Source organism: Mesorhizobium sp. M0062 (assembly GCF_040323125.1).
Classification (GTDB): domain Bacteria; phylum Pseudomonadota; class Alphaproteobacteria; order Rhizobiales; family Rhizobiaceae; genus Mesorhizobium.
This window is the reverse complement of record NZ_JAMYUO010000003.1, coordinates 340,149-386,443: the sequence shown is the minus strand read 5'-3', so window position 1 is coordinate 386,443 and position 46,295 is coordinate 340,149. Positions and strand designations below refer to the sequence as shown.

The window sequence follows — 46,295 nt, the reverse complement described above, 5'->3', positions numbered from 1 at the left end:
CGGTCGGGCGCCCCTCTGCCCCCGCCCGCGCCGGCGCCCCCCGCCCCCCCCAACACCCCCCCCCCCCCCGCGGGCCGGGGCCCCCCCCCCCCCCCCTTCGTTTTCGCAGGCTTCGAAATCAGTCCTTTTCGAAGATGCGTGCCTTGGCGACGACGCCAGCGATTGCGCCGCCGATCAGCGGCGCAACGATGAACAGCCAGAGCTGGCTGAGGGCTGCGGCACCGGTAAACAGCGCCGGGCCGATCGAACGCGCCGGATTGAGCGAGGTGCCGGTCACCGGGATCATTGCGAAGTGCAGTCCGGCCAGCGTCAGGCCGATGACCAGGCCGGCGAACGCCGTCGAGTGCTTCTCGGCGGTGACGCCGAGGATGACGGTGACGAAGGTGAAGGTGCCGATCAGCTCCCACAGGAAGGCCGAACTCGTCCCCCATTTCGCCACGTCCCAGCCATTGGCGCCGAAACCGGTGGTGTGCCCGCCGGTCTGGCCGGAGACGATGATCCACAGCGCCAGCGAGGCCAGAATGGCGCCGATGATCTGCGCGATCCAGTAAGGAATGACATCCTTGGCCGGCAGCCGGCCGGCAAGGAAGACGCCGAGCGTGACGGCCGGGTTGAGATGTGCGCCTGAGATGGGACCCACCGCGTAAGCCGCCGCAATCAGGCCGATGCCGAACGCCAGGCCGATGGCTTCCTGGCCCAGCGGCAAGTCGGCGAGAAAGCCACCCGTCGCCACCGACGCCGTGCCGATAAACACCAATAGAAATGTCCCTAGAACTTCCGCAAGATACGTTTTCATTGCCCTCTCCTCGCATCGATCCGCCGGTCCGCTTTTCCGCGCCGCGAATCATGGCGCAAAGAGTATTCCCAACGCAAAAGCTTGGAAAGCAGAGCAATTGCGCCACAGATCGTGCTTACGCGGCCAGTTACCAACATTAGAGACCTTGCATATATTTGAGATTTGTTATCGCCGGCGGGCGGACATTTGCCGGCGGGGAAAATCGTCGGCCGCGAGCGGAAGGCCTCGTCGCCGCGAAATTCAAGCGGGGTTCAATCTCGACGAGAAACGCTCTAAGAGCAGGCCGAAAGATACTGTGCTCGATAGATGGAATGACGAATGCGACTGGGCGGACGGCTGGCGGCAGCCATTGAAGTGCTGGACGACATTGGCCGGCGCCACCGGCCGGTGGCCGATGCGCTGAAAGATTGGGGCCTGTCGCATCGCTTTGCGGGCGGCGGCGACCGCGCGGCGATCGGCAACATCGTCTACGACGCGCTGCGCCACAAACGTTCCGCCGGCTGGCTTTTGGGTGAAGACACGCCCCGCGCCATCGGCTTCGGCGCGCTGCTCATCGAATGGGGCCAGACGCCGCAGTCGCTCAACGATGCGCTCCAGGGTGACAAGTTCGCGCCGCCGCTGCTCAGCGCCGCCGAGTTGCAGGCGCTGGCCGAGCGCCGGCCTGAAGACGCGCCGGAGGCGGTGCGGGCGGACATACCCGACTGGTGCGCGCCGCTCTTCGAACGATCCTTTGGCGCAGACTGGGTTGCGGAAGGGGCGGCTTTGGCGACCCGCCCGCCGCTCGACATCAGGGTCAATACGCTGCAGTCCGACCGCGCCAAAGTGCTGGCGGAACTCGCCGAAACCGGCGCCAAGGCAGCCGCTATCGCGCCACAAGGCATTCGCATCCCGCCCATCGACGGCGACGGCAGGCACCCGAACGTACAGGCCGAGCCGGCCTTCCAGAAAGGCTGGTTCGAGGTCCAGGACGAAGGCTCGCAGATCGTTGCCGCCCTTGCCGGCGCGCAAGCCGGGATGCAGGTGCTCGATTTCTGCGCCGGCGCCGGCGGCAAGACGCTGGCGTTGTCGGCGGCGATGGCCAACAAAGGCCAGGTCTTCGCCCATGATGCCGAAAAAGCGCGGCTGGCGCCGATCTTCGACCGCCTCCGCCGTTCGGAAAACCGCAACGTCCAGGTTGTCACCAAGCCGGCTGAGCTCAGCCCCCTCGCAGGCCACATGGACATCGTGCTGGTCGATGCGCCCTGCACCGGCAGCGGCACCTGGCGGCGCCGTCCAGACGCCAAATGGCGGCTGATGCAAAGACAGCTCGATGCCCGCAAGGGCGAGCAGTCGGCGATCCTCGATGCGGCGAAGGCCTATGTCAAACCGGGCGGCCTGCTGGTCTACATCACCTGTTCGGTGTTCGACGAGGAGAATGGCGAGCAGGTCGCCGCCTTTCGCGAACGGCACAAGGGCTTCGTTCCGGTCGATCATCGCGCGCTCTGGGATGTCAGCTTCCCCGGTCACGCAGCGGCCGCCCGGATCGGCAAGACAAGCGATATCTCGCTGTCGCCGGCGCTCAGCGGCACCGACGGGTTCTATTTCTGTGCGCTGCGTCGGGCGAATTGACGCTGCGATTGACAGGCTGACATAGCGCCAGTTGCAGATGCGCGGCGTCGGCCGCCAGACGGGGTAGAATTCTTGCAAAGATATGTGTCGCTTCTGCTTTTCCTCATTCTGGTGCTCGGCGGCGGCCTGTTGATCGGCTATGCGACGTTGCCGGGTGAATGGTATGCCTCGCTCGCCAAGCCGCCCTTCAACCCGCCCAACTGGGTCTTCGCGCCGGCCTGGACGCTCCTTTATGTCCTGATCGCCGTAGCCGGCTGGCGGACATGGGAGCGGGAACGAGCAGGCGCCGCGATGAAGATCTGGGCCCTCCAGCTTGTTCTGAACTTCGCGTGGTCGCCGACTTTCTTCGGCGCCAAACTGGTGGGGCCGGCACTGGTCGTGATCCTGGCTCTTCTCGCCAGCATTGCGCTGTTCATAGCCACGGTGTGGAACCGCGACCGGGTTTCCGGCTGGCTGTTTGCGCCCTATGCCCTATGGGTGGCCTTCGCCACCTTGCTCAACGCGTCGCTGCTCCTGTTGAACTGAGTGCTTTGCTGCAGTGCAGCAAAAGCATTTGCGTGGCGTTCAGGCGTCTGCGATAAGCTTTGCAGATAAATCAGGGCGATGGCCATGGCAGCAAAGATCGTACCCGCACCCGATTATGAGGACCGCGTAAGGGCGTCGTTCGCGCGCCAGCAGGCGATGGCGACCATCGGCGCCGAGCTGACGCTTGTGACGCCGGGCATCATCGAGATCGAAATGCCCTATTCCCAGGCACTGACCCAGCAGCACGGTTTCCTGCATGCCGGGGTGATTTCGACGGCGCTGGATTCGGCCTGCGGCTATGCCGCATTTTCGCTGATGCCGGAAAATTCCGGTGTGCTGACCATTGAGTTCAAGGTCAACCTCCTGGCGCCCGGCCGGGGCGAACGCTTCCTGTTCCGCGGCTCGGTGACCAAACCCGGCCGCACCATCATTGTCGCCGATGGCCAGGCGTACGCCTTTGCCGCCGATGGCGAGGCCAAGCTGATCGCGACCATGACCGGCACGATGATGACGGTGGTTGGCCGTGACGGGATAGCGGGATGATGGCCAGCGTTACGCGAATTGGCGGCAAGGACGTTCTTTTCGTCATGGCGGCGCAAGCGGAATACGGTCCGCATCTGCAGAAACTGTTCACGCCGCTGATGACGGGCGTCGGCCCGGTCGAGGCAGGTGTGCGGCTCGGCGCCGAACTGTCATGGCTGAAGTCTGAGAAGACGCTGCCCGATCTCGTCGTCTCGCTCGGCTCCGCCGGCAGCCGCACACTGGAGCAGACGGAAATCTACCAGGCGGTCTCGGTCAGCTATCGCGACATCGACGCTTCACCGCTAGGCTTCGAAAAAGGCGCGACGCCGTTCCTCGACCTGCCGGTGACCGTCCCGCTATCATTCAGGATACCGGGCATTAAAGAAGCCAGCCTGTCGACCGGCGGCGCCATCATCACCGGTGCCGCCTATGACGCCATCGCCGCCGACATGGTCGACATGGAAACCTTCGCCTGCCTGCGCGCCTGCCAGTTGTTCGATATCCCGCTTATCGGCCTGCGCGGCATTTCAGACGGTGCAGCCGATCTGCGCCACGTTGGCGACTGGACCGAATATCTGCATGTCATCGACGAGAAGCTGGCGGATGCGGTCGCTCGGCTCGAACAGGCCATCGGCTCCGGCACGCTACACAAGGAGCAGCCTGGGCAAGAGTCGGCGCCGCTCTGAAAGTCGGGTTGCGCACCCCATTGCGCCGACTCATTTCTTTCTCTAAAGGCTCGCCATGACGACAGCCAATCATCCCGATACAGTCCTGATTGTCGATTTCGGCAGCCAGTTTACGCAACTCATCGCCCGCCGCATCCGCGAGGCTGGCGTGTTTTCCGAGATCGTGCCGTTCCAATCGGCCGAAGCTGCCTTCAAGCGCATCAATCCGAAAGCCGTGATCCTGTCGGGCGGTCCCGCCTCGACATCGGACATCGGCAGCCCGCGCGCGCCGCAGATCGTCTTCGATGCCGGCGTACCTGTGCTCGGTATCTGCTACGGCCAGATGGCCATGTGCGTGCAGATGGGCGGCGTCGCCGAAAGCTCGAACCATCGCGAATTCGGCCGCGCCTTCGTCGAGATCGAAAAGGACAGCCCGCTGTTCGAGGGCCTGTGGGCGCCAGGCCAGCGCCACCAGGTGTGGATGAGCCATGGCGACCGCGTCATCTCGCTGCCCAAGGGGTTCGAAGTCTTCGGCAAGTCGGAAGGCTCGCCTTTCGCCATCTTCGGCAACGTCGCGCGCAAGATGTACGGCATCATGTTCCACCCGGAAGTTGTGCATACGCCGGATGGCGCCAGGCTGCTGAGAAACTTCGTGCACAACATCGCCGGCATCGAAGGCGACTGGACGATGCGCGCCTATCGCGAGCATGCGGTCGAGACAATTCGCAAACAGGTCGGCAAGGGCAAGGTGATCTGCGCGCTGTCGGGCGGCGTGGATTCATCGGTCGCTGCCTTGCTGATCCACGAAGCGGTCGGCGACCAGCTGACCTGCATCCTCGTCGACCATGGCCTGATGCGCAAGGACGAGGCCGCCGGCGTGGTGGCGATGTTCCGCCAGCACTATAATCTGCCGCTGATCCTGGTCGACGCGTCGGAAAAATTCATCTCGGCGCTGGAAGGCGAGTCCGACCCCGAGAAGAAGCGCAAGACCATCGGCCGGCTGTTCATCGAAGTGTTCGAGGAAGAGGCCAAGAAACTCGGCGGCGCCGATTTCCTGGCGCAAGGCACGCTCTATCCCGACGTCATCGAGAGCGTCTCCTTCACCGGCGGCCCGTCGGTGACCATCAAGTCGCACCACAATGTCGGCGGCCTGCCGGCGCGCATGAACATGCAGCTGGTCGAGCCGCTGCGCGAACTGTTCAAGGACGAGGTGAGGGCACTGGGCAAGGAACTCGGCCTGCCCGAAAGTTTTATTGGCCGCCATCCGTTCCCCGGACCAGGCCTTGCCATCCGCTGCCCCGGCGGTATCACCCGCGAAAAGCTCGAAATCCTGCGCGAGGCCGACGCCATCTATCTCGACGAGATCCGCAAGGCCGGCCTCTACGACGCCATCTGGCAGGCTTTCGCCGTGCTGCTTCCGGTGCAGACCGTCGGTGTGATGGGCGACGGCCGCACCTACGAATTCGTCTGCGCCCTGCGCGCCGTGACGTCCGTCGACGGCATGACCGCCGACTTCTACCACTACGACATGGCTTTCCTCGGCGCGGCGGCCACCCGCATCATCAACGAAGTCCGCGGCATCAACCGCGTCGTCTACGACGTGACGTCAAAGCCGCCAGGCACCATCGAGTGGGAGTGATTCAGGCCCACTCAAACGCCGCCGGAAACACGCCATTGCACTCCACAACCGTTTGATAACACGTATAAATCCATTCGGAGACAATTAGCGACAATCGGTGCGGAGATTGGATTTGACGGACCGGCTGACGGACCTTCCGCAAATTGCTAGCTCAGATTTTTCGAAGTACCGTCAGATCCAATGAGGCTCTGACGGTGTTTTTTGATGCCTTAAGGCACTGAAGATAAAACGAATGTTCTGCCGAAGAGCCTCGAAATTGTACTGACGGTACTTTTCAGGAGGTAGCGGGGAATGCTGACGGACGTCGCCCTTAAAGCCCTGAACCAAAAGTGAAAATCTACAAGATTGCGGACCGCGACGGCATGTATGTTCGCGTCATGCCTAGTGGCGCGATCTCCTTTCGGCTGGATTACAGGCTCAACGGACGCCGCGAGACGGTCTGTCTTGGCAGGTATGGACGGGACGGAATCTCACTTGCCCTTGCCCGAGAGAAGTGTCTCGACGCGAAGCGCGCTATTGGCGAGGGACGGTCGCCGGCGATACAAGCGCCGAGTTGTGACACCGATCACCGGCCGACTTCAGCGCCGAATGGCTACCAAACCAAAGCGATGTCCGGGCCGTCAAGGCCTCTTCTATCTCGGCCAAGCCGGCCCGGAGCCCGCATTCAGTCACATCCCTTGAACCTGGGTGCAGAGCTGCTGCATCGAAGCCATTTGAGCAGCCGAGTTCGCGCCCGAACCCGTGCTGGTGCTGGCGGTCGTATCGCCAGCTGTATTCGAGGATCCCGACGTGCCGGTGGTTGTACCCGAACCAGTGCTGTTGCTGGCCGTGGTGTTACTGCCGGTCGAACCAGAGCTGCCTGAAGTGCCGGTGGCTGTGCCAGAGCCGGTGCCGACACTCGCCGTTGTATCACTGCCGGTCGAAGCCGAGCTACCTGACGTGCCGGTCATTGTGCCAGAGCCAGTGCCGTTACTGGCCGTCATTCTCGAGCAGTCGGAGCGAACCTGTGCCTGCTGTTCAGAGCTCAGGGACGACCAGTTCTTGCGGATCTCATCCTGCGACAGAAGTCTTCCCGAATTGGCGTCGCTGAAGAATGAGCCGGAGAGCTTGCTGTCCCAGCCGCTCGGGATACCGCTTTGGCCGGAGCCGGACGTAGAGCTCATACCCGACCCGGCCGATGAGCCGGACGTTCCGTTCGTGCCGCTGGATGTTCCCGACGACTGCGCCAAGGCCGCGGTGGCGAGACAGAGAGAGATCGCTGTAGCTGTCAAAATCTTACGTTTCATGTGAGTCTCCTTTGGGGTTCGACGCCGTTGCGGCGTCGAATCCTAATCCCGAGGAAAGGCACTTGTTCCTGTAAAGAGTGGAATTCAATGTCATGATCCTTGTGCACCAGCCTTGGGTCTCCAATGCGATGCCGGAGCGCCTCAAGGACGACTGACGCCTCAGGCGAGAGCTGTCCGCCCACTGGGGTGTTATAGGCGATATGCAGAGCGCTTCCCGAATGGTTGGGTGCCACCATCGGGTAATTGCGAGGCAGGTTCCATTTGGTTCGGTAATCGTCCGGAGTCATGCCCAGTCGGCCAAGGTGCAATATCCGTCGCGTCTCGGTTAGAGACAGGAGGGTGGCCTTTGCCGCAGCGTATAGCTTGACATGCGGAGCTCGTCTCGACCGCGCACACTCAATACGTTTACGATGACGCCGCCAGATGTCATATGAGCGAATGCCTTTCGGGCGAAATAAATTGCGCCCAGCAGGTCGACGCTCAGCACCTTCAGCCAGACCGCGCTAGTGAATGCCTCAATGGTTAAAGATTATCAGGCCGGCGCGTTGTTGACGATTATTACCAACCTGCCGAACGCGTGAGCGCAAGTCGACAGCACCGTGATAGCGGCCTCCCCGGCGCGCCCCTTGTCGAACCGATGCGCGCCTTCTCGACCTTGCCTCCACCCACGTCGGCTCACCCGTGCACCTTCGGTGCCCAACCGCATGGCGATGGCCAGTCCAATGCCGCTTGCAGCACCGGTTACAATGCAGTCTTGTTATCCAGGCGCATCGGGTTCGACCTCTTTCTGGGGAGCAGCAAGTGGTTCAGTCCAGCCTTCAGCGACCCGATCCACGCTCAGCAGGCTGCGCGCATAATCCTGTTGCGCGCGAACAATGGCATCGTCTTGCTGTGAGGGAAGAAAGACCGGCAAAGCAAGGCAGACACTTTGTGTGGCCAACAGCTTGTTCCAGTTCGCGATCAGCGCCTTGAAAGCGCGCCCCACCGCCCTCGGATTTCGGTCGAGGTCATAGAGGCCGAGCGGATTGATCCGTCCGTTGTTCTCCCGAAGCGCACTGTCCCAGTCCACCTGATCCGTCAGCGAGTACCAGGTGAAGCCTACGATGGGGATGCCATCGTTGCGGATCCGCAGCACGTTGGCCCACTCTTTCCACAGCCAATAGACGGCCTCGTCTCCATTGGGGCCTTCGCTGATGTTGGTCTCCGTATGCATTACGGGAAGCCGGTAGCGGTTGAAGTACTGCCGCGTGATCTCGTCATAGCCAAACACCTCGCCGGACCCGGACGTCGTTCCGTCTGCCCAAACCCGATGTTCGTTGGTCTGGTAATAGTCGGTGCCCATCACGCAATGCCTGCGCAGATGGCTTTCCAGGAAGAAACTGTATTCTTCGGCCGTCATCCCGTTTTCGAGAAGATAGCGATAGGTGTGCGCGTCGACGTCATGACCGTAGTTGAGGTCAAGCGACAGGAAACGCTCGCTGTTGAACCGTTCCGCTCTGCCGACCGCCTCGGGAGAATCGGCGTGGAAGTATTCCGAGGATTCGCTCTGAATGAAGATGGCGTCCGGCCGCACCTCGAGAATCGCCCGCATGGCAAGCACGTTCGCCTTCACGATGTGCTTGAGGGCGGTGACGAAAGCAGTGTCGCTGCTCAGTTGTTCGTTCCACCATCCCCAGCGGGCCGAAAAGGTGGCGCAGATGAACATCTCATTTATTGGGGTGAAGAGCTGGATCCACGGATAGCGCATCGCGAAATCCCTGGCGTAGTGCTCGAATAGTGTCGGAAAGTCCGGGTTCTGGAAGTTGCCAATCCAGTCCGGCACGCCAAAATGGCAAAGGTCGACGATCGGAAGAATGTCTTTCGCCTTCAGGTCCGCGAAGGTCTCATCGGCGAATGCCCAATCATAACGTCCGTCACCCAGCCATGTTTTGTGGATGGGAGGTCCGTAGCGGAGGAAATGCACCCCGAGATCCTGGACCAGTTCGAAGTCGGTGCGCCATCGTTCGTAGAAGCGGCATTTTTCCATTTCGTCGACGCGCTCCCGGCCTTGTCGAATGGTGGGGGTGCTGTTCTCGATGCCGGTGGCAAACATGAACGTGAACATTGATGGTCCTTAGCCAAGGCGGAGATGCCCGCGCTTGGTCAAACGTTCAGTGCTCGACGCAGTTCCTGCAAGACTGCTTGTCAAGTTCGGTGGGCGCCTGACAACCACGTGCCTGCAAGTGCTATTCACAGTCGGTTGACCGTTCGTTGCGAAAGGCAACGGCACATGGCGGAAAAGCCTTCGAACCGGCTTTTTGCCAAAGCCGGAGAATGGCTGGTCGAGAAGGTTCAGCGGCGATTTCTCCAGCCTCACCCGGCCATTCGGAAAGATGGCGCTACGCTCGTGATTGTGAGCAGGGGCCACCCAGGCATAGGCGGGTCGAGATTGGCGGAATTCTATCCCACGGTTCAAGCGAGCAGCTTGCGCCGAATATGATCGGACTATGCTGGACGGAGAGGTCGGCTTCGGGCCAGCCCAGTTGGCGTCAAACGGGTCTTTGCGAGTTAAGGCGGTATGGTAGTTATCCACGTTTGCAAACTGCAAACGGACGTTCCGCTGCCGGCCCCATTTGAGCCATTCACTGGGACGCAGACCCGCGGTACATCACCGATATTCTCGAAGCCAATAGTTGGTCTCGTTCATCGTCCCATGGTTCGACAGACCCATACGAGAGAATACGAGAGATATGGACCGGCGAACCATCCGCTGTATTGATCTCCTGTAGAAAACAGTGCCCCTCAGAGACTAGCATGATCGTTATTTGTCAATGCGCTGCGAAGCTGTTCGCCCAATTGATTCAAGAAGCTGATCCAGCCACTCCCTGACCGCATTTATCTTCTGCCGAACGGCAGCACCGCGCCTGAATCCTGCCTCCGGATCAATGTTCGCGTGCAAAAACGGCCGCTCGCGAACATACATTGACAGGTCCAGTTCCGAATAATAAGTTCGGTCATAGAACGAATTAACGGGAGTTCAATGTGACTGACCTGCCGCGCATATCCCGTCAGTTCTCACAGCGCTCCGTGATGGAAGCGATCGTCCAGGGCGGGCCGATCTCCCGCGCCTCGATCGCCAAGCTGACGGGCCTGTCGAAGCAGACCATCTCCGAAATCATGCGCGGGCTCGAGCAGGAGGGCTGGGTCCAGGAAACCGGCCGCACCAGCGGCCATGTCGGGCGCACCGCCGTCACCTACGAACTGGTCCACGACGCAGCCTATATCATCGCCGTCGACCTTGGCGGCACCAAGGTGCGGGTCGCGCTGACGGACCTTGCCTGCCAGATCTTTGCCGAAGCCGCCACACCGACCGACCCGCGCGGCGGCCAGTTCGTCGTCGATCAGATTGCAGCGCTGGCCTTCGATGCCGCGGCCAGACAGCACGTCGCGCGCAAGAAGATACGCCTGGCCGTCATCGGCGCGCCTGGCGCTCCTGACCCGGCCACCGGCCGCATTTTAATGGCGCCGAACATTGCCGGCTTCGACACAATGAATGTGCTGGATGCCTTCGAAGAAGCGCTCGGCGTCGCGGTGATGATCGAGAACGACGTCAATCTCGCGGTGCTTGGCGAGAACTGGCTCGGCCAAGGCCAGGGCATCGACAATCTCGCCTACATCGCGCTCGGCACCGGCATCGGCAGCGGGCTGATGCTGGGCGGCCATCTGGTGCGGGGTGCTGGGCACGCCGCCGGCGAGATCGGTTTCATGCCGATCGGGGCCGATCCCTTCACCGAGGAATCACTGCGCACCGGCGCATTCGAACGCGCGGTGGCCACCCACGCCATGACCGATCGCTACCACGCTCTCACCGGCAGGCAGGTCTCGGTGCCGGCAATATTCGAGAATGCCGCGCTTGGCGACAAGGACGCGCTCACCGTGCTCGACGAAACTGCCCGCCATCTGGCGCAAGGCGTTGCGGCAATCGCGGCAATCGCCAATCCAGAAAAGTTTATCCTCGGCGGCTCGATTGGGTTGCGGCCCGAAATCCTGTCCAGGGTGCAGGCGCTTCTGCCGCTATGCTTCCCCTATCCGGTCAGGGTCGAGGCGAGCGAACTCGGCGCACGCGCAGCCCTCATTGGCGCGGCGGCAATCGGCCTTGGCCAGTTGCACAACACGCTGTTCGGCGTCGACGCGCCTGATGGCCGGATTTCGCTGCCGCCTGCCCAGGCCGCCGCCCTGAAGGAGGCCGCGATATGACTCACGATATTACCGCCCGCCTGCAGGCAGCGCTCGACCGCGACGACGCACTAACGCTGTTTCGCCGCGCCATCGGCCGAGAGAGCATCACCGGCAACGAAGCCAACTTCGTCGACTTCCTAGAAGCCAGGATGCGCGACCTTGACCTCAGCGGCCTGACCAGGACGGAATTTCTTCCCGGGCGGCCCAACATCTGGGGCGAGCGCAAGGGGTCCGACCAGGGAAAGCGCCTGCTGTTCATGGGCCATACCGACACCGTCCATGTCGACGGCTGGCGCGAGCATTGGGCAGGCACCGAGCGTGAGGATCCGTTCGCCGCCCCGATCATTGATGGTGCTGTCTGGGGCCGCGGCTCAGGCGACCTCAAGGCCGGCATCACTGCTTCGCTGGCGGCACTCGCGCTACTCGACAAGGCAGGCGTTCGCCTCAAGGGCGACGTCGCCTTCGCTTTCATCGGCGACGAGGAGAGCGGCCAGCCCGGCACCGGCATTTCCGCCGGGATCAAGCACTTCGTCGGACGCATCGAGACCGGCGAGGTCACAGCACCCGATTTCAGCGTCTATGTCGAGCCGACCCGCCTGGCCGTTTATGCGGCGCAGATCGGCTTCTTCATCACCGATATCTCGATTACCGGCAAATCCGCCTATTTCGGTGTGCCAGAACTCGGCAAGGATGCGCTCCGTGCAAGCCATGCCGCGATGACGGCGCTTTGGAAGCATTCGGATGAGGTCGCCGCGCGCGCCGAGCACAAACTGGTCGGGCGCGGCTTCCTGCTTATCACCGGGCTTGCCGGCGGCGGCTACATTGCCGTTCCCGAGCGCTGCACGCTCTCGCTGATCCGTAAGCTGTTGCCTGGCGAAGACCTCGACACCGCCGCCGCCGAGATCGAGGCTGCCGTGCGCGGCGCGATCACCGATCCGGATATTTCGGTAGAGTTCGCCTACCCCGCCGGCCGCGACCACAGGCTGGGCGGCACCGCTGCCGAGATCGGCGAAACGCGGGCGGAAGTCGCCATGCTGTCCGACGCGATGGCCGGCGCAATGAGCGGACGCGGCGTCATCGAGGGCGCACCGTTCTGGTCGGAGTCCCCCTTCATCATCAATCAGCTCGGTATTCCTGCCGTCTATTGCGCGCCCGGCGACATCAGGAATTGCCACACATTCGAGGAGCACGTGGATGTCGAGGAATATTTCGCCGGCATAGTCGGCTTCGCCGCCTTCATGGCCCGCTATTGCGGCGTGGCCGACTGAACCACCAACGAAGCAAAATGGGAGAACTGACATGCCGATGAAGACACTGATCGCCGCCGCCTTTGCCGGCGGATTGATGCTTGCCGCCAACCCAGCTTTCGCACAGACGGTCGGCCCGCAGGGCGAGAGCGCCACGCCGAGCGCCGACGTGATCCTAAGCGATGCCGACATCGCCGCGCTCAAGGACAAGGGCTACAAGGCTGCCTTGCTCTGGCACACCTCGTCCGATTTCACCAATGCGGTAACCGCCGGCGCCACCGACGAATTCGCCCGCGCCGGTATCACCATTGCGGTCAAAACGGATGCCCAGTTCGACTCCGCCCGCCAGCGCAGCGACATCGAGACGGCGTTGGCCGCCAAGCCCAACGTCATCTTGGCGCTGCCGCTCGACCCGGTCACCTCGGCAGAAGCCTTCCGCCAGGCGGTCAAGGACGGCACCAAGCTGGTGTTCCTGTCCAACTTGCCCAAGGACTACAAGCAGGGCACCGACTACGCTTCGATCGTGACTGACGATCTATTCCAGATGGGCAAGCAGGCTGCGGACGCGATGGCCAAGGCGATCGGCGGCAAGGGCAAGGTCGGCTACATTTTCCACGACGCTGCCTACTACGTCACCAACCAGCGCGACCAAGCCTTCAAGACCACCATCGAGAAGGTCTATCCCGACATCAAGATCGTCGCCGAACAGGGCATATCCGACCCGGCCCGCGCCGAGGAACTGGCCAACGCGATGCTTTTGCAACATCCCGATCTCGACGGCATCTACGTGACCTGGGCCGAGCCGGCCGACGGCGTGCTGTCGGCGCTACGCGGCGCCGGCAACGCCAGGACCAAGATCGTCACGCTCGACCTCGCCGAGCCGGTCGCGCTCGACATGGTCAAGGGCGGCAATGTCGCAGCCCTCGTCGCCGACAAGGCCTATGAACTCGGCCGCGCCATGGCTGCTTCCGGCATGAAGTCGCTGCTTGGCCAGCCGACACCAGCCTTCGTCGTCGCCCCGGCCCTGACCGTCACCAAGGAGAATGTCGCGCAGGGCTGGAAGGACTCGCTCAACCGCGACGCGCCGCAGCCGGTGCTCGACGCGTTCAAGTAAGGCTCTCGCTCCGGCGCGGCCCGCCGCACCGGAGCTTTTCTTCGACAACAAAAAGGGGAATCGGGACATGCGCATAGCATCTGCAATCATAACGACGGTGGCGAGCCTGCTAGCCATGCACGCCTTCGCCGCCGAAGGCGTCACCACAGGACCGAATGGTGAAAAGCCGGTGCCGGCGAGCAGTCTTACGCTGACGCCAGCCGAAGAGCAGCAGATCAAGGACGGCAAGTTCACCGCCGCCCTCGTCTGGCACGAGATGAGCGAATACACCAACGCCGTCAATGCCGGCGCCCATGACGAATTCAAGCGCCTCGGCATCGAGGTGGTGGCGCAGACCGATGCCGGTTTCGACGCCGCGCGACAGAAGGCCGATATCGAGACGGTGATGGCCAAAAAGCCGTCGATCATCCTGTCGCTTCCCGTCGATCCGGCGACTGCAGCTTCGGTCTACGATCCGGCACGACAGGCCGGCGTCAAGCTCGGCTTCGTCGACAATTCCCCGGCCGGCTACAAGCAGGGCAGGGACTATGTCACCATCGTCTCCGACGATCTCTTTCAGATGGGCAACAAGGCCGGCATCGCCATGGCCGAGGCGCTCGGCAAGAAAGGCAAGGTCGGCTACATCTTCCACGATGCCGACTTCTACGTCACCAACCAGCGCGACCAGGCCTTCAAGAAGACCATCGAGCAGGACTATCCCGATATGAAGATCGAGGCCGAGGCCGGCATGGCCGACCCGGCGCGCAGCGAAGACATCGCCCAGGCGATGATCACCCAGCATCCGGACCTGGACGGCATCTATGTCACCTGGGCCGAACCGGCGCTGAGCGTGCTTTCGGCCTTGCGCGGTGCCGGCAACACGCACACCAAGATTGTCACGCTCGACCTCAATGAGCCTGCCGCGCTCGACATGGTCAAGGGCGGCAACATCGCGGCCCTCGTCGCCGACGAGGCCTACAGCATTGGCGTGACGCTGGCGCGCGCCTCGGCAGGTTCTCTGGTCGGCAAGAAGGCCGAACCATTCTATGCCGTAGATTCCATCGCCGTCACCAAGGACACGGTGAAGGACGGTTGGAAGAAGTCCCTCAACAGGGACGTACCGGCGGCTATCGCGGACGCGGTGAAATAGGCTCGAGGCGAAGCGCTCACCACCGGAGGAATAAAATGTCCAGTGCCAACACCAGCGCCGGTAGCAGCTTCGCCAGCCGCTTCAATCTGCAGCAATATGTCGTCTACCTCGGTTTCCTGGCGATCTTCCTGTTCTTCGCCATTGTGCTGAGGGACAGCGGCTTCCTCACCGTCCGAAACTTATCGAACATCGTGTTGCAGACGACGCCGGTGACGATCATGGCCATCGGCCTGGTCTTCGTCATGTCGGCCGGCGAAATAGATTTGTCGATCGGCTCGATCGTGGCGGTGGCGGCCCTTGCAGCCGCCGTCACCATCAACGCGTACGGCATGCCGGCAGGGATAGTCGCCGGCCTCGGCGCCGGCCTGCTGATCGGCGTCATCAACGGCGTGCTGGTGGCGTATGTCAGGCTGCCCTCCTTCCTGGTGACGCTGGCGACGCTCGGCCTGTTCGCCGGCGTTTCGCGTTCGATGACAGACCTTCGCTCGATCTCGGTGACCAACGAAGCGTTCACCGGCTTCTTCGGTTCCGGCTCGCTGCTCGGTGTCCCCTCACTCGTCTGGTGGTCGGTGATTGCCGTGGCCATCGGCCACCTGGTGTTCCGCGAAACCCGTTTCGGCGCGCATGTGCTGGCGACCGGCGACAATGCCCGCGCCGCAAGCGTATCGGGCATCAGCGTGCCCAGGATCAGGCTCGCCGTGCTGACCATCAGCGGCGGGCTCGCCGGTCTTGCCGGCTTGCTCTATGCCGGTCGCCTGCAGGCGGCGAAATATACTCTCGGCGAAACCGACCTGATGACGGTCATCGCCGCCGTCATCGTCGGCGGCACGCTGCTCAATGGCGGCAAGGGCTCCGTGGTCGGCGCGCTGGTCGGCTCGTTGATGATGGGCATGCTCAACAACGGCCTGATCCTGATGGGCCTGTCGGTCTCCGACCAGATGATCGTGCGCGGCCTCATCATCCTGACCGCAGTCGCCGTGTCGCTGCGCGAAAAGAACCGCTGAAGGAAGCCATCCATGTTTCTCGACATTTTGCGCCGCCGCAACCCCGCCTTCATCGAATCAGCTATCCGGTTGCACCAGCAAGGTAAGCTGCCGGCCAATGCTTATGTGCTCGATCTCGACACGGTTGAGGCCAATGCGCGGGTTCTCAAGAGCGAGGCCAACCGCAACGGCCTGAAGATCTTCGCCATGACCAAGCAGGTCGGCCGCTCCTCGTCGTTCTGCCGGGCTGTGATGCGCGGCGGCATTGACCGCGCGGTCGCCGTCGACATGGCTTGCGCCCGCGCCACCCACAAGGCAGGCATGAAGCTTGGCCATCTCGGCCATCTCCAGCAGGTCGCAAAATTCGAAGCGGCGGCTGCGGCGAAAACCTTCAAGCCGGACTACTGGACCGTGTTCAATGATACCAAGGCTGGGGAAGCGGCAACAGGCGCCAAGGCGGCCGGCTATGTGCAGCATCTGCTGGCCCGCATCGCCGCCGAAGGCGATATCTTCTATCGCGGCCATGAAGGCGGTTTCAATGCCGCCGACATTATCGATGTCGCCGACCGGCTGGATGCCGTCGAAGGCGGCCGTTTCGCCGGCATCACCACTTTCCCTGCTCTGCTGTTCGACCATGCTTCGCGAAAAGTGCTGCCGACCCCCAATCTGGCGACGCTCGCGAAAGCTGCGGAAGCGCTGGCTAAGGCAGGCCGCAAGGACATTGAGATCAACGCGCCGGGCACCACGTCGAGCGTTATGCTGGCGGCACTCGCCGAGGCCGGCGCGACGCAGTGCGAGCCCGGCAATGGACTACATGGCACCACCGCGCTGCATGTCATGGAAGATTTGCCGGAGCTGCCGGCGGTGCTCTATCTCGCCGAGGTCTCGCATCTCTCCGGCGGCAAGGCCTATTGCCTTGGCGGCGGCTTCTACATCGATCCGATCTTCCCCGACTACGACGTCAAGGCGATCGTCTCGGCTGAACCGACAACGGCAGGCTCGGCACTGCGCAGCGTCGAGGTGCCGCCGCCCTCGGCGATCGACTATTACGCCATGATCGATGCCGCCGGCGCGAACGCGCCGAAGCCTGGCGACAGCGCCGTGTTCGGCTTCCGTGGCCAGGCCTTCGTCACCCGCGCCCATATTGTCGGCGTGTCGGGCATTTCGACGGACAATCCGAAAGTGGAAACCATCGAGAACGGCTTCGGTGAACCCTATGCCTGGCCAGTCTAGGAGAAACACATGACGGTGAGCGCGCCCATCCTTCAGCTGCACGACATTCGCAAGAATTTCGGCGGCATCACCGCGATCGAGAGTTTTTCGCTCGAGGTTTTCCCGGGCGAGATCGTTGCACTCGTCGGCGACAACGGCGCCGGAAAGTCGACGCTGGTCAAGATCGTCTCGGGGGTCCACCCGCCCTCGTCCGGCACCATCGTCATCGAAGGAAAACCGGTGACGATGTCGAATGCCACCATGGGGCGCGCGCACGGCATCGAGGTCGTCTACCAGGACCTGGCGCTGGCCGACCAGCAGACGGTCTACATGAACATGTTCCTCGGCCGCGAGCCGCTGAACCGCCTCGGTTTGCTCGACCGCCGCCGCATGATCGACGAGACCGAGAAACTGGTGAAGGAACTGGACGTGCGCATCCCCTCCGCCCACGCCACTATCCGCGATCTCTCCGGCGGCCAGCGCCAGGGCGTTGCGATCGCGCGCGCCACGCATTGGGCAAGCAAGCTGATCCTGCTGGATGAGCCGACGGCGGCGCTGGGCGTTGCCGAAACCGCCCGGGTGGAGGCTATCGTCCAGTCGCTGAAGCAGCGCAATGTCGGCATCCTGATCATCAGCCACAGCCTCGACCAGGTCTTCAAGCTCTCCGACCGCATCTGTGTTCTCAGGCGTGGCAAGCAGATTGGAATTCGCGAGACCGCGAAGACCGATAAGAACGAGATCATTGCCATGATCACCGGCCTGCAGCAGCAATAGCAGGAACCTCTCTGAGAGCCCCCGCCCGAGATCCGGATGTTGTCGGCAATCACGCGATCGATCAGCTTGTGCCGCGTGGTGATCGCCATCGGCCCGTCCTGGTCGTAGCTGCCTTGCCACTCCGGATGCGGCGCCAGCAGCGCTGGCACATACATCGTGTCGGCCGAAATCATGCGCTGTTCCTTGCCGTAGTTTGCGAGGTAGACCGAGTGGCCGGGCGTGTGGCCGGCGCAGCGATGATCTGGAAGCCGGGCGCGACTTCGGCGCCGTCATGGATGCTGCTGGAACTGCTGCGTCTGGTGAAGCTGCCTGCATCGCCTGAATTTCTCCAGGCGTATCCGCACCAGCTTTCTGGCGGCCAACAGCAGCGCGTTGGCATCGCTGTCCCAGTCTCGATTTGATAGGACCTATGCAATGTATGGCGGCGCCGACATCACCGTGCCGCCCGGCGGAGTCAAGCTGTCCGGTTTCGGTCGCGACAAGTCGCTGCATGCGCTGGACAGATACACCGTCTCAAAACAGCCTGGATTTCTCTCGGCTGCCCGTTTTTCGCTAAGCGCTGCCGAGGATGAAATCGGCGCAGCGGTCGGCGATCATGATCACCGGCGCGTTGGTTTTGCCGCTGATGAGACGCGGCATGATCGAGGCGTCGCAGATGCGTAGGCGCGGCACGCCGCGCACGCGCAATTGCGGGTCGACCACCGCCTGGTCATCGCTGCCCATCCGGCAGGTGCCGCAGGGGTGATAGACCGTTTTGGCGTGTTCGAGGATGTGGTCTGTTATGGACTGATCGGAAAGGTCGGCGGCCCCGCCCAGCGACAGCTCCTCGGCGATCACCGCCTGCAGGGCCGGCTGACGCAGGATGGTGCGGGCGATCTTCATGCCGGCGAGCAGCAGGGCAACACCAAGATGCGACGGCAGGCTTTCCCTACGAAACCCGCTTCGAGGATCTGGAATATCTCACCACCGGTCGCACCGATCTGGTTTCGGTTCTTACCAACAATGCCTACCTCCATTCCCATTCCTCATTCTTTTGTCTTCCTGCTTGTCCTGGCGGCGGTGATGTTGGTCGTTCTGCACCGTACCGCCTTCGGACTATACCTCTACGCCGTCGGCAAAAATGAAGAGGCCGCGCGGTTTTCGGGAATCCGTACCGGCCGGGTTATCATCTGCGCCTATGTGATCTGCGCCGGGCTGACGGCGCTGTCATCCATCTTTCTCACACGCTCGATCCTGCCAAGCTCGCACGGCAATTTCTACGAGCTCTACGCGATCGCCGCCGCCGTCCTTGGAGGGTTCTCGTTGCGGGGCGGGGAAGGCTCAATCATTGGTGTGGTGCTTGGAACGATCTTGCTGCAGGTGCTTCAGAACCTTGTCAATCTTCTAGGCATTCCCTCCTCACTCAACTTTGCCGTGAGTGGATCGGTGATCCTGATCGGGGTACTGGCCGACCAGGAATACACAGAGTTTCGAAAGCGCCGCGAATTGATGCGGGGCCGGCTCGCAACCGCCGAAGGTAGGCTGTGATGCCCGAGCCGGTGAAATAGATTGTTCACGGCAGTTGCGATCGCCGACCGGTTGGCTGCTTGCGCCCGGGGGGCAGCCGAAGGCCGGGATCTAAAACGCCGCAATATTGCCTCTCAAGCGGCTCCTGCTTCGAAGGCAGTCGCCGCAATGTCGATGCAGTCGGCTCATGATGTGCCGAGTTTCGATCTCGCATGGCGATGTAACTTATGCGATCAGCCCGTACTGCCGTGCCTTGTTGCGCAAGAACGGCAGACCGTTGCCCATTACAACCGCTTCACTCTCGGCCACCGGACGCCACACGCTGAGGCCAAACGCCAGACGCGGATCCATGTTGATGAAGCTCTCCATCGCGAGCCCGCCCTTGAAGCCGATCGCGGCCAGCGTTGCGAACGTCTCATCCCAATTGCAATTGCCCTCGCCTGGGGTGCCGCGATCAGACTCGGAGAGGTGGATATATTTGAGGTAATCGCGGGCGACGATAATACCGTTGCCCATACCTTTCTCCTCTATGTTCATGTGATAGGTATCAAGGTGCACGAACATATTGTCGGCGCCGACTCTCTCGATTAGTGCCACCGCCTGAGCCGCGGTGTTGATGATGTGGTTCTCGTAGCGGTTCACGGCTTCAACACCGAGTTCGATGCCGCGAGACTTGGCTTGCGCGGCGGCGGACGTCATCACTTTTGCAATGTTATCAAGTTCGTCCTGCGTAGGTGGCACGCCAGTACGCTCGCCGATGCCGCCATAGATTACGCCGCATAGCGCCTGGGCTCCGATGTCGGCCGTCTTGTCGATAGCCACCTTGAGAAAGTCAATCGCCTCCTGTGGGTGGCGCGATGCCCACGCATATTCGGGCAACCCTAGCGAGCACACCGCCTGCATGCCATTTGCCGCCAGCAGCTTGCGGGTGTGATCGGCATCGCAAGAAAATGGATCGGCCAGCGAAATTTCAATGAAATCGAGATCGTATTTTTTCACCGCCGCTACAGTGTGCTCGGCGCCCTCTACGGACCAACCACTCGTCCACATGCTCGTATGAACGCCAAAACCCTTCATCGTGTTATCCTCATGAAATTGAGCTGCCCGGCAGCCCACCGCAAGATCATGACGCCGATCAGCATGATGCCCCAAATGGCTGTGGCCAGGTGCTGGCTGGCGCCCAAGAGATTCAGTCCCGAAGAAAGCAACTGCAAAACGATGAGGGCTAGGAAGACCGAAACGACCTTGCCGAAGCCGCCAAACGGATTCACCCCGCCCAAAAAGCAGGCAAGCACCGTAATCAGCACATAGGACTCGCCATGGCCGACACGGACGGAATTGAATCGTGCCATCATGATAATGCCGGCCAACGCACACATGGCGCCAGACAGCGCGTAGATCAGAATGATCACGCGTCGCGTCGAGATGCCGGAATAGCGCGTCGCCTCGATGTTGGAGCCGACCATATAGTTTGAAAAGCCAAGCCTGGTTCGGGTCATCAAAACATGCCAGACGATGACTGCGCCGAGCAGTATCAGCAGCGGGACAGGAATGCCGACGATGCTGCCGTGGCCCAGGGGCTGGATGAATTCGGGAAAGCCCGAAATATCGGCGCCGCGGGTCAGAAACTCGCCAAGGCCGCGCAGGAAAATCATCACCGAGAGCGAAACGAGGATGGGGTGCGCGCCGGTATAGGCTATCACCGGGCCCATGACCAAGCCGCTTGCCGTGCCAACGCCGACCGCAAGAACGGAACCGAGTAGAAAGGCATAGATGCTTGCGTCCGGTCCTCCGTTGGCCTGAAGAACCCAGGCGAGCGTGAGGCCACAGAGATTGGCCGTGAACGTCACGGCGAGATTGATGCCGCCCGAGATGATCGGCATCAACATCGCGAGCGTAAGCAGTCCAAGTTCAGGCAACTGGAAGGCCACCGATTCAAAGGTAGCTTTGGACAGGAATCGCGGCGAGAGAGATCCGAAGAATGCAATCACCAAAGTCAATGCCAGCAAAAGTCCGATATTCTCGGCGCCCAACGTGCCGGCAAGACGGCGCAAGAATCCGTGCCGTAGCGCTCCAGTTTCGAGCACGCGCTGCGTCATGTACCCATCCTCTGCCGCAAGCCCGCGAGGATATGCCCGAGCGGCGCGTTGGACAGCGTGATGGCAATCAAGATGATCGCCCCGACGATCATCTTGAAAGCATAGGGAGAGATGCCGAGGAGGTTCAGCCCGTTTTGCGTCACCGACACAAGAAACACGCCAAGGATGCAACCGAGCACGGTGCCGCGCCCGCCACCCAGCCTGGCACCGCCAAGGACAACAGCTGCCAGCACGTCCAGCTCGCGCCCCACCAATGCGTTGGGCACGACTTCCTGGGAATAGTGCACCTGCACAAGTCCCGCGATCCCGGCCATCAAACCAAGCCAGCCGAAGGCAATGAAGTGCATCGCCGCGATGTTGATACCGAGGCGACGGGCGCCCTCCGGGTTATCGCCAAAAGCGTATAGCTGCCGTCCCGTGGTGGTATACCGGATAAGCCCCCAGGTGGCGGCGACGCAGACCGCCATGATCGCAACCGGCAGTGTTAGCTCGGCCCAATTGCCATTCGCCTGTTGGAACTCGAAAAGCACAGTGCGATGCGTCCACCATGCAGGCAGATTGTAGATCGATACACCGTGCGTGAAGAACATCAGCAGGCCGAAAAAAATATTGAAGGTGGCGATGGTGACAACGATTGAAATGATCTGGAAATAGTAGATGAGGCCGGCGTTCACCGCACCCAGGGCGATCCCGACAATTGCCGCCAAGGTGAGGCCGATGAACCAATCACCACCTCCCATTTGGGCTAGAGCCAGCGCCACAACGTATTGAACCACTGACGCGGCCACAGCGAAGGAGATGTCGATGCCCCCAGCGATCAACACCACCAGCAGCCCAACCGCGAAGATCAGATTTGTCGAGCTTGTGTTGAGCAGATTGAAGAGATTGGCAATGGTGAAGAATTTGTCGCTCGCAACGGAGAGACCTGCGCTCATGATGAGAAGAACCACAACGAGCCATGTCTCGGTGGGATGAGCCCGGAAGAGCTTGCCGCGGTTACGCATAGACGGCAGCTTCCAGGTCGCCGAGCGGGATGGCGTGCGGATCGTATTCGGCGACTATCTTGCCCGCAGCCATATGAAGGATACGATCGGCGTTGAAATAGACCTCCGGCACTTCATCGGATATCAGCAGAATCGCCAGGCCTTCGGCAGCGAGCTTGGCGACAATCTCGAAGATGCCGGCCCGCGCGCCAACGTCCACCCCCACGGTTGGCGAATCAAGAATGATCAGTTTCAGGCCGACCGCCAGCCATTTGGCGATGGCCACCCTTTGCTGGTTGCCGCCCGAGAGCGTGGAAATCGCATCGGTCTGCCGCCCGACTTTTATCGCCAATTCCTCGATCCAATGATTGACGAGCGCGTCCTTCTTCTCCGAGGAGATCAGCCCTCGATCAAGGATCTTGTCGAGCACCGGGATAACGGCGTTGTCGGCGATGGACTGAGCTTGTATGAGACCAAGGGACAAGCGGTCTTCGGAGAGATATCCAATACCCGCGCGGATTGCGTCGCGGTTGGAGTTCAGATGAAGAACCGTCCCGTTGAGTGCGATGCTGCCGCGGTCTGGGCGCAGCATGCCGAAAATAGAAAGCGCGAGTTCTGTGCGACCGGCGCCGAGTAGCCCGGTCAGGCCAAGCGTTTCACCTCGCCGTATTGTCAGCGAAACGTCGTCATAGTCGCCTGCGCGGGTCAATCGATCGATGTTCAACACGACGGGTGATCCACTAAGGTTTCTCGTGCTCACGGTTTGGTCGAACGTCTTGCCGGTCATCAGTTCGGTGAGGCGTGATTGGGTCATTCCGGCGGTCGGGAACACCCCAACGACCTTACCGTCGCGCAGAACGGTGACGCGACTTGAGATCTCCAGAACTTCCGCAAGGCGATGGCTGACGAAGACGATGGCCATGCCTTCATTCGAGAGTGTTCGAACGATCGAGAGCAACCGGTCTGTTTCCGATTGAGTAAGCGACGATGTGGGCTCGTCCATGAAAATAACCTTCGCATCGCCGGCGAGCGCCCGGGCGATGGCGACGATCTGACGTTGGGCGATTGCAAAGCTACGCAGAGGCGCGTCGACATCGAGGTCGGCGCCAAGCCGCGCCAACAGCCCTCGCGCCACCTCGCGAATGCGCGAATGATCGACGAGCCGAGGCATGTTGCCGAGGACAGTTCTGATCCCGATATTTTCCGCGACTGTCATTTCAGGAAACAGTGCGAGGTCCTGCCAGATGACTTCCACCCCGGCGCTGCGCGCCGCAGCCGGCGACATGATGTCGATAGACTTTCCGGCGATCGACATGTTTGCGCCGCCTAGCGGCTGACAAACGCCGGTGATTACCTTGATCAGGGTGCTCTTGCCGCTGCCGTTCTCACCGGCGATGCATTGCACTTCGCCCGGGAGAACCTCGAAGGCGACATCCTGGAGGGCTCTAACGCCACCAAATGTGACGCTTATGTTGCTAAACGACAGAACCGATGGGAGGTTCTGCGTCGTAGACGCGACGAGGTTCACGGCGGGCCCTTCTGAAATGACAAGGATGGGGCGTGCCGGGATTGATTTGCCACCCCGGCACGCCAGCCATGGTCCGCCATCTAAAGCCCTAGGGCTGCAAGACCATCGACCGTTTCGACCGTGATAGGCTGCACGGCGTCCACGATGATGGTGCCGGTTTTGAAGTCAGGGTGAACGACACCCAGACCTTCGATCGTCATGCCGTCGGTGATTTCACCGCCGCCCGCCAGAAAATCAGCCATCGTTACGAATACTTTGCCCGCTTCCAGAGGATTCCACATATAGCCGCCGTCAATAATGCCGGATTTGAGCATTGCGCTGCCTTGGCTAGGCGAGAATGAACCGACAAGAACCACCTTGTCACCAAGCTTCTGCTCCTCGATCGCGCGTCCGGCGCCGATCGGTCCCTGACTGCCGAACGTCAGGAAGCCGCCGAGGTCAGGATTGGCGGCAAGCACATCCAGAGCCGTCTTTCGGCTGTCATCGGCGCTCTCGGCGACGCCATATCTGTCGCCAACCATCTGCATGTCGGGAAAGTTCTTCTTCAGGTAGGCGATTGCAGCATCGGCCCAGGCATTGTGTGCGGGCACAGTAAGAGAACCTACGTACACAACGTACTTGCCTTTGCCGCCCATTTTCTCGGCAAATAGCTTGGCATGGGCCTCACCGAAACCAACGGCCGAGACCATTTCGAAGTCCCAATCAGCGTTCACCTGGTCTGGCGATTCATGGGTTATGACCTTGATGCCCGTGTCGCGCGCCTTTTTTAGAACCGGCTCGAGAACGTTTGCATCATTCGGCACGACGCCAATTACGCTGACGCCCTGAGCTATCAGGTCTTCGATCGCGCGGACCTGAAGTGCCGGGTCGGCGCTGGTCGGCCCGACCATGAAGCCGTCGTCGCCAAGCTCTTTCGACTTTTCCTTTATTCCCGTTTCCATGGCATTGAACCAGGGAATGCCGCCGATCTTCACGACAACTCCAACCTTGACGTCCTTTGCCAGCGCAGCATTCATTGTGGCAACCGAAAGGGCTGCGCCGAACGCTGCCGCGAGTATAGTTTTTGCTAACATTTAATTCCTCCCTGATTGACGAGTTTTTCAGTTGCCTATTGCCCATGTCGGCTTTGTTTGGCCCACCCCTTTGTGCCCGACGGCATTGACGCACTCGGCGCCGCATTCCTCCCAGAACGCGCCATAAAAGACTTTGAATGCCGGCCGGTCAAGGTGCTAAATAGATTTAGCAAGGCGGTCACGCCACCAGCGTCTAAAAACATTTCTCGATTGATGTAAACGATCCGCCCTTCGCACTCAGGCTGCACCCGTAGAACGACATGCGATCGCCCGCGAGCCTTGGGTGGAGGCGGTGCTACCCAGATCCGAGGTGCTGATGAACGGAGTTGAACTTCTGCAACGATGTCTCGTGACAAAGAATTGCTAGTGGTCGATGCTCGATTTGGATGCCGAATCCCAATCTTCTTGGGCGCCGTCATGCTCTCCGGTTCGCCCAAAGCTGGTCGGTACGGTCACCAGCGGAAAGTGGTCTATCGAATAATTCTCGAGAAGCGAAAATCCTTCAGCAATCATCACCTCGACATTCTGTCGGACCATGGTCACATCGAAGGGCAAATGCGCCGCGAATGGATCCCAGTCGAAGCTTCCGACAACAACCCGTCCAAGCTCACTTGAGGCTAGTGTCGAAGTGAACCGCAATGTTCCTTCAAGAGCGGTCACGCCGTTGACGAACATACCTGAGGGCAGATGCCCAAGCTGAGCGTATCGTGCAGCGAGAGACCGAGCAGCGTTGGTCGGTGCGTATCCGCAGCAGTCAATCGTGCCCGGGCCCGTAACAATCCCATGCGCTGCCAGCGCATCGTGAAAACCCAGCAAACGGCTACGTGTTGCGTCATCATCGCTGACCCCGCCAAAGAAGAAGAGATCTTCGGTGGAGCCCCCTCGTTCTTTCAATTTCTGAACAATGATCTCTGTGAGCGCCTTGGCGCCCCCGTAGTTGTCAGAAACAACTGAGGGAGCCCGGCGGCCTGGCAGATCGATGTTGATGCACCGGACGCCCGCTGCCCGGCACAGATCATTCAGCGGATCGGGGTCACGAACGCCCGCAAGGAAGAGAAATTCCACCTGCTGAGCCAGCAGGGTTTCCGTCACACTCAACTCGTTATCAGGATTGCGATGGGTGCTGACGACGATCGGGCACAAGCGGTGGACGCGGGATTCCGCTTCAAAGGCTTCGGCCAATCCGGCGAAGAAGCGATTGCGGTAATGTGGCAAGATCATTCCAGCGAGTCCGGATCGGGAAAGCCGCAATCCTCGTGCCTTGAGGTTGACAGCATAGCCAAGCCGCTCAGCCCAATCGAGGATGGTCGCTGCGGTTTCCGCCTTGATCCGGTGCTGTTGCCACGAGCCATTGAGGACGAGACTGACGGCGGTCGGGGACGACTTTGCCGCCACCGCGATATCATAAATCGTTGACTTGCGTCGGACAGACTTTCTCGCCATTGGTGACGCTCCCGCTGGGAGATGCAGTAGACGCTAGTGCGGGGTCAAGGCAACATCTCTAAATTGCGTCAAACGGTTTGGAGGAGCGACCCCACGGAAGGACGCGGCCTCTCGTGCCTCCGGTCCGGTCTCCCTGATTGTCTCGATCGTTGCAATGACAGCGCCAGGGAAATCGGCAGATTTGGGATTTTCCCTGAAGCTTCGTTCAGCGTCACTGGAGACACCAACCCCAGTGTTTCGGCTTTGGTCTCCCCGATGATCAATCACCTTGCAAAGGTCGACGAGAAGTTTCGATCAGTTTGGAGCCCACCGTTGGCGATGGTCGGGCGCACGCGTCACGATCGAGTCCTCCGTTTCAATAGCGGGAAGATGAAAGTTTTGGGTTTCTGAGTCTCTATCTGGCCCCAAAAAGGGTGCTGCCGGATGCGCCTTCGTCTCCGGGCGTTGTTTGCGTACTTGGCCGAGGTGCCCTTGCTTGGCAAGTTCCTTCCGCGACAAGGGTCTGCTCGACAGCATTTTCGTCGCTATTGCCAATGCGGAGCCCCGGAGGATCAAAACCGGTTAGCAGCATGATGCCGACGGTTCAGAGCAAGCGACTCAGATTCCCGATTTGCTCAGAGTCTCCCAGCCTGTGGCTCTCCGTGCAGCGGGCCTTGAGCGTCTGGCTCGACCTTTTTGAAAGCTCGCCTCCAATCGCTGGACGAGTTTGGCGGCAAGGCTAGTCGTCTCCATCGGTGTTATGATCGATGCCAGGGAGGCCGCCTGGACCATGGCGTGAACTCATTGCCGTATGCTGGCAGTGCAAGGCAATGAACTGACTGCACAACATGTAGGTGCATTCGTGGATCAAATTTCCAGATAGCCAAACAGCGCGCGTATCTCGATTAGGTGGCAAGGAGTTGCGAAAGCTATGTTCGCAGTTTGAGAATCGTCCGATATGCCGCACAACGATGCCGGCAAGACGAGCCGAGAATGATCTGACGCAATGTTCAGATCCAAGAAGGACGGTTACCTGTGGCCCAGAAAGGAATCACACTAAAGGACGTTGCCGCAGCGGCTAAGGTGTCGCGCGCCACGGCCGCCCGGGCGCTCAACAGCTATGGTTACGTTGGCGACGAGACGGCGCTCCGCGTGGTTGAGGCAGCCGAAAGGCTGGGCTATCGGGCCAACCTCGTCGCGCAGGCGCTGCGCAGCGGACAATTGCCGATCATAGGCTTCGTGCCCGGCGATATCCAGAATCCGTTCTTCGCCCGAATCGCGCACGACATAGAGGTGGAACTGCGCAAGCACCGCCACAATCTTCTGATTGCCAGCAGCGAGGAGAATGTAGAACAGGAGAAAGAACTGCTTGAGAGCCTTCGCTCGCTCAGCATTCGCGGCTTCATCCTTGCCCCAACGTCTGCAACCGACAGCCAGCATATTGTGCAACTGGCCCGCGAAGGCGCACCGATCGTGCTCATCGACCGCGTGGTAAAGGACCTGCAATGCGACAGCGTCGTCGTCGACAACGAGGGCGGGGCACGCGAGGCAGTGGACTATCTGGTTGGCAACGGTCACCACCGGATCGGTCTTTTGCGCGACGAGTCACGCATCTTTACGGCACAGGAACGCTTGGCTGGCTACGAAAACTCGCTCCACTCGCATGGGATCGCAATCGATGAAGCGCTCATCGGCGTATCGCGCTCGACCGTCGAGCACGCCATCGAAGCCACGATCCGCCTGTTCAGCCGGCGCAATCGCCCCACCGCACTGTTCACGGTGGACAGCCTCATGACGCAAGGCGCGCTTCTTGGCCTGCGTTCAATGGGGCTCTCGATTCCGCATGACGTGTCGGTGGTTGGCTTCGATGACTTCAACCTCGCCACGTTCACCGATCCGCAGATAACGGTCGTGGCGCAACCCATCTCCGAGATCGGACCGCTCGCCGCCAGATACCTGCTGGAGCGGCTTGCCGGCAAAAAGGTTGCACCGCGCCGTACCCGATTTCAGACCCGCTTGATCGTACGCGGATCGGTTGCCCGGCGCGCTGTGCGCTAAAGAGCAAACCCCTCGATTTCGGAGAATTTCGTCTAAAGGACTTGCCATTGGCGAAATTGCGTGCCCATTATTGCTTGTGAGATCGATCTCACATCGGGAAACGAGCTAGACGGCCCACCGACGCCTAAGGCGGGCTAGAGGCCTGTAACATGCGAAATACAAGGAAAACGTCATGCTGAACTTCGATAGGGACCGCTTCGTGAAGATCCAAAGCGGGGCCGTCGCCGTCGCAGGTGAGGTTCGCTCACTGATGCGCACACTGCTGGCAGATGGCGTCGAGCGGCTGTTTTTCATGGGCACCGGCGGCGTGCAGCTTCTAACCTTGCCCGCGATCGAGTTGGCGCAGCGCTGTTCCACCTTCCCGGTGAGCGGTGCCTATCCGGCGCAGGTCGTGATCGATCCGCCCGCCGGTCTCGACAGCAAGGCCGTGGTGGTCATCCCGTCCTTGTCGGGCACGACCAAGGAAGGCGTCGAGCTCATGGCCTTTCTGAAAAAACGTGGTGTGCGCACCATTTCGCTCACCGGCCATTCGGATACGCCAATCGCACGGGAGGCTGACCACAATTTCACGAACTTCGCCGAAGACGACACCTCGTCGGAATCCTTCTACCTGCAGACGCTGCTGATCGTCCTGGCCCTGCTGGAAGAGCGCGGCGAATATGATGATTTTGATGGCACTGTCGCCGAACTCAAACTGCTGCCGGATCTGCTTGCCGACGCCAAGGCTGCCTTTGAGGACAGGGCGGCCGAACTGGCCCAGACAATCAAGGACGATACCTATCACATCTTCACCGGCGCCGGCTCGGTGTGGCCGGAGGCACACTATTACGGCATGTGCATCCTCGAAGAGATGCAGTGGATTCGCACCCGCCCGGTGCACGCCGCCGACTTCTTCCACGGTACGCTCGAGTTGGTCGAGCCGGGCGTCAGCGTTTTCGTGTTCAAGGGCGAAGATGCCCTTCGGCCCCTGGCCGACCGGGTCGAGAACTTCGCCAAGCGCTACACGGACCGCGTTCGCACGCTGGACGCGGCCTCGGTCAAGTTGCCGGGCATCTCCGCAAAGGTCCGCGGCATGATCTCGCCGGTTCTGCTCGCCACCTTGCTCGAGCGGCTGAGCGCCCATCTCGAGGTGCTGCGCAACCACCCGCTGACCACCCGTCGCTACTACAAACGCGTGGAATATTGATCCCCTCTCACCTCTGAAGGAGCTATCCATGAAACGTTCGCTGCAAGTCGTGGCGGTCACGGTGGCCGCGGTATCATCATTGGGGTTGTCGATAAGCGGCAGTTCCGCCGCTTCGCCGGCTGTCACGGCCGACCCAAACGCCAAGGTGGAATACACCGGCACGCTTTCGGTCCTGACCAAGTTCGGGCTGCAACAGCTGTCGCCCTATTTCGTCAACCTGGCACAGGCCTATGAGAAGCTCCATCCGGATGTGAAGGTCGAACTTATCCAGGAGAGCGACGACAGCGTGAAGGGCAAGACCAAGACGCTGGTCGCTTCCAACTCGCTGCCCGATATCTATTTCTCCTGGACAGGCAGCTGGGGTGGCAATTTCGTGCGCGGCAATCGCGCCGTTGATCTCACGCCCGTCATTGCTGCCGATACCGAGTGGGGCAAGTCGCTGTCTCCAGCCGCCGTCAAGGCGTTCCAGTACAACGGCAAGTTCTATGGCATTCCGCTTTACCAGGATGCCAAATTCATGGGCTACAACAAGCAGATCTTCGCCAAGCTCAGCCTCAAGGCACCCGGCACTTTCGAGGAATTGCTGACCAGCTGCGACGCCATCCGCAAATCCGGCGTGACACCGATCTCCTTCGGCAACAAGGAGGCCTGGCCGGCAATCCACTTTGCAGGCCAGCTGCTCGCCTACAACGTGCCGCAGGGAACGCTGGAACGCGACTTCGATCCGGCCACCGCCCAATACACCGACCCAGGCTATATCGCAGCACTCAAGCAGTTCAGCCAGCTTGTCGAGCGCTGCACCGATGGCGCCGGCGTCAACGGCACATCCTATGCCTCGGCTCTCCAGGCCTTCACCAACGCGCAGTCGGCCATGTACTACCAGGAGATCATCGAGTTCGATCAGGCCGCCACGCCGGAGTCGGCGTTAAAGCCCGCCGATTTCGGATTCTTCCGGCTGCCGGTGCCCGCCGGCGCCAAGGGTGACGCCAGGTCGATCGAGGGCGCGCCGGAGGGCTACATGATCAATGCGGCATCGAAGAACATCCCGCTGGCGATCGATTTCATGAAGTTCGTGACTTCGAAGGAAAATGCGCAGGTGCTGTCTGCGCCACCCTATGGCCAGCCGAGCGCCACCATCGGCGGCGCCTCGGAATCGAACATGAGCGCGGCTGTGGTCGGTGGCCTCAAGGATATCAACGCCGCCTCATACCTCATGCCCTGGCTGGATACGGCCAACCCACCGCGCGTCGCCGCCGTCTGGCTGTCCAGCCTGCAGGCGCTGGCGGGCGGCTCGATGACGCCCGAGCAAGTGATGGACGAGGTGCGCAAAGCCGCATCCGCGGCCAAATAAAGCAGGCGAGCATGGCAAGGGCCTCGGACACAGTGGACAGCGGCGCCGACATCGGCGTCGCCAGGCCGCAACGGCCAAAGAGCCGGCGGGCCTGCTTCGCCAACCTGTTGTCGTTGCGATGGGCGGCGATCGCGCTCATCCTCATCGGCTGGTTCGTCTATTATCCGATCGTCGACAATTTCATCGTCAGCACCACCGACCAGGACATCTACACCGGCGAGGTCACCAATGTCGGCCTCGCCAACTACGACCGGCTGCTGCATGACCCGGTCGTGCTGCTGGCGCTGTGGAACAACTGCCTCTACGCTCTCATCTCCGTCATCTTCCAGGTCTTCGGCGCGTTCCTGCTGGCGGCCATTATCGAGGACCTGAAAAGCGAAAGCTGGCGCCGGCTGTGGCGCGCCGTCTATTTCGTGCCGTCGGCAATCTCGATCACGGTGACCGGCCTGCTGTTTTATTTCATCTACCAGCCGCAGATCGGCTTGCTGGATGCCGCGCTCAGCCGTGTTGGACTGAGCCAGCTCGTCATGCCTTGGCTCGGCAATGAGCACACCGCCATCTATGCCATCATCGCCATGAGCCAATGGCAGGGTTTTGGCTATTCGACGCTGCTGTTCGCCATCGCCATCCAGAAGATCCCGCGCGACCTCTACGATGCCGCAACGATCGACGGCGCGGGTCCTCTTCGCCGCCTGTGGAGCATCACCTTTCCGCTGACCCGGGAAATGACGGGGTTGATGATCATCGTCACCATCACGGGCGCGTTCCAGGTGTTCAACGAGGTCATGGTGATGACCGCAGGCGGGCCCAACAACAGCAGCCAGGTGCTGGGCACGTGGCTCTACCAGAAGGCCTTCATCGAGGACAATTTCGGCTATGGCGCGGCGATCGCCGCCGTCATCTTCATGTTGACCATGCTCACAGGTGCGGCACAGCTCTGGTACACCAAGCGCCGCCGGGTGCAGCTATGAGTGCGATGGTCGCAGCCGGTCGCAGCCGGCACGTCAATGTGTGGTCGGTCATCGCCAGGACGTTGCTCTATTCATTCCTGGTCTGCCTTGGTGTCGTCGTCATCTATCCGCTGATCTGGATGGCGCTGAGCGGCTTCAAGGACAATGCGCAGATCTTCGGCGATCCCTTCGCCCTGCCCACCCATTGGTCGTGGAACAATTACGTGCAAGCGTGGAACCAGGGCGTGCGTGGCTACGTGACAGTCTCGGTGCTGGTGACCGTCGCTTCGGCCATATGCACCGTGCTGATCAGCGCCTGGACGGCTTTCGGCCTGACCCGCACCAAGATGCCGGCAAAGCCGCTGGTTATCGCCATCGTTCTGGGCGGCTTGATGCTGAGCCCCACGGTGGCGATCATTCCACTGGTGAAGATGTTGCAGGCGCTCGGTCTCTACAACACCTACTGGGCGCTGATCATTCTCTACACGGCGTTCCGTGTGCCGTTCACCACCTTCCTCATCCGCGCCTACATGCTGGATCTGCCTGAAGACATCGACGAGGCGGCGACGATGGATGGCGCCAGCGAGGGTCAGATCTTCTGGCGCATCACCTTGCCGCTGTGCCGGCCGATCATCATTTCCTGCGTCATCCTGCACGTCCTGTTCGCCTGGAACGAATATCTCTTCGCCATGATCTTCACGAGCGGCTCGGATGTGCAGACGCTGCCGGTCGGACTGACGTCGATCATGGCAACCCACGGGACCAACTATGCCGTGGTGTTCGCGGCCATGACGATCTCGGCGCTGCCTATCGTGATCGTGTTCTTTGGCGCGCAACGCTACTTCATCCGTGGCTTGGCCGAAGGCATCGGCAAATAACAATTCCCGAAAGGAGCCTTCATGCCGCAGCTCGCTGCTCATCAGCTGATCGGAGCCAATTTCAGCTTCCAGCACTTCCCCTTCGATGAGGTCGCCAGGACGATCCGAGGCTTTGGCCTGCGCGAGATCGAGCTGTGGGGGATTGCCCAGCATCTGGACCTGTTCCACGCCACGGACGCACGTGTCGAATCCGTTCGCCGGGTACTCGCCGACAACGAGCTGTCGGCCTGGTGCTTTACGCCTGAGCAGGTGTTGTATCCAATCAACATTGCCTCCGGCGACGCCGCACTGCGCCAGGACAGCATCGAGCGGTTTTGGCGTGCAGCCGACATCTGCGCGGCGCTTGGCGCCCGCTATCTCTTCCTGACGCCCGGCCGGGGCTACGAGAGCGAACCCCGGCAACCGGCATGGGACCGCGCGGTCGGTTCGATCGGCGAGATCGCCCGGCGCGCCGCCGCAAACGGGGTGCGCTGCCTGCTCGAGCCGTTGCAGCGGTTCGAGAGCAACCTCGTCAATAATGCGGCAGGCCTGCGCCAAATGCTGGATGAGGTGGGCGCCGGCAATATCGATATCGTGCTCGACACTGTCGCCATGGCCACGGCCGGCGACACCGTGGCCGGCTATGTCGACCTGTTCGGCTCGCGGCTGGCGCATGTTCATCTGGTCGACGGCACGCCAGGCGGGCATCTGGTGTGGGGGGAGGGCACGCTGCCGCTCGACCACTATGTCAGCGAACTCGCGCGCCTCGGCTATGCCGGTAAGTTCACCTTCGAGCCGTTCGGCAACGGCTCCTACGCGCTCGATCCGGTAAAAGCCTGGACACGCTGCCTTGGCGCCATCGCGCCGTATATCGATCGCGCAACGGTGCCGGCATGAGGTCGAAAAAGCTTATCGCGGTCGGGGACAATTGCCTTGATGCCTATTTGACCAACAACTTGATGACGGTGGGCGGCAATGCCTTGAATGTCGCGGCGCAATGGCGGCGCAACGGCTGGTCCGCGCGCTATTTCGGCGCCGTCGGGAACGATCCCGAAGGCGACGTGGTGCTTGCCGAACTGCAAGGTGCCGGCCTATCTCCGGACGACGTCGAACGGCGTCCCGGCGATACGGCCGTCACCTTGCTGCGCGATGAATCCGGCGACCGGAAGTTCCTGCACGAATCCTTCGGTGTGGGCGAAAACTACATGCCGGCGCCCGCGCATTATGCGGTCATCGCCGCGGCTGACTGGGTGCATCTCGGCACCAACGCCAACAAGCACCTTGTTCAACGATTGGTGACGGACCATGTGCCGTTCAGCATCGATCTATCGACCGCCCATATGGCGCTGCCGCTCGACGGTGTCCCGCTTTTGTTTGCGTCCGGACCGGACGATGTCGATGTTCCCATCGAGCCATCGCTGGGCGCGCTCAGGGCGGCCGGCGCAAGGCAGGTAGTTTTGACCTGTGGTCGACGCGGCTCCTACTTCGACGATGGCACGAATGTCGTGCATGCGCCGGCGACGCTTGTCGATGTCGTGGATACGTGTGGCGCCGGCGACAGTTTCATTGCCACTTTCCTCGCCGGCTTCCATTTCGGCGGCCTCGGCGCCCTGGAGGCATTGCACAGGGCGTCGATCGCGGCGGCGCAGACCTGCACCCATCTTGGCGGGTTTCCCCAGAGACCGCGTCCGATACCCGATTGGCTGCCAGCCAAATATGCCAGCTTCATTGTCGATGCGCAGGGAGCCCAAGCGTGAGTACAATTCGTTTGCGGCAGCCTGCGGTCGCGCTTGCATCTGACCGGTCGTTTTGGCTGCAGGACATTGCCGCCGCCCCTGCGACCGAGCCATTGCGAGGCGACGAGCGCGCCGACGTGGTGATCGTCGGTGGCGGCTATACCGGTCTGTGGACGGCGCTGCGGATCCTTGAACTTGCGCCGCAAACACGGGTGGTGATCCTTGAAGCCGATCTGTGCGGATCGGGGGCCTCGGGGCGCAACGGCGGTCAGGTCCATTCATGGTTCGCCGAAATCGACCAGATCAGTGCGGTCGTCGGTCTCGAGGAAGCGCGCCTGCTGTGCGCCGACACGGTGGCATCGATCGCGGAGCTGAAGACGCTGCAGCAAAACGGCACCATAGACATGGACCTGAGGCTGGACGGATGGTTGTGGACAGCAAGCTCCATTGCGCAGGAAGGCGCCTGGGAGACCGCCGTGGCCTTGACGGCGGTTGTTGGAGAAAACCGTTTCAGCCCGCTGAAAGCCGAGGACATTCAACGCCGCACCGGTTCATCGGCCTCCTATGTCGGCGTCGTCGAGACCACTGCCGGCACGGTCCATCCCGCCAAACTTGCCATCGGATTGCGCAAGCTGGCACTGGCACGCGGCGTCATCATCCATGAGCGCAGCCCGGTCCTCGCCATCGAACCCGGCATGACATGCACGGTGCGCACGGCGCATGGCGCGGTACGGGCTGACAAAATCGTGCTTGCCGCCAACGCCTGGCTTTCCGCGCTGCCGGAACTGCGGCGACATCTTTATGTCGTCGGCAGCGAGGTGATTGCCACTGCCGCCGTTCCCGAACTGCTCGACAGCATCGGTTGGCGCGACGGTGCCTCGATCTGCGATTCCCAGGCCCAGGTGCTCTACTACCAGCGCACCATCGGGGGCAGGGTGGTCTTCGGTCGTGGCAGCGGCAACGTCGCCTTCAGTGGAAATTTCGGCGCCAGCTTCAACCGCAGCCCGGAGCACGGTCGCGACAATATGCGAGAGCTGCATCGGGTCTACCCCTCGCTGCGCGGTGTGGCGATCGAATATGACTGGTCGGGGCCGATCGACTGCGTGCCTGAACACGTTCCTGTCTTCGACCACCTGCGCGATCATCCCAATATCTTCTACGGCATGGGATTTAACGGCACCGGCATCGCGCAGACGCCGATAGCCGGACGCATTCTGGCGAGCCTGGTGCTCGAGCGAAAGGATCGCTGGAGCGAAAGTGGTCTGGTCGGCATCGAGCGGCGCATGTCGCTGCCGCCCGAGCCTTTGCGTTATCTCGGCGCCAGGCTTGTCCGCGCCGCGGTCCGCCGCAAGAACGAGGCCGAGATCCGCAACCGAAAGGCGGGCAGGATCACCAATCTTCTGGCAGCCCTGAAGCCAGGCAGGCCCAAGAAGTAGCCGGGCATCTGGCTCATCGTCACGCTCTTCAAACCATGAGCCGGCACGTGCCGTCCCGATGACGGTGGACGCGGCATTGCGATCAGGGTGCTTGCTGGGTTGATCGACGTACATTCTTAAAGCGGAGTGCGTCGACCTTGTTCTAACGTATTCATGTGGGCCGTATCGCCGTCACACCTATGCTTGGCGCACTTGCGGCTTTCCATTCGAGGGCGGGCCAACGGATCCGCGTGCAATGATGGCGGTCGGCAAAATGAGCTTTTCCGCCGGGCGGGAATCTCCCTTCAATCGCCGGATGAGCAATTCCGCGACGCTCTTGCCAAGCGCGTAGACGGGCTGGTCGATAACGGTGATGGGCGGCGTGGTGACGCTCGTCCAGTCCGCATCATGGAAAGTGATGAGCGAAATGTCGTCGGGAACCCGCAGGCCGCGCTCGCGGGTCACCTTGAAGATCTCCAGCGCAATGACGCTGTCGGAGGCGAGGATCGCCGTCGGCCGATCCGGCGCCGACAGCATCTCGCCGGCAACCCTGCGCGTTTCGGTGGGGCTTGTCGCGCCAAGGCGAACAAAGCGTTCTGGCCGATCAAGTCCGGCCTCTCGGCACACGGTGAGGAAACCGTCGATGCGCTCACGGACCGACGAGGTGTAGATCTGCCCGAGATCGCGGTACTCGTGCCCTTCGGCGTCGACCGCGGTCACATAGGCGATGTTGCGGTGGCCGGCATCGGCTAGAAAGCGGGTCGCCAGCATGGCGATGCCGCGATCGTCGGTCGTGACCGTATCGACATCCAGATCTGCCAGCGCCCTATCCAGCAGGGCAAGCGGTCGGCCCGAGCGGTGGATATCGCGCAGGTGCGCGATGTCGCGCGATTCCGACGGCGTGACGATCAGCCCGTCGACGCGCTTGCCGATGAGCAGTTTCACGGCCGCCTTTTCCGCCTCGATCTTCTCGCCGGAATTGGCCAGGATGACGTTGAACCCGGCTGCCTTTGCCGCGTCGCTGATGCCGCGTACCGCGAGGCTGAAGAACGGGTTCTCGATGTCGCCGACAACCACGCCGATGATGCCGGAGCGGCCGGTCGTCATGCTGCGGGCGAGCTCGTTCGCACGATAGTCCAAGGCCTTGGCCGCGGCCATGACTTCCGCGCGGATCATGTCGCTGACGACGCCGTATCCGCCGAGCACGCGCGCGGCTGTCGCTTTCGAAACGTTGGCCGCGCGGGCGACGTCGCTGACCGTTATCGACGGGGTCTTGGGGGCGGTTCTTTTCATCGGATGACGACTACAAGAGTTGTTGACGGGAGGTCAACGTGGCGATAACGATTAACAAAGAGACCGGTCTCACGCAATATGAGACCGGTCTCTTTAAAAGGAGTGGAGCCGAGAGGCATGACGGACCGTGATTTCGGCAAGGGCATGTCGGCGCGCCAGATGGCGGCTCGACGGAAATACCAAGAAGAACAGACCTTCAGAGTGGAGAAAGACATGAGCAGGAAAGAAATTCTCAAGTCGTTGATGTGCCCGGTCAGAACCGGCGCAATGGCTCTTATGGCGATGTGCGTCGGCGCCGGGCTGGTTTCAGGAGCGGCCGCCGCGGATGACAATCCCTATGGCCTCATTGATGCGAAGGTCATCAGCGTCGGAACCATGGGCGATGCCAAACCCTACGCTTTCACCCAGGCCGATGGGTCGTTCACCGGCTTCGACATCGAATTGTTCCGCAACGTCGCGAGCCGCCTTGGCTTCAAGCCCCACCAGGTGATCTTCACCGGCCAGGAATTCTCGGCGCTGATGCCTTCGGTTGCAAACGAGCGTTTCGATGTCGCGGTCGCGGCAATCGGCACGACGGAAGCACGCAAGAAGACCGTCGACTTTTCCGACGGGTATATCGCAGGCTATCTGTCCGTGCTTACTGCCGACAAGGCGATCACGTCGGCGGACGGGCTCAAGGGCAAACGTCTCGGCGTCGTGCAAGGCACGCTCCAGGAAATCTACGCGGCGAAGAATTTTGTCGGAACCGATCTCGTCAAATTCCCCGACAACAACTCCGCCGTTTCGGCGCTTAACAACGGAACCGTGGATGCCCACTTCCTCGATTACGAGGCTGCCAAGGACTATGGCGTTCGCTATCCGAACCTGAAGATCGCGGTCAATATTCCTTCCTTTGACGCGCCGGCCGGCTTCGTCCTGCGCAAGGGCAACGACAAGCTCCGCAATGCGCTGAACACCGCCCTTCACGCGGCCATGCAGGACGGCACCTGGAAAACGCTTTATGAAAAGTGGTTCCCCGGCTCGCCGATGCCCGACCAGTATCTTCCCAAGAAGTAGACCGTACCCGGCCGCTGGCTCTCATGCCGGCGGCCGGATTACGCCGCCGTCCTTGATGCGGACGATGTGAATAGCGCAACCGAAAGGGGGGCGAATGAACTGGCTCGAAAACCTGCGGCGCAGTTTCCTCGACTGGCAGGCCATGGCGGACGTGCTGCCCAGCATGATCACCATCGGATTGAAGAACACGTTGATCCTCGCCGCCGCGTCGACGGTGCTGGGTGTCATCCTCGGCATGATCCTGGCGGTCATGGGCATCTCGCAATCGCGCTGGCTGCGCATTCCGGCGCGGGTCTACACGGATATATTCCGTGGGCTGCCGGCGATCGTCACCATCCTGCTGATAGGCCAGGGCTTTGCCCGCATCGGCCGTGAAATCTTCGGCCCTTCGCCCTTTCCGCTCGGCATTCTTGCGCTGAGCCTGATCGCCGGCGCCTATATCGGCGAAATCTTCCGCTCGGGCATCCAGAGCGTCGAGCGCGGGCAGATGGAGGCCTGCAGGGCGCTCAGCATGAGCTACGGCCAAGGCATGCGCCTGATCGTGATCCCGCAAGGCATCCGCCGCGTCTTGCCGGCCCTCGTCAACCAGTTCATCGGCAACGTCAAGGATTCAAGCCTTGTCTACTTCCTCGGTCTGCTCGCCTCGGAGCGCGAGATCTTCCGTGTCGGTCAGGACCAGGCAGTGGTCACCGGAAATCTCTCGCCATTGCTTCTGGCCGGCGTGTTCTATCTCGTCATCACCGTGCCGTTGACCCATGTGGTCAACTACATCGACAACTCGCTGCGGGTCGGAAAGCAAAAGGCAGGCCTCGTCATCAGCGGCCTGGCCGAAGTGAGCGAACTGGAGGGCGCCACCGGCAGTGCACTTTCGGAGGCCGGCTCTGATGCCCGCTCAGCGCTGCCCCGCTTCAAGGGCGGCAGTCTCGCCATTACCGATCTCGACATGGCCTATGGCGACCTCGATGTTCTCAAAGGCGTCAGCCTGGCAGTCAAGCCTGGCACGGTCACATGCGTGATCGGCCCATCAGGTTCGGGCAAGTCGACCCTGCTGCGCTGCCTCAACCGCCTGGTCGAGCCCAAGGGCGGTGAGGTGTTGCTCGATGGTGCGAGCATCCTGGCGATGAAGCCTGAAAAACTGCGCCGGCGTGTCGGCATGGTTTTCCAGCAGTTCAATCTGTTTCCCGACCACACCGCGCTCGAAAACGTCATGCTGTCGCTGACCAAGGTAAAGGGGCTCCCTGTACAGGAAGCTGAGCGCATCGCCGAGGCGCGCCTTGCCGACGTCGGGCTTGCGACCCGCAAACACCATCGTCCAGGGAGCCTTTCCGGTGGCCAGCAGCAGCGTGTGGCAATCGCTCGTGCATTGGCGATGGACCCGGAGGTCATCTTGTTCGATGAGGTAACGAGCGCACTCGATCCAGAACTGGTGAAGGGTGTGCTCAACCTCATGGCGGATCTCGGCCGGCGCGGCATGACAATGGTCGTGGTGACGCATGAAATGGGCTTCGCCCGCAAGGTCGCCGATCAGGTCGTCTTCATGGATGAAGGCCGCATCATCGAGGCCGGCACGCCTGCCGCGATTTTCGACACGCCGAAAAGCCCGCGTCTGAAGCACTTCCTTGCCGAAGTGCTTTGATCACGCATGAGCCCTTCAAGACGGCCGCCCAAACCAACCTCCACCAGTGAAAGATATCTCATGGCTGCATCACATCAGGTTTCCAAGGTCGTTGTTGTCGGCGGCGGCATTTTTGGCGTCTCCTCGGCCGTTCATCTTGCAAGGCTCGGCATCGAGACCGTGCTGGTCAATGATGGACCGCTCGCCAAGGGAGCTTCCGGCCGCTCGCTCGCCTGGATCAATTCGGCGCGCAGGCGCTCGGCTGAATATCATCGCCTGCGCATGATCGGTATCGACCGCTACCGCAGTTTGTCGGCGCGATGCCCGGATGCCGCCTGGCTGCGTTTCGACGGTGGCCTGACGTGGGATGCGGACGATGCCTCAAACGAGATCGCCGATGTCTTCGCTCACGAAAAACGTCTCGGCTATGATGCGCAGCATCTGTCCGCGGACGCCATAAGGTTGGTCACGCCGGGTGTCTGCGCAAGCGCTGTCACGCCTCAAGGCGCGATCTTCAACGCGGGCGAGGGCTGGGTCGACCTGCCGTCGCTGATCGAAATATTGATCGCGGAATTCGTGGAGCGGGGCGGCCAGGTGGTCACCGAGGCCGGAAGCGCTACCGTCACCGTCGCCAACGGCCGCGCCACCGGCGTCACCACCACCAGCGGGATCAGCTTCGCCGCCAACGCGGTGCTTCTGGCGACCGGTGCGGATGTGCCGCGAATGGTCGCCGTGGCCGGTCAGCGTATTGCCGATGGGACACCAATCGCGCTGCTGGTCAGGACCAAGCCAGTCGACTTGCCTCTACGCGCCGTGCTCAACACGCCGCGCGTCGCCATCCGGCCGACGCCTGATGGCGCCCTCGCGCTCGATTCTGCCTGGTCGGAAGAAGAGGTGGTAGTCAATCCGGACGGGACTTATCGCGTAAAAGCATCGACCATCCAAGGGCTTCTCGACGAAGCGTCGAATGTTCTCGACGGTCATCCGAAATTGGAATTGGAGAGCTACGGTGTCGGGCCCAAGCCGATCCCCGGAGACGGCGAGCCGGTCTTCGGCCAGTTGCGGGAGATCGAGGGGTATTACGTCGCCTTCAGCCACAGCGGCGCAACACTTGGCTTGATTGCCGGCGAACTGCTTGCAACCGAGATCGCCACCGGAACAGAGCACCCACTCCTTGCAAGCTTTCGACCGTCTCGATTTTCACTTTAGCCTGCCAATTCGCCTCGGAATGGGATGTAATGTGGCATGCCTGGAGTTTCGCTAGCCGAGACGGCGGCCGCCTGGCCGCTTACGCGCACCTGACAAGCCAACTTGTTCCGGAACATTTTCTCCACGTTGAAGTTGGACAGCGCCAGGACCGTCGTTCGTCCAAGCTCAACCAGCGCTGAGAAATTCCATGACCAACCAACACCCCAAGACTAAACAGCCCTCGGACAAGGATCTGCGAGACAACCCGGGAATCGGCACCTCGAAGGGCGCGGTCAAGGGCGGCGATATGCTCGACGAGAACGATGCTCTCGATGGGGACAATACGTTCGAAGGCGATGTCGAGAACGATGTCACGCCTCAGGGCGGCATCAATCCTGACCAGACCGGACGCACGAACAAGTAGGAGGCGCCTTGCCATGGCCGGCCGGAAGACCCACGAGCAGCAGCTGCGCATCATCGAAAAGCGCGAGAACACCAGCAATGCCGGCGACGATTTCAATGCCGAGGATGAGCTGAAGAGAACCAAGCAGGAGCGCGAGGCGCGGCAAGGCGGCGCCAATCTGCGCGACGAGGGCGTGGAATTGACCGACAAGGATGATCGCCAGATGATCCGCGGCGAAAACCAGGAGAGCGAGCACCACAAGCGCAGGCAGGACGACTAAGCCTGTCGTCTTTAAGGCTATCGAGGAGCCATGCCAGACTACCGGCACGCCAGGCACCGCATGGTCGAGGCGCACATCGCCCGCCGCGGTGTGCGCGACGAACGAGTCCTTTCGCCACTGAGGCGGAATCCCGCGCGAGAAATCGTCGACGAGGGGTGCGAGGAGTTCGCCTATGGGGACGGTCCGGGCGGCGTTGCGCTCTGGCTATAGGGACCTGCGAAGACGCGACCTGAACATCGGCCAGCTCTGCCGCGAGAGCTTTTGGCGATCAGACAGCCTCGGCCACTACATGCAATCCTCGGCCTCGCAGCAGTTCGATGCCTTCGTCTGTTCGATCGCACCTCGCCTGTTCAGCCGCTGCCTGCCGAACAGCGCCTCATCGGGTGGTACTGAGACCTTTGCCTTCGGCACCTGACTAGGCGGCCTTGCCTTCGGGCACGGAACATCTCACCGACTTTCTGGTTAGGCAGGCCGGATGAAGGGAGCTTTGCGCATGGCCACTAATTTGGAAGACGGCAAGATGCTTGGCGGCAATCGCGGCGGCGACAAGGACCAGCGTAAGACTGACAAGACCGCGAACAAGAGCAGCCAGGCGGCGGGATCCGCATCGCGGTAGGACTGAGACATGCCGACCGCCGCGGACATCCTCATCGAGACGCTGATCGACTGGAACGTCGATATCATCTTTGGCCTGCCGGGCGACGGCATCAATGGCATCATGGAGGCGCTGCGCAGGCGGCAGGACCGTATCCGCTTCATTCAGGTGCGGCACGAGGAATCCGCGGCGTTCATGGCGTGCGCCTACTCAAAATGGACAGGCAAGCTCGGTGTCTGCCTCGCAACTTCCGGCCCTGGCGGCACACACCTCCTGACGGGACTCTACGATGCCAAGCTCGACCAAGCGCCGGTGCTCGCCATTACCGGCATGCAGTTCCACGACCTCATCGAGACCTTCACCCAGCAGGATGTCGACTTGACGCGCGTCTTCAGCGATGTCGCCGTCTTCAACGCGCAGGTCTCCGACGCGGCGCATATGGAAAGCCTGGCCGGTCTCGCCTGCAGGTCGGCGCTGGCAAGTCGCGGTGTTGCGCATCTGTCGATCGCCAGCGATGTGCAGGAGCACACGCTCGACCAGGCCAAGCGCTCGAAGCGCAACAAACCGTCGCATACGCCGGATCGTTGGTTCGAAGGAAGTAGGCTTCCCGACGAAGAACAACTTGCGAAAGCCGCCGAGATCCTGAACGGCGCGACGAAGGTCGCGATCCTCGCCGGTCGGGGCGCGCTTGGTGCCAGGCACGAGTTGGAAGAGACGGCGGAGCTGGTTGGTGCCCCCGTCGCAAAGGCCTTGCTCGGTAAGGCTGCCTTGCCCGACGATCACCCGCTGACGACTGGCGGCATCGGAATTCTCGGCACGCTGCCGTCGCAGGAAATCATGGAGGAATGTGACGCGCTGCTCGTCGTCGGCTCGACCTTTCCCTACATCGAATACTACCCGAAGCCGGGACAGGCGCGCGGGGTGCAGATCGAGCGCGACCCGCAGCGCATCGGCCTGCGCTATCCCGTTGAGGCCGGCCTTGCCGGCGATGCCGCCGTGACGCTGCGATTGCTGAACAGGCGCCTGAAGCGCAAGGATGATCGCAGCTTCCTCGAGAAGGCGCAGGCGGGCATGCGACGCTGGCGCGAGATGATGGCGCAGTCGGAGCAAAAGGCCGCCACTTCGCTCAAGCCCCAGGTGGTTACACGCGCATTTGGGAAACGATTGCCCGATGATGCGATCCTGGTTGCCGATTCCGGCCAGAACACCGAGATGGCGGCCCGCCATATCGAGCTGCGTGACGGGCAGGCCTTCGGCGTCTCGGGCGCGCTGGCCTCGATGGCATGCGGACTGCCCTATGCGATCGCCGCGGGCCTGGCCTTTCCCGGCCGGCCGGTCTTCGCGGTCGTCGGCGACGGCGGTCTCGCGATGCAACTCGGCGAGTTCTCGACGGCAGTTCGGTACCGGGTCCCACTCAAGGTGCTCGTGCTCAAGAACGGCATGCTCAATCAGATCGCCTGGGAGCAGATGATGTTCCTCGGTAACCCGCAATTCGCCTGCGAACTCCAGCCCATCGACTTCGCCATGGCCGCCGAAGCCATGGGCGGCATCGGCTACAGCGTCTCTCGCGCCGAGGAGGTGGAAGGCGTTCTCGACGCTGCCCTGGCTGCTGAGGGTCCGGTGGTCATCGAGGCCGTGGTCGATCCGTACGAACCGATGATGCCACCGAAGATGCCACCGGATTATGCGAGAAATTTCCGCAAGGCGCTACCGGATACCCCCGGACGCGCGGAAATCGAGGCGAATGTGGCGCAAGAGCCGCTGAGGTCGATGATTACCGCCGGCGACAAAGACTGACCACACGCAAGAAGGAGCACGAGTTGAACAAGACCGACAGCGGCACCGCAAATCGCAGTTCGCCGGACCTCATGGGCGGCGACCAAGCGTGCAAGGCCGAGGAATGGGGCGGTGGCTCGAAAGCCGCCAAGGGACCGATCACGGAACCGGATCGACACAACCGCGACTCCAGCCAAAAAAGGACCTGACATGCAGGATGCCCAGCAGAAATATCCTCAGCCGCCGCTTCCCGAACAGCAGCAGGACATGCCCGGCTACACCGACGAGATGGATCCACGGCCCGACCACGGAGAGGAGAGCTATCGCGGCAGCGGTAAGCTGACGGACCGCGTCGCGCTGATCACCGGCGCGGACTCGGGCATCGGCCGGGCGGTGGCTATCGCGTTTGCACGCGAAGGCGCCGACGTCATCATCTCCTACCTTGAAGAGGACGAAGATGCGCAGGAGACGGCGCGCTTGGTCGAGGAAGCGGGGCGCAAGGCGGTGCTCGCACGCGGCGACATCTCGGACGAAATCTTCGCGCGGTCGCTTGTGCAGCGAGCTATCGATGAATGCGGGCGCCTGGACATCCTCGTCAACAATGCAGCCCACCAGGCGTCGTTCGAGAAGCTGGAGGACATCAGCGCGGAGGAATGGGATCTCACCTTTCGCACCAATGTCTATGCGATGTTCTATCTGTCCCAGGAAGCAGTGAAGCACATGGAACCCGGCTCGACCATCATCAACACATCCTCGATCAACGCGACCAGTCCATCGCCGGCACTGCTTGCCTACGCCACTACCAAAGGAGCGATCGCCAACTTCACCGCCGGACTAGCAGGACTGGTAGCTGAACGCGGCATTCGGGTAAACGCGGTCGCTCCCGGGCCGATTTGGACGCCGCTGATCCCGTCGACAATGCCCTCTGAGAAGGTCAAGGAGTTCGGCAAGAACACGCCGCTCAAGCGTCCCGGGCAACCGGCAGAGCTTGCAGCGACCTATGTGCTGCTTGCCTCGGAAGGATCGAGCTACACCACCGGCGCACTCTACGAGGTCACCGGCGGACGGCCGATGCTTTGAGCGAGCGTACCTGCCAGCTCCACGGCGCCCACTCCCCGTAGCACACCGACATGTGGCGAGGCTCATGCCGATCAGGATCGCGGACAACCGCCACGTCCGCAAACTGGTCGAGGCGGATGCCGAAGCCTCCCACCAGACCCTGAACCGGAGGTTGGTAGACGGGAAGCTGACTTCATTCCGGGTTCAACCGGAGCGTCAGCTTTCGGGGAGGGGCAAACGCTGGGTGAATGTCCCCGATAGGCGCATTGCAGCCATGCCGCCGTCGCGTTGTGAGACTGATTTGGCGACCAGCAAAACAGCAGCCTCTACGACTCGTCCCTCTCATCGCGCAAATTAGACACAACGCGGCGGTTCTGCGACCTGCAGGCGGAGTCGGGGCAGTCGCGGACCAGCCTGTCCTTGCCGTAGCCCTTGGCCCACATGCGGTTCCGGTCTATGCCGCCGGCGGCGAGGTAGTCCATCACCGCATCGGCGCGCTGCTGTGACAGCGCCGTTTCGCTTGCGCCGGGATCGTCGGCGAAACCCTGCAGCTTGAGCAGCCAGCGCGGATGCTTTGTCAACCAGGCGATCTGGGTGTCGAGGGTGGCCTTGGCGACAGAATCGAGCGCGGCCGAACCTTTCGTGAAGTAGGTGCGGCGGCCGACATTGAGGATAAAATCCTCCTCGCTGCCCGGCTGCACGTTCTGGAAGCCGGCAATCTCGGCGTTGGTGACGTCGGGCGTCGACGGGGCCAGCGTGTTGCTGGTCGAGCAGGATGCGGCCACAACCAGCAGGCCGGCGGCGAGCAGCCGGCGCGTGTTTTCAATCATGCGGTTCATGATGCGCCAATCATTCGACAGTGGTGGAAGCGGGCGCCTGGTCGGCGATGTGCGGCAGGACCTCCACCGCGGTGCCGATCGGGCACCGCTGGTAGAGGTCGATGATGTCTTCGGGGAACATGCGGATGCAGCCGCTGGAAGCGTCGGTGCCGATGCTCCATGGCTCCAGCGTGCCATGCAGGCGGTAGCCGATGTCGGCGCCGTCGCGGTACAGATAGAGCGCGCGCGGCCCGAGCGGATTGTTGGACGCGCCGCCTGCGATCATGGGCGGCAGGTCCGGTTTGCGCTCACGCATTTCGGGGGGCGGGA

At 61.6% G+C, this 46,295-nt stretch carries 46 protein-coding genes and 2 pseudogenes (1 of these 48 only partly in view); 34 read left to right on the top strand and 14 right to left on the bottom strand.

Annotation, left to right across the window (positions count from 1 at the left end; genetic code table 11):
- Window positions 1-118: 118 nt before the first annotated feature.
- Window positions 119-796: an MIP/aquaporin family protein gene (locus tag NKJ64_RS06075; RefSeq protein WP_352462151.1), complete on the bottom strand. Its 678-nt coding sequence runs from the start codon at window positions 794-796 to the stop codon at window positions 119-121.
- Window positions 797-1,114: 318 nt separating this feature from the next.
- Between NKJ64_RS06075 and NKJ64_RS06070 the strand changes: the two genes are divergently transcribed.
- From NKJ64_RS06070 to NKJ64_RS06040, 7 genes and pseudogenes are all read left to right on the top strand, one after another.
- Window positions 1,115-2,404 carry an RsmB/NOP family class I SAM-dependent RNA methyltransferase gene (locus NKJ64_RS06070; RefSeq protein ID WP_352462149.1) on the top strand — a complete coding sequence of 430 codons (1,290 nt, stop codon included), beginning with the start codon at window positions 1,115-1,117 and terminating at the stop codon, window positions 2,402-2,404.
- 72 nt (window positions 2,405-2,476) lie between these two features.
- The gene (locus NKJ64_RS06065) at window positions 2,477-2,929 is read left to right on the top strand and encodes a TspO/MBR family protein (protein ID WP_352462148.1); all 453 of its coding nucleotides are present in this window, start codon (window positions 2,477-2,479) and stop codon (window positions 2,927-2,929) included.
- 84 nt (window positions 2,930-3,013) lie between these two features.
- Window positions 3,014-3,472 carry a PaaI family thioesterase gene (locus NKJ64_RS06060; protein ID WP_023701303.1) on the top strand — a complete coding sequence of 153 codons (459 nt, stop codon included), beginning with the start codon at window positions 3,014-3,016 and terminating at the stop codon, window positions 3,470-3,472.
- Window positions 3,469-4,137 carry a 5'-methylthioadenosine/S-adenosylhomocysteine nucleosidase gene (locus NKJ64_RS06055; RefSeq protein ID WP_352462146.1) on the top strand — a complete coding sequence of 223 codons (669 nt, stop codon included), beginning with the start codon at window positions 3,469-3,471 and terminating at the stop codon, window positions 4,135-4,137. Before NKJ64_RS06060 ends, NKJ64_RS06055 begins: the two co-directional genes overlap by 4 nt.
- Before the next feature lie 55 nt (window positions 4,138-4,192).
- Window positions 4,193-5,755, top strand: coding sequence for a glutamine-hydrolyzing GMP synthase (gene guaA / locus NKJ64_RS06050; RefSeq protein ID WP_023732330.1), 1,563 nt, complete (start codon window positions 4,193-4,195; stop codon window positions 5,753-5,755).
- 291 nt (window positions 5,756-6,046) lie between these two features.
- Window positions 6,047-6,300: pseudogene (locus NKJ64_RS06045) on the top strand (Arm DNA-binding domain-containing protein); the annotation flags it as partial.
- Window positions 6,301-6,496: 196 nt separating this feature from the next.
- On the top strand, window positions 6,497-7,045 hold the full coding sequence (locus NKJ64_RS06040) for a hypothetical protein (protein ID WP_023738284.1): 549 nt from the start codon (window positions 6,497-6,499) through the stop codon (window positions 7,043-7,045).
- Here the strand turns inward: NKJ64_RS06040 and NKJ64_RS06035 are convergent.
- On the bottom strand, window positions 7,038-7,328 hold the full coding sequence (locus NKJ64_RS06035; RefSeq protein ID WP_502896302.1) for a MucR family transcriptional regulator: 291 nt from the start codon (window positions 7,326-7,328) through the stop codon (window positions 7,038-7,040). The two genes, NKJ64_RS06040 and NKJ64_RS06035, sit on opposite strands and share 8 nt — an antisense overlap.
- Window positions 7,329-7,798: 470 nt before the next feature.
- Entirely contained in the window at window positions 7,799-9,145 is a 1,347-nt protein-coding gene (locus NKJ64_RS06030) for a family 1 glycosylhydrolase (RefSeq protein WP_023667728.1), read from the bottom strand.
- 917 nt (window positions 9,146-10,062) lie between these two features.
- Here NKJ64_RS06030 and NKJ64_RS06025 point away from each other — a divergent pair.
- The 7 genes from NKJ64_RS06025 (at window position 10,063) to NKJ64_RS05995 (ending at window position 17,718) form a co-directional block, all read left to right on the top strand.
- Window positions 10,063-11,277, top strand: coding sequence for an ROK family transcriptional regulator (locus NKJ64_RS06025; protein WP_023681814.1), 1,215 nt, complete (start codon window positions 10,063-10,065; stop codon window positions 11,275-11,277).
- Complete coding sequence (locus NKJ64_RS06020; protein ID WP_352462144.1) at window positions 11,274-12,527, top strand: M20 family metallopeptidase; 1,254 nt, start codon at window positions 11,274-11,276, stop codon at window positions 12,525-12,527. Before NKJ64_RS06025 ends, NKJ64_RS06020 begins: the two co-directional genes overlap by 4 nt.
- Before the next feature lie 31 nt (window positions 12,528-12,558).
- Window positions 12,559-13,620: a substrate-binding domain-containing protein gene (locus NKJ64_RS06015; RefSeq protein ID WP_031194643.1), complete on the top strand. Its 1,062-nt coding sequence runs from the start codon at window positions 12,559-12,561 to the stop codon at window positions 13,618-13,620.
- 67 nt (window positions 13,621-13,687) lie between these two features.
- Complete coding sequence (locus NKJ64_RS06010) at window positions 13,688-14,749, top strand: substrate-binding domain-containing protein (protein WP_023735717.1); 1,062 nt, start codon at window positions 13,688-13,690, stop codon at window positions 14,747-14,749.
- A gap of 35 nt (window positions 14,750-14,784) precedes the next feature.
- Window positions 14,785-15,753: an ABC transporter permease gene (locus NKJ64_RS06005; protein WP_023686847.1), complete on the top strand. Its 969-nt coding sequence runs from the start codon at window positions 14,785-14,787 to the stop codon at window positions 15,751-15,753.
- 12 nt (window positions 15,754-15,765) lie between these two features.
- The gene (locus NKJ64_RS06000; RefSeq protein WP_023818638.1) at window positions 15,766-16,965 is read left to right on the top strand and encodes an alanine racemase; all 1,200 of its coding nucleotides are present in this window, start codon (window positions 15,766-15,768) and stop codon (window positions 16,963-16,965) included.
- 9 nt (window positions 16,966-16,974) lie between these two features.
- The gene (locus NKJ64_RS05995; RefSeq protein ID WP_023686849.1) at window positions 16,975-17,718 is read left to right on the top strand and encodes an ATP-binding cassette domain-containing protein; all 744 of its coding nucleotides are present in this window, start codon (window positions 16,975-16,977) and stop codon (window positions 17,716-17,718) included.
- A gap of 23 nt (window positions 17,719-17,741) precedes the next feature.
- Here NKJ64_RS05995 and NKJ64_RS05990 read toward each other — a convergent pair.
- A pseudogene (locus NKJ64_RS05990) lies at window positions 17,742-17,995 on the bottom strand (MBL fold metallo-hydrolase); the annotation flags it as partial.
- On the opposite strand from NKJ64_RS05990, the gene NKJ64_RS05985 reads away from it, so the two are divergent.
- Window positions 17,955-18,119: a hypothetical protein gene (locus NKJ64_RS05985; RefSeq protein WP_155922419.1), complete on the top strand. Its 165-nt coding sequence runs from the start codon at window positions 17,955-17,957 to the stop codon at window positions 18,117-18,119. The pseudogene NKJ64_RS05990 and the gene NKJ64_RS05985 overlap by 41 nt on opposite strands.
- A gap of 151 nt (window positions 18,120-18,270) precedes the next feature.
- Here the strand turns inward: NKJ64_RS05985 and NKJ64_RS05980 are convergent, their stop codons facing one another.
- Window positions 18,271-18,600: a GMC oxidoreductase gene (locus NKJ64_RS05980; RefSeq protein ID WP_023740511.1), complete on the bottom strand. Its 330-nt coding sequence runs from the start codon at window positions 18,598-18,600 to the stop codon at window positions 18,271-18,273.
- Between the two features lie 120 nt (window positions 18,601-18,720).
- Here NKJ64_RS05980 and NKJ64_RS05975 point away from each other — a divergent pair, with 120 nt between their 5' ends.
- The gene (locus NKJ64_RS05975; RefSeq protein ID WP_050588079.1) at window positions 18,721-19,245 is read left to right on the top strand and encodes an ABC transporter permease; all 525 of its coding nucleotides are present in this window, start codon (window positions 18,721-18,723) and stop codon (window positions 19,243-19,245) included.
- Between the two features lie 204 nt (window positions 19,246-19,449).
- Here the strand turns inward: NKJ64_RS05975 and NKJ64_RS05970 are convergent, their stop codons facing one another.
- The 6 genes from NKJ64_RS05970 to NKJ64_RS05945 form a co-directional block, all read right to left on the bottom strand.
- Complete coding sequence (locus tag NKJ64_RS05970; protein WP_023704358.1) at window positions 19,450-20,301, bottom strand: sugar phosphate isomerase/epimerase family protein; 852 nt, start codon at window positions 20,299-20,301, stop codon at window positions 19,450-19,452.
- On the bottom strand, window positions 20,298-21,323 hold the full coding sequence (locus NKJ64_RS05965; protein ID WP_352462143.1) for an ABC transporter permease: 1,026 nt from the start codon (window positions 21,321-21,323) through the stop codon (window positions 20,298-20,300). Before NKJ64_RS05965 ends, NKJ64_RS05970 begins: the two co-directional genes overlap by 4 nt.
- On the bottom strand, window positions 21,320-22,327 hold the full coding sequence (locus NKJ64_RS05960; RefSeq protein ID WP_023667741.1) for an ABC transporter permease: 1,008 nt from the start codon (window positions 22,325-22,327) through the stop codon (window positions 21,320-21,322). Before NKJ64_RS05960 ends, NKJ64_RS05965 begins: the two co-directional genes overlap by 4 nt.
- A complete protein-coding gene (locus tag NKJ64_RS05955) occupies window positions 22,320-23,834 on the bottom strand; it encodes a sugar ABC transporter ATP-binding protein (RefSeq protein WP_352462141.1) in 1,515 nt (504 codons plus the stop codon). The genes NKJ64_RS05960 and NKJ64_RS05955 overlap by 8 nt, the downstream gene beginning before the upstream one ends.
- A gap of 80 nt (window positions 23,835-23,914) precedes the next feature.
- Window positions 23,915-24,907, bottom strand: a complete 993-nt coding sequence (locus NKJ64_RS05950) for a substrate-binding domain-containing protein (RefSeq protein WP_023704355.1) — start codon at window positions 24,905-24,907, stop codon at window positions 23,915-23,917.
- 363 nt (window positions 24,908-25,270) lie between these two features.
- The gene (locus tag NKJ64_RS05945) at window positions 25,271-26,350 is read right to left on the bottom strand and encodes a substrate-binding domain-containing protein (RefSeq protein WP_023692318.1); all 1,080 of its coding nucleotides are present in this window, start codon (window positions 26,348-26,350) and stop codon (window positions 25,271-25,273) included.
- Between the two features lie 1,014 nt (window positions 26,351-27,364).
- On the opposite strand from NKJ64_RS05945, the gene NKJ64_RS05940 reads away from it, so the two are divergent.
- The 8 genes from NKJ64_RS05940 to NKJ64_RS05905 all read left to right on the top strand — a co-directional run bounded on the left by NKJ64_RS05940 (window position 27,365) and on the right by NKJ64_RS05905 (window position 35,903).
- Window positions 27,365-28,387 (top strand): LacI family DNA-binding transcriptional regulator, encoded by a 1,023-nt coding sequence (locus tag NKJ64_RS05940; protein ID WP_023667745.1) that lies wholly within the window; start codon window positions 27,365-27,367, stop codon window positions 28,385-28,387.
- A 172-nt stretch (window positions 28,388-28,559) separates the two neighbouring features.
- The gene (locus NKJ64_RS05935; RefSeq protein WP_023729125.1) at window positions 28,560-29,573 is read left to right on the top strand and encodes an SIS domain-containing protein; all 1,014 of its coding nucleotides are present in this window, start codon (window positions 28,560-28,562) and stop codon (window positions 29,571-29,573) included.
- Window positions 29,574-29,601: 28 nt separating this feature from the next.
- Window positions 29,602-30,924 carry an ABC transporter substrate-binding protein gene (locus tag NKJ64_RS05930; RefSeq protein WP_352462140.1) on the top strand — a complete coding sequence of 441 codons (1,323 nt, stop codon included), beginning with the start codon at window positions 29,602-29,604 and terminating at the stop codon, window positions 30,922-30,924.
- A gap of 11 nt (window positions 30,925-30,935) precedes the next feature.
- Window positions 30,936-31,895 (top strand): carbohydrate ABC transporter permease, encoded by a 960-nt coding sequence (locus tag NKJ64_RS05925; protein WP_023682778.1) that lies wholly within the window; start codon window positions 30,936-30,938, stop codon window positions 31,893-31,895.
- Window positions 31,892-32,752, top strand: a complete 861-nt coding sequence (locus NKJ64_RS05920; protein ID WP_023686871.1) for a carbohydrate ABC transporter permease — start codon at window positions 31,892-31,894, stop codon at window positions 32,750-32,752. Before NKJ64_RS05925 ends, NKJ64_RS05920 begins: the two co-directional genes overlap by 4 nt.
- 21 nt (window positions 32,753-32,773) lie before the next feature.
- Entirely contained in the window at window positions 32,774-33,628 is an 855-nt protein-coding gene (locus NKJ64_RS05915; protein WP_023686872.1) for a sugar phosphate isomerase/epimerase family protein, read from the top strand.
- Complete coding sequence (locus tag NKJ64_RS05910) at window positions 33,625-34,488, top strand: PfkB family carbohydrate kinase (RefSeq protein ID WP_023686873.1); 864 nt, start codon at window positions 33,625-33,627, stop codon at window positions 34,486-34,488. The genes NKJ64_RS05915 and NKJ64_RS05910 overlap by 4 nt, the downstream gene beginning before the upstream one ends.
- Window positions 34,485-35,903, top strand: coding sequence for an NAD(P)/FAD-dependent oxidoreductase (locus NKJ64_RS05905; RefSeq protein WP_023686874.1), 1,419 nt, complete (start codon window positions 34,485-34,487; stop codon window positions 35,901-35,903). The genes NKJ64_RS05910 and NKJ64_RS05905 overlap by 4 nt, the downstream gene beginning before the upstream one ends.
- Before the next feature lie 177 nt (window positions 35,904-36,080).
- On the opposite strand, the gene NKJ64_RS05900 is transcribed toward NKJ64_RS05905, so the two are convergent.
- Window positions 36,081-37,175: a LacI family DNA-binding transcriptional regulator gene (locus NKJ64_RS05900; RefSeq protein WP_023707239.1), complete on the bottom strand. Its 1,095-nt coding sequence runs from the start codon at window positions 37,173-37,175 to the stop codon at window positions 36,081-36,083.
- 213 nt (window positions 37,176-37,388) lie between these two features.
- Here NKJ64_RS05900 and NKJ64_RS05895 point away from each other — a divergent pair, with 213 nt between their 5' ends.
- From NKJ64_RS05895 to NKJ64_RS05850, 10 genes are all read left to right on the top strand, one after another.
- Window positions 37,389-38,231 (top strand): ABC transporter substrate-binding protein, encoded by an 843-nt coding sequence (locus tag NKJ64_RS05895; RefSeq protein ID WP_023818616.1) that lies wholly within the window; start codon window positions 37,389-37,391, stop codon window positions 38,229-38,231.
- A gap of 94 nt (window positions 38,232-38,325) precedes the next feature.
- The gene (locus NKJ64_RS05890; protein WP_023695154.1) at window positions 38,326-39,867 is read left to right on the top strand and encodes an amino acid ABC transporter permease/ATP-binding protein; all 1,542 of its coding nucleotides are present in this window, start codon (window positions 38,326-38,328) and stop codon (window positions 39,865-39,867) included.
- 60 nt (window positions 39,868-39,927) lie between these two features.
- On the top strand, window positions 39,928-41,055 hold the full coding sequence (locus NKJ64_RS05885) for an NAD(P)/FAD-dependent oxidoreductase (protein ID WP_023695155.1): 1,128 nt from the start codon (window positions 39,928-39,930) through the stop codon (window positions 41,053-41,055).
- 187 nt (window positions 41,056-41,242) lie between these two features.
- The gene (locus NKJ64_RS05880) at window positions 41,243-41,458 is read left to right on the top strand and encodes a hypothetical protein (RefSeq protein ID WP_023818615.1); all 216 of its coding nucleotides are present in this window, start codon (window positions 41,243-41,245) and stop codon (window positions 41,456-41,458) included.
- Between the two features lie 13 nt (window positions 41,459-41,471).
- Window positions 41,472-41,717: a hypothetical protein gene (locus tag NKJ64_RS05875; RefSeq protein WP_023699894.1), complete on the top strand. Its 246-nt coding sequence runs from the start codon at window positions 41,472-41,474 to the stop codon at window positions 41,715-41,717.
- A 172-nt stretch (window positions 41,718-41,889) separates the two neighbouring features.
- Window positions 41,890-42,132, top strand: a complete 243-nt coding sequence (locus tag NKJ64_RS05870; RefSeq protein ID WP_352462139.1) for a hypothetical protein — start codon at window positions 41,890-41,892, stop codon at window positions 42,130-42,132.
- A 78-nt stretch (window positions 42,133-42,210) separates the two neighbouring features.
- Entirely contained in the window at window positions 42,211-42,333 is a 123-nt protein-coding gene (locus tag NKJ64_RS05865) for a hypothetical protein (RefSeq protein WP_352462137.1), read from the top strand.
- Window positions 42,334-42,342: 9 nt separating this feature from the next.
- Complete coding sequence (locus NKJ64_RS05860) at window positions 42,343-44,109, top strand: thiamine pyrophosphate-dependent enzyme (protein WP_352462136.1); 1,767 nt, start codon at window positions 42,343-42,345, stop codon at window positions 44,107-44,109.
- Window positions 44,110-44,132: 23 nt separating this feature from the next.
- Complete coding sequence (locus NKJ64_RS05855; RefSeq protein ID WP_352462135.1) at window positions 44,133-44,297, top strand: hypothetical protein; 165 nt, start codon at window positions 44,133-44,135, stop codon at window positions 44,295-44,297.
- A gap of 1 nt (window position 44,298) precedes the next feature.
- Window positions 44,299-45,168: an SDR family oxidoreductase gene (locus NKJ64_RS05850; protein ID WP_023707232.1), complete on the top strand. Its 870-nt coding sequence runs from the start codon at window positions 44,299-44,301 to the stop codon at window positions 45,166-45,168.
- Between the two features lie 305 nt (window positions 45,169-45,473).
- Here NKJ64_RS05850 and NKJ64_RS05845 read toward each other — a convergent pair whose 3' ends face one another.
- Both NKJ64_RS05845 and NKJ64_RS05840 read right to left on the bottom strand, forming a co-directional pair.
- Window positions 45,474-45,986, bottom strand: a complete 513-nt coding sequence (locus NKJ64_RS05845; RefSeq protein WP_023699891.1) for an OmpA family protein — start codon at window positions 45,984-45,986, stop codon at window positions 45,474-45,476.
- 10 nt (window positions 45,987-45,996) lie between these two features.
- A protein-coding gene (locus tag NKJ64_RS05840; protein WP_023682764.1) for a L,D-transpeptidase crosses the window boundary here: on the bottom strand, window positions 45,997-46,295 show its 3' portion. It continues 361 nt past the right edge of the window; only the last 299 of its 660 coding nucleotides appear in the window; its start codon lies beyond the right edge, outside the window; it ends in the stop codon at window positions 45,997-45,999.

What these genes read in the sequence shown, in the direction of transcription:
- NKJ64_RS06075 (WP_352462151.1), bottom strand. Translation starts at nt 796, where the DNA reads ATGAAAACGTATCTTGCGGAAGTTCTAGGGACATTTCTATTGGTGTTT.
- NKJ64_RS06070 (WP_352462149.1), top strand. Translation starts at nt 1,115, where the DNA reads ATGCGACTGGGCGGACGGCTGGCGGCAGCCATTGAAGTGCTGGACGAC.
- NKJ64_RS06060 (WP_023701303.1), top strand. Translation starts at nt 3,014, where the DNA reads ATGGCAGCAAAGATCGTACCCGCACCCGATTATGAGGACCGCGTAAGG.
- NKJ64_RS06055 (WP_352462146.1), top strand. Translation starts at nt 3,469, where the DNA reads ATGATGGCCAGCGTTACGCGAATTGGCGGCAAGGACGTTCTTTTCGTC.
- guaA (WP_023732330.1), top strand. Translation starts at nt 4,193, where the DNA reads ATGACGACAGCCAATCATCCCGATACAGTCCTGATTGTCGATTTCGGC.
- NKJ64_RS06035 (WP_502896302.1), bottom strand. Translation starts at nt 7,328, where the DNA reads ATGACTCCGGACGATTACCGAACCAAATGGAACCTGCCTCGCAATTAC.
- NKJ64_RS06030 (WP_023667728.1), bottom strand. Translation starts at nt 9,145, where the DNA reads ATGTTCACGTTCATGTTTGCCACCGGCATCGAGAACAGCACCCCCACC.
- NKJ64_RS06020 (WP_352462144.1), top strand. Translation starts at nt 11,274, where the DNA reads ATGACTCACGATATTACCGCCCGCCTGCAGGCAGCGCTCGACCGCGAC.
- NKJ64_RS06015 (WP_031194643.1), top strand. Translation starts at nt 12,559, where the DNA reads ATGCCGATGAAGACACTGATCGCCGCCGCCTTTGCCGGCGGATTGATG.
- NKJ64_RS06010 (WP_023735717.1), top strand. Translation starts at nt 13,688, where the DNA reads ATGCGCATAGCATCTGCAATCATAACGACGGTGGCGAGCCTGCTAGCC.
- NKJ64_RS06005 (WP_023686847.1), top strand. Translation starts at nt 14,785, where the DNA reads ATGTCCAGTGCCAACACCAGCGCCGGTAGCAGCTTCGCCAGCCGCTTC.
- NKJ64_RS06000 (WP_023818638.1), top strand. Translation starts at nt 15,766, where the DNA reads ATGTTTCTCGACATTTTGCGCCGCCGCAACCCCGCCTTCATCGAATCA.
- NKJ64_RS05995 (WP_023686849.1), top strand. Translation starts at nt 16,975, where the DNA reads ATGACGGTGAGCGCGCCCATCCTTCAGCTGCACGACATTCGCAAGAAT.
- NKJ64_RS05985 (WP_155922419.1), top strand. Translation starts at nt 17,955, where the DNA reads ATGATCTGGAAGCCGGGCGCGACTTCGGCGCCGTCATGGATGCTGCTG.
- NKJ64_RS05980 (WP_023740511.1), bottom strand. Translation starts at nt 18,600, where the DNA reads ATGAAGATCGCCCGCACCATCCTGCGTCAGCCGGCCCTGCAGGCGGTG.
- NKJ64_RS05975 (WP_050588079.1), top strand. Translation starts at nt 18,721, where the DNA reads ATGCCTACCTCCATTCCCATTCCTCATTCTTTTGTCTTCCTGCTTGTC.
- NKJ64_RS05970 (WP_023704358.1), bottom strand. Translation starts at nt 20,301, where the DNA reads ATGAAGGGTTTTGGCGTTCATACGAGCATGTGGACGAGTGGTTGGTCC.
- NKJ64_RS05965 (WP_352462143.1), bottom strand. Translation starts at nt 21,323, where the DNA reads ATGACGCAGCGCGTGCTCGAAACTGGAGCGCTACGGCACGGATTCTTG.
- NKJ64_RS05960 (WP_023667741.1), bottom strand. Translation starts at nt 22,327, where the DNA reads ATGCGTAACCGCGGCAAGCTCTTCCGGGCTCATCCCACCGAGACATGG.
- NKJ64_RS05950 (WP_023704355.1), bottom strand. Translation starts at nt 24,907, where the DNA reads ATGTTAGCAAAAACTATACTCGCGGCAGCGTTCGGCGCAGCCCTTTCG.
- NKJ64_RS05945 (WP_023692318.1), bottom strand. Translation starts at nt 26,350, where the DNA reads ATGGCGAGAAAGTCTGTCCGACGCAAGTCAACGATTTATGATATCGCG.
- NKJ64_RS05935 (WP_023729125.1), top strand. Translation starts at nt 28,560, where the DNA reads ATGCTGAACTTCGATAGGGACCGCTTCGTGAAGATCCAAAGCGGGGCC.
- NKJ64_RS05930 (WP_352462140.1), top strand. Translation starts at nt 29,602, where the DNA reads ATGAAACGTTCGCTGCAAGTCGTGGCGGTCACGGTGGCCGCGGTATCA.
- NKJ64_RS05925 (WP_023682778.1), top strand. Translation starts at nt 30,936, where the DNA reads ATGGCAAGGGCCTCGGACACAGTGGACAGCGGCGCCGACATCGGCGTC.
- NKJ64_RS05920 (WP_023686871.1), top strand. Translation starts at nt 31,892, where the DNA reads ATGAGTGCGATGGTCGCAGCCGGTCGCAGCCGGCACGTCAATGTGTGG.
- NKJ64_RS05915 (WP_023686872.1), top strand. Translation starts at nt 32,774, where the DNA reads ATGCCGCAGCTCGCTGCTCATCAGCTGATCGGAGCCAATTTCAGCTTC.
- NKJ64_RS05910 (WP_023686873.1), top strand. Translation starts at nt 33,625, where the DNA reads ATGAGGTCGAAAAAGCTTATCGCGGTCGGGGACAATTGCCTTGATGCC.
- NKJ64_RS05900 (WP_023707239.1), bottom strand. Translation starts at nt 37,175, where the DNA reads ATGAAAAGAACCGCCCCCAAGACCCCGTCGATAACGGTCAGCGACGTC.
- NKJ64_RS05895 (WP_023818616.1), top strand. Translation starts at nt 37,389, where the DNA reads ATGAGCAGGAAAGAAATTCTCAAGTCGTTGATGTGCCCGGTCAGAACC.
- NKJ64_RS05890 (WP_023695154.1), top strand. Translation starts at nt 38,326, where the DNA reads ATGAACTGGCTCGAAAACCTGCGGCGCAGTTTCCTCGACTGGCAGGCC.
- NKJ64_RS05885 (WP_023695155.1), top strand. Translation starts at nt 39,928, where the DNA reads ATGGCTGCATCACATCAGGTTTCCAAGGTCGTTGTTGTCGGCGGCGGC.
- NKJ64_RS05880 (WP_023818615.1), top strand. Translation starts at nt 41,243, where the DNA reads ATGACCAACCAACACCCCAAGACTAAACAGCCCTCGGACAAGGATCTG.
- NKJ64_RS05875 (WP_023699894.1), top strand. Translation starts at nt 41,472, where the DNA reads ATGGCCGGCCGGAAGACCCACGAGCAGCAGCTGCGCATCATCGAAAAG.
- NKJ64_RS05870 (WP_352462139.1), top strand. Translation starts at nt 41,890, where the DNA reads ATGGGGACGGTCCGGGCGGCGTTGCGCTCTGGCTATAGGGACCTGCGA.
- NKJ64_RS05865 (WP_352462137.1), top strand. Translation starts at nt 42,211, where the DNA reads ATGGCCACTAATTTGGAAGACGGCAAGATGCTTGGCGGCAATCGCGGC.
- NKJ64_RS05860 (WP_352462136.1), top strand. Translation starts at nt 42,343, where the DNA reads ATGCCGACCGCCGCGGACATCCTCATCGAGACGCTGATCGACTGGAAC.
- NKJ64_RS05850 (WP_023707232.1), top strand. Translation starts at nt 44,299, where the DNA reads ATGCAGGATGCCCAGCAGAAATATCCTCAGCCGCCGCTTCCCGAACAG.
- NKJ64_RS05845 (WP_023699891.1), bottom strand. Translation starts at nt 45,986, where the DNA reads ATGAACCGCATGATTGAAAACACGCGCCGGCTGCTCGCCGCCGGCCTG.